Consider the following 57671-nt stretch of genomic DNA (forward strand, 5'->3'; position numbering starts at 1 on the left):
ATTTGGCTTTACTTGATGGTGAAATTAGAAAATCTTTAACTTATAAGAACTTTTTGTATCGTGATAAAATTGTAAAGAAGACTTTTGTTATGAATAATTTAAATAATAATATAAATAAATTTAATGCTATAACTGTTGTTAAGCCACTTTTGGTGTCTAAGTTTGCAACACTTGCTGAAGTGTCAATTAAAACAGGATTTACGCATCAAATAAGAGCACAGTGTGCTTTTAATAATCATGCTTTAATTGATGATAAGAAATATAATCCTAAATTTAAAAAAAATAATTACTTTTTACATTCTTTTTTGATAAACTTTAACCATTCTTTCTTTTTAAGAAATGAATTTTTTGTTGAACCTAGTTCAGATTTTGTGAAACGGATAAATAGTATTTTTGGTGTTTATGACTTTAAAGAATTTATTTAAGAAGATCACATTTAAAAATGCTTTAGGTGCAATTAAAGACATTTCAATTGTTATTAAACATAAATTTGTAAAGATTAAGGTTTATTCTTTAGTAGGTGTTGCTGGTACTGGAAAAAGTTTTAGGTCACATTTAATTGCAGATAAATATTCTATTCCTTTAATTATTGATGATGGTGTTTTAATTAAGAACATGAAGATTATTGCTGGGACTTCTGCTAAGTTTGAAAATAATGTGTTTGATGCAATAAGGCGTTCTATTTTTGAAGATGATGTTCATAGGAATGAAATTGTTGAAGCTCTTCGTAAAGAAAATTTTAATAAAATATTAATATTGGGAACAAGTGTTCGGATGATAGATAAAATAACATCTAGGCTTTTTTTACCAACTTCTTCTAAGATTATTTATATAACAGATATTTCTACTAAAAAAGAAATAGAAAAGGCAAGAATTTCAAGACAGATGGGTGAACATGTTGTTCCAGCAGCTGCTTTTGAGATAACATCTATTAAGCCAAATTTATTGTTGGATTCAATTCGAGTTTTTTTTAAACGTAAAGGATTTTTGTCAAAGAAAAGAAATTATGTTCGTTCTATTGTAAAACCTAATTTTCATGATGAGGGAGGTATTTTATCTGTTTCTAAAAATGCGGTAAGACAAGTGATTGAACATTGTGTTTCTGAATATAATAAAGATTATATTGTTTATAATTTAAAAATAAAAAAAAGCCATGGAAGTTATTATTTTAAGCTCTTTTTAGATATTCCACTTGGAAGTAATTTACTTGATGATGCGGAAATGCTTAGAGAGTATATTATTAATAATGTACTTAAGTATACAATAATTAATATATCTGGTATTGATGTTATTATACATAGATTTTATGAGCAAAAAGGTAATTTAGACAAATAAGATGAAAATTGGTTTGGATAATTTGAAAAATATATTTTTAGTAGGAATTAAAGGTTCTGGACTTTGTTCACTTGCTTGTTTTTTAAGTGATAAGGGATATTTTATAGAAGGAGTTGACGTTCCTTTAAAGTTCCATACCGAAGATATATTAAAGAGCAAGAATATAACATATTATGAAAATATTTATGAATTTTCACTAAAAATATATAATAGATCTTGTGATGCTTTAATATATTCATCGGCTTATGATAAGGATAATTTGCCTATTTTATTAGAAGCCTATGAACTTGGTATTCCGGTTCTTTCTTATCCTGAAGTTATTGGCGAAATTTCTAAAAAATATTATAGTATTGGAGTTGCAGGTTCTCATGGTAAGACCACTACAGCGGCATTTTTAGGTATCTTATTTCATAATTTAGGATTGCAGCCTAATTTGATATTGGGTTCTAGTGTTAAAAATTTAGAAGATAAGTCTAGTCTTGTTGGGGAAAGTAATGTATTTATTGCAGAGACTTGTGAGTATAAGGGACATTTTTTGTCTTTTTCGCCAGATATGATTGTTTTAACCAATATTGATTATGAACATGTTGATTTTTTTAAAAATTATGAAGAGGTTGAAAATGTTTTTTTGCAATATATCAATAACTTAAAGAGAAATGGGATATTGATAATAAATGCTGATGAGTTTAATTTGTTTAATATTAAAAATAAGATTATAAGAGAAGATATTAGGGTGTTTAGTGTTGGATTTAATTCTCTGTCTGATTTTAAAATTGAACATTTTGAGATTAGAGATAAATTTTTAAAATTTGATTTTTTGGGAAGTATTGATATTAAACTTAAAACTCCTTTAATTCATAATGTTTTAAATTTTTCAGTAGCACTTTTGGCTTTGAAGTTGTTTTTAGAAGAGCATAAAAAATTAGTTTGGAATTTTGATGAGAGAATAAAAATGGTAGCTAAAGAGTATATGGGCATTAAAAGAAGAATGGAATTTATTATGGAAAAAGATGGTGTTATATATCTTGATGATTATGCTCATCATCCAAAGGAAATTGAGAGTACTATTTTAGGACTTAAAAAATTTTATAATGGTAGACGTATTGTTTTAGATTTTATGCCACATACATTTACAAGAACAAAGGTTCTCTTTGATGAATTTGTGAGGGTTTTAAGTAATGTTGATGTGTTAATTTTGCATAATATATATCTTTCAGTTAGAGAAGATTTTGATCCTAATAAACTTTCTAGAGATTTGTTTTTGTCCTTAAGAGAGCTAAATGAGAATGTTTATTTTTTTGCAGAGGTGGGTGATTCTGTTGATTTTATAAAAGGCCTGTTAAAGAGAAATGATTTATTTGTTACAATGGGAGCTGGTGATAATTTTATATTGCATGATTTTTTATGAAGGTGTTTTAAATGAAAAGTATGACAGGATTTTTTCACTTAGAAAAAGCTATTTCAAATTATATGTTTAGTGTTAATTTGAAATCTTATAATGGTAAATTTTTAGAATTTAAATTTAAATTGCCCGAAGTTTTATATGCTTATGAACTTGATATAAGAAATTTTATTGCAACTTATGTAAAGAGAGGTAATGTTTTCTTATATGTAGGATATAAGGAGATAATGCCAAATGTTAATTTCAATTTAAACCCTCATTATGTTGAGGCTATTACTCGACTTAGGGATAATTTATTGCAAAATAGTAATTTAAATATTAAGGATGAGTTGAGCCTTGGTGATTTTTTGTCTTTACGAGGGGCTTTAGTTGTTGATGATGTAGGTGTTGATCAGTCATTAATTTATGATGTTTTTAAAGAAGTCTTGAGAGAGACGTTATTGAATTATGATAAGAGTAGAATTTTTGAAGGTGAAAATATTAAACAAGATGTAATTTCAATGCTTGTATTAATAGAGAAAGATTTAGAGTTATTAAAAAAATCTCATGATAGTATAAATAATAAACTTTTTTCAAGTATTAAGGAGAATCTATTAAAATTGATGGATGATTTTAGTGATGTCAATGTTGCAGAAGAGGCTGCTAAAATGGCAATTCGATTAGATATTAATGAAGAAATAGTAAGATTATATTCACATATAAATAATTTTTATAGAAATCTTGAACATGAGGTATGTGGGAAGGTTTTAGAATTTATTGCTCAGGAGATGCATAGAGAAGTTACAACTATGAGTAATAAAGCAATTGATCTTGATATTAGAAATTTAGTTTTAAAGATGAAATTAAATTTAGAAAAAATAAAGGAACATTTGAGGAATATTGAATGAGAATAGCCATTTCTAGCAAAAGTGGTTGTGGAAATACAACTGTTAGTAGTATGCTTGCAAAATATTATGGTTTAAAGCTCATTAATTATACCTTTCATGATATTGCTAGGGAAAAAAATATACCCTTTGATACATTTTATGAGAAAGAAATCATGGGCAGAAATGATTATTATTGGGATGAATATCTTGACAATAAATTATTAAAACTATCAAAAAAAGATAATACAATTCTTGCGTCTCGTCTTGCTATTTGGCTTTCAAAAGATGCCGATTTAAAAATATATCTTTATGCTAAGATAGAAATTAGGGCAGAAAGAATCATAAATAGAGAAGGTGGTATGTATTCTGATATTTTGGTTAGTACTTTTAATAGAGATTTTAATGATTCTAAGAGATATTTATCTGTGTATAATATAAATATTGATAATTATTTAGATGTAGCTGATTTTATAGTTGATACTACAGATCAATCTGCAAATAAAGTTTTTGAGTTGATAAAAAATGAAATAGAGAAAAGAAATTTATATGTTAAATAAATTAAGGAGGTTTTTTAAGGTAATGAAAATTCCGTTAAAAAAAATACAAGATTTTGATGGGAATTATTATGAGCTTGTGATGGCTGTAATAGTGCGTACAGATCAGATTATTGAACAGATTTCTTTAGCAGAACATAGTATTGCTGATGAAAGGGTTGTCAGTCAAGCTTTTAATGATATTTTTGCTAAGCGATTTTTATATTCAATTGAAGACAAATAAAATAGTTTTTATATTTGGTCCTACAGCTGTAGGTAAAAGTGATATTCTCTTTCACTTTCCAAAAGGTGTGGCAGAAGTAATTAGCGTTGATTCTATTCAAGTTTATAAAGAATTTGATATTGCCTCTTGTAAGCCGAGCATAGAATTGAGGTCTCATATAAGACATCATTTAGTTGATTTTTTAGAACCTATTTATGAGTATAATCTTGGAATCTTTTATAAGGAAGCATGCAAAATAATAGAAACTTTAAGAGAGCAAAAAAAAATACCTATATTTGTAGGGGGATCGGCTTTTTATTTTAAACATTTGAAATATGGATTACCCAGTACACCACCTGTTTCTGAAAAAGTGAGACTTTATGTTAATAACCTTTTTATTACAATGGGTAAAGATTGTCTTTTGGAGGAACTTAAGAGAGTTGATTTTAAACGGTATGAATCAGTTAATCACAATGATATTTATAGAATGAAGAGATCCCTTGAAGTTTATTATCAAACAGGTATTCCAATTAGTCAATTTTTACAAAGAGAGGATATGTTTGAAAATATTCTAGCTATTGGGTTGAAAAGACCTATGGACGAGATGAAATCTAGAATAATCTCTAGAGTGAACAATATGATTGATTGTGGATTGCTTGATGAGATTAAAAGCTTATTGGGAAAAGGATATGATGAGAAAACACCAGCTTTTAAAGGAATAGGATATCGTGAATTTTTATTGTGGAAGAGTAGACCTTGTTATGTATTAAATGATATAATCAACCTGATAGTTAAGAATTCATTTTTGTATGTAAAAAGGCAAATGACTTTTTTTAATAAACTTCCTAATGTTTTATGGTTTCATCCAGATGATGATTTACAGGACATTTTGGATTTAATTTTTGTTGAATAAGGAGATATGAGACGTGCCTTGTGGAAGAAAAAGAAAATTAAAAAAAATATCTACTCATAAGCGAAAGAAAAAAAGAAGAAAGAATAGACATAAAAAGAAAAATAAATAATAAAGATGTTAGTTAAAAAACTAACATCTTTATGTGATTAGTTTATTCAATAATTATATTATCTATTATGTTGATATCTTTGCTAAAGATGTATCCCTTGTTTCCTTTATAGGTCGCTAATACCCATTTTCCTTTAATGCCATGCTGTTCTGTATCTTGCATGATTTTTTCAATTCTAACTATTTCATCTTTTCTAATTATTGTTAGATAATCATAATTGGTGTTTTGTGTTTGAATTGTATTATTTAAAATGGTATAATTTCTTGTTATGATTCCTACTTTTTGGGGAAAGCCTAGGATGCTGCTTTTTGGCAATTTAAATTCTTTTGTTAAATAAACTTCTGGTTTTGTTTTACATGTTAAAAAAAATATAATTAAGGGCAATAATTTTATTTTCATAATATTATTATAGATATTCTTGATATACAACTATATATAATAATATAATGTTTTTTTAGAAAGTTTAAGGATTATCAATGAAAAAATATGTTTTTTTGTTATTTTTATTTTTTCCTTTGGGTGATTTAATATTTGCATATCCATTGTCTTTTGGAGGGGGTTTTTCTTATCAATTTACTAATTATACTAGCAAAAGTAATAAGGATATGTTGTTAGAAAATGATAGTAGAATAGATAATGGGATAAATTTCAATTTATACTTTGATGCTAATTATGTTATTTTTGATATCTCTTATAAAGATGCTTTTTTGGTTAGTCATCATAGTAGATATTTTTCTTTTGGATTTTATGGAATTTATCCTATTGTATTTAAAGAATATGTTAGAACATTATTTCCTCTTATTGGAATTAAATATACGATTGATTTAAGTTCTATAAGACAAAATTTGGTATTTGTATCTTTGGGATTTGCTACAGATCTCTTTATTCCTGAAGTTAAAGGTTTGTATATTAGACCTTTATTTATACTTTCAATTTCACCTACTTCTTTTTCTTCGGGAAGTGTTTCTTGCTTGACTACCGAAATTACTTTTGGAGTTAATGTTGGTTGGAAGTTTTTAAATTAGGTAGTTTTATTCCTAAGTGACAAGGTACTATTCTTTCTTGTCCAAAAAGATTGGATGTGGTATTTAGTTTATGAGGAAGGTTATCAACTTTTGTTACAAGTGTACTTGAGCCACCACCATCTAGATTAATAGAATTGGTAACGCCATAACTTAATGATAAATCTATTGCTTCATTTAATGAAATTCCTTTGCTATTATTAGTGCCTCTTCCTTCTACTGTGATTAGATATAAGTGCTTATTTTCGTTGTCAGTACCTATTATTGTTCTTGGATGTTTATTTTCTTTGAAATTTTTAGTATATTTTCCATTTTTGATTAATGAAAAAAAGCCACCAAAACCGTAATCAGAATTTTTAATTTCATTGTGTTTGGGGTTTAATATGATTTGATTGTTTTTTATTATAATGATACCCTGATCTTTTTTTGCTGGAGAGATTAGTTTTTTATTATATATATATATACCATTGGGATAAAACATAGTTCCTTTAATTGTATATGGACTAGTATTGATGGCAATATCTACTTTATTAGAAATTAAGAATTGACTTGTTGTTTCTCCTTTAAAATAATAATTATTCATTTTTTTATCATAAATAGGTTTTGATATTATAAACTTTAAATCTTTGTTTTTAATCTTAACAATAACATAGTTACTTTCTTGAAATGATCCTTTAATTATTTCATATTTTGGTTGTAAGTTATTTGGATAAGGTAATTTTTGTGATAATAGTGTATTGAATGGTAAAATTAATGTTATTATAAATGGTATTATTTTATTCATTTCTCTTTATTTTATAAGAATAAATACTTTTAGGATAGTTTCTTAATATTATATTTTTTAATTTTAAAGATATTTTGTCATTTTTTATTTTTGTTATTTTATATAACAAGTAAATAATTTTTATATCTATTTCTTTATTTTTTTGTAAAAGATCATTAATGTCTTCTTCACTTATGTTTTCTTCATTAAGTTTTAGTTTTAATATCAGAATTGCATTTTTTGTATTTTGGTCTTTAGGTGTTTGCAATTTTTTTAAAAAATTATTTGCTTCTTCATATTTTTTGATTTTAAGTAGATATTTGGCCATAAGTAAATAATAATATTCTAAGTTTAAACTTTTGATTGCATTTATGGTCTCAAGTTCTTTTGGTAGATTATTATTTAAGTCATATAACATGTATAGTTTATATAATTTTTCAAAATTATTTTTGTCTGTGTTATTTGTTTGAGCAAGAGGGTTAGTTAGTAATAAAGTTAATAATATTTTAGATAATGTTAAAGACATTTGATTTTATCCTAAGCATCATATACTTTTTAGTAGGAATACAAAGAAAAAAATAAAATTTATATTTCTTTCTTTGTATTTTTTATTTTTTAAATTTTAGATTTTATGTAATTTGCAATTTGTTCAGATTTTGCACCAAATATTATTTGAGCCTGATTTCCTGATGTGATAATTGTTCCAGTGGCTCCAAGATTATGCATTAAATCTTGATTTACTAATTCGGGAGATTTTACGTCTACTCTGAGTCGTGTGAAACATGAATCTATATTTATTATATTGTTAGTGCCTCCAAGAGCTTGAATTATTGCCTCAAAAGTATCATTTTGAGATAGATTGTGAATATGTTTAAAAGTTTGTTGATTAATATCATCTTCACGGCCAGGGGTTTTTATTTGAAATGCTTTAATTAGTGTGAAAAATATGGTGAAGTAAATGATACCAATTGTCAGTCCTATTGGAAGTATTAATAGTGCATTCGTTGATTTTGGGAACATTAAAAAATAATCGATGATTCCTGCTGAGAGTGCAAATGCTATGCGTATTCCAAATATATTAGTAATGATTAATGATATTCCAGTTAAAATAGCATGTATTAGGTAAAGCAGTGGTGCTATTAACATGAATGTATATTCTATTGGTTCTGTAATGCCTGTTAAAAATGAGGTTAGTGATGCTGAGAGCAGGATACCTCCTATTTCTTGTCTGCGTTCTTTTTTAGCTGTTAAGTACATTGCAAGAGCTGCACCTGGTAGTCCAAATAACATTATTGGATACATTCCTGATGTGAATCCTCCAGCTGTTGGATCTCCATTTAAATATCTTGTAATTTCTCCTTGTACTATATTTCCCTCACTTGTGGTATATTCTCCAAATACAAAATATACCAATGTATTTAAGAGTTGATGTAATCCTGTTATTATGAGCAATCTATTTAAGAATCCAAATACAAATAATCCCAAATTTCCAGCTTCTATCATCCATATTCCAATTTGATTAATGGTTATTTGTATTGGTGCCCATAAAAAGCCAAATACTATAGCAAATATTACAGCAAAGATCCCATTTGCTATTGGTACTAGTCTTTGTCCTGAAAAAAATCCTAAAAATTGTGGTATTTTATAATCTACTACTTTGTCGCTAAGCATAGCTGAACTTATTCCTGTAATGATACCTCCTAATACAGACATGTTAACAGGCTCGGTTTTTTCATTGATAATTATTGTAAATGTAGATAATCCTGCGTTTAAAATTAGATATCCTACGGCTCCTCCTAGTGCTGCAGCTGCTTTGTTATTTTTAGATAACCCCATTCCAGTTCCAATTGCAAATAATATTGGTAAGTTGCCAAGAATAGCGCTACCTGATTGTTCCATTAATTTGCCAATTTTTCCGAGTATTTCAAAAGGTTGTGTAAGAGATATTATAAGATATCCAAATCCGAGTAAAAGACCAGCAATTGGTAAAACAGCAGCAGGAGTTTGTAGTGCTTTTCCAAGATTTTGCATATTTTTCATTAAATTATGCATATTACCCCCCATGAATATGTTATTTGTTAGTTATAGTGTAGATCAACTTTCAATATGATTCTAGCTTAAATAATATTTATTTACTTTTTTTTTAAAAAAAGAAATTTAATTTTTTATAAACTTTATTTATTGTTTTTTTGATAGAAACTAGTTTTGTAATACTGTCTTGGTTGTCAATTAAGCTTTTAATACTATCCATTGATTCTTCAATTGCTACTATAAAGCTTTTTTGAGGTTTTAACCAAAAGTTATCAGAATAATCGCTTCTTAGTGATAAAAAAAGAACAGATTTTTTATTGGGATGTTGAATGAAGTTCATAGTACATTCTAAGATGTTTTTTATTTTGTCAATTTCGTTTATATTAACATTTGTGTTTTCGTATGTTTTAAGCAGTGTCCAGCTCGTTTCCATACCATTCACTATACGCATTATTTCTATTAATTTTTTATTTTTGAATATTATTAAATTTTCATATGTTAATTTTGCAAGGACATTTTTTATTGCTTTTTCTTCTTCATTTTTTAAACCTTTTGAAATTAATTGTTTAATTTCTTTTAAGCTAAATGTTAATTGATTTTTGTATTCATTTTGAAAATAAAATTTTTTTCCTCCAATTGTTATTTCTTTTTTTAGTGAATCCTTCTTTTCCTTGTGTACTATATTATTTTTGTGAGAATGATGTGATTGCTTGGTTTCTTTTTGAGGAGTGTTTTTATTTTCTTCGAATTGGATATTATTAAGCCATTCTTTTTTAAGTACTCCAATTGCCCTAGCATATCTTTTACTAGTTTCTATAATTTCTCCTGCTACGAAGTATTTTACTGAATCTGTGTTAATAAGTGAACCAGGATGAATTACTACGTTTTGAGCTTTTATTGTTTTGTATTTGTTTTTTGAAGTTTTAAAACAAATATAATCTTTCATTCCTCTCATTATTGATTTTAAGTATCCTTCGTGATCAATTTCGTTTTTATGTACAATTGGTATATCAAAACTGCTTACAATATTTTCAAGTTGCCTTTGTACATTATTAATTTCTTCAAGTCCTTGTAAATCTAAATAATTTTCTTTTGCAAAGTCTTCTTTGTTAATGGCTTTTCTATAATCTTCAAATATATTAATAAATCCTATTAAATCTCCTAGGGGATTTTTGTATTTAAGATGAGCTTGTCTGGCTTCGATTTCTTCATTTTGAGGTAGTAAAAATACTCCACTTGTTGATAGAAATGATAAACCAATTGTTGTTGGATATATTGCTTGTTGGTAGTGCATCATTGCTTCAACTAAAGCCCTTGAGTGTATTGGTATTAAGGGAAAGATTATCATGTATTTACCAATTTCTGTAAGTTCATTTTTTTCATTTATTGCATCTAGAGATTTTAGTATATCACTTGCTGTTTGGATAGATTTGATTGAGGGTTTAGAAATAAAGTCAAATTTCGTAAAATTTTTAATACCAATATCTGCTATTCTCAATATTACTTCGGAGAGATCAGTTCTGTATATTTCTTCTTTTTGATATTCATCTCTTAATTGATAATCATCTCGTTTGTATAATCTGTAACATGTACCTTTTGAAAGCCTTCCTGCTCTTCCTGCTCTTTGTGTTGCAGATGATTTTGAAATAGGGACTTCTTGTAATGAGTAGGTATGAGTTTTCATCTGGAATCTATTTGTTTTAACTTTACCGCTATCAATTACTATTTTAATATTTTCAATTGTAATTGATGTTTCTGCTATGTTTGTTGATACTATAATTTTTCTTTTATTTTTTGGTGTAGGCATAAATATTTGTTCTTGTGCTTCTTTTGCCATACGACCATATAATGGTAATATTATTAAATCTTTTTTGAGGTTTAATGCATGAATCTCTTTTATTGTTTCTTTTATTTCTTTCTCTCCAGATAGAAATATAAGAATGTCTCCTTCTTTTTTTTCTTTGATTATTCCAGCAATGATTTCTTTTATTTTGAGTATCATTGATTTTGATGTATTGAGTAGTGGTGGATTATAAATTATTTGTACAGGATAAGTAATCGTTTCTATGCTAAGTATTGGAGCATTGTTAAAGTATTTTGAAAATATTTTTGTATTTATTGTCGCTGATGAAATTATGACTTTAAAATCATTTCTTTTATTTAATATATCTTTAAGAAGCCCTAATATAAAATCTATATTTAGGCTTCTCTCATGAGCCTCGTCTATTATTATGACGTCATATTCATAAAGTAATGTGTCTTTTTTGAGTTCTTGTAATAAGACCCCGTCAGTCATTAATTTAATCTTTGTTTTAGGGCTTATGACTTCTTGGAACCTTATTTTATAACCTACTTCTTCTCCAAGGTTTACGCCAATATGTTTTGCAATGTATTCTGCTATTGATATTGTGGCTATCCTTCTTGGTTGTGTGACACCGATTTTGCCAAGTTTTGCAAGCCCTGCTTCATATATTATTCTTGGTATTTGTGTAGTTTTTCCACTTCCTGTTGGACTTTCTACTATCAAGACACTATTCGTGCTTAATTTTTTAATTAAGTCATCTTTATATTTGTAAATGGGAAGCCCAAAATCATTCATATCCTACATTAGTCCAAAAACATAAGTTGCATCTATTTGATTAAGGTCAATATTAGTAGGCAAATCAACCTTTTTCCTTTTAATTTTAGCATAAAATTTATCATTTTGTTTGTAAATATAGATTTTATTTCCAATTTTGTTTTTCGATAGAGATATTATTTTTACAATAATTCCGTTTTTTTCTAGTTTTGTGTTTAGTAATTTAATTGATTCTTCTAGTGTTATTTTATATGCTTTCATGTCTTTTTTTAGTGGACATATTATGCTATCGTTTTCAGTTTTAATATAGTCTCCAAAGATTCCTGTAGTAGCAATTATTTTTTCATTGGTTTTTGGATATTTGCCTATTATTTTTGGAAGAGAGAGTAATTGTAGAGCAAGTTCTAGCGTGATATTTTCATATTCGATGTTTTTTGTTGAAACTTTTTTAGCTTTAATGATTTTAGGTTTTTTTGGTTTGCCTGTTTTTGTAAATCCTTGTGGTTCATAAGTGTCTTCGCCGAGTTGGATAATTCCTCCATATTTTGAATTTTTATATATTACATTAAGTCCTGTTGCAGGATCAACTCCTAATATATTAGGTTGTATTTCTTTTTCTGTTATTATTTTTTGTATTTCATCTTTTTTATACAAATTTTCTAGGGGTGTTGTTAAATTAATTGCGTAATTATTGCCATTAAAAATTAAGTATGGCCCGAATTTTCCAATATTGATTTTATAATTAAATTGTTTGTCATTATTATATTCATATACCATTCTAAATTCTTCAGGGCTAATAATAGGTTCTATTTTACTTACTGTGTTTTTGAGACCTTCTTTTCCATTATAAAATGCATTTAGATATTGTATTTTATCTAATTTGCCTATTGCAATTTTGTCTAGATTTTCTTCCATATTAGATGTAAATTGCAATTCAATTAGTACTGGAAAATATTTTTTTAAAAGATTTATGACGGCAGCTCCTTTTATTGTTGGTATTAATGTGTTATTTTGTTTAAATACATATTCTCTCTCAAATAGTGTTGATATTATTGTTGCATAAGTTGAAGGACGACCTATTCCTTCTTTTTCAAGTTTTTGTACAAGTGATGCTTCTGTGTATCTTAATGGGGGTTTTGTTTCATGTTGTTCTGGTTTTATATTCAGTATAATGAATTTATCTCCTTCTTTTATAAGTGAAAAATCTATGGTGTTATCTTCATTAAATTCTTTATTATTCTTCAAGAAGCCATCAAAAATAAGTTTTGTAAAATTTGCTTTGAAAGTTAAATTTTTATATTTAAATTTTATTTTTCCTATTTTTTTTATTGCATCTTTCATACAAGATTCAATGGTTCTATCCCATATTATTTTATACATCTCTTTAGCTGTTTCGCTTTCAATTTGTATTTGTTCAGGAGGAGTGAACATTTCAGAAGGCCTGATTGCTTCATGTGCATCTTGAGCCATTTTAGCCTTGGTATACATTCTATCATTTTTTTCTATATATTCTTCTCCATATTTTTGTCTTATAATGTTTTTTATTTTTTCTTTTGCAGTTTTTGCAATCTCATAAGAATCTGTTCTCATATAGGTTATGTACCCGCTTTCATATAGTTTTTGTGCATAACTCATAATTTGTTTTGTTCCTATTTTTAATCGTCTGTTTATTTCTTGTTGTAGTGATGATGTTATGAATGGCTTTGGAGGAGTAAGTTTTATTTCTTTTGTTTCAATTGAAATTACTTCTATATTGTTTATTTGTTTGAGCTCATTTGTGATTGAATTCATTAATATTTTGTCTATAAGTATTATTTTATTAGGATCATGTAAATTTCCTGTATCATTTTCAAAGTCTTTACTTTCGGCTACATTTTTATTGTCAATTTTTTCTAATGTTGGTTTAAGTTGCATATTATTTTTGTTATGTTTACATTCAAGTGTAATTGAGTAATAGTTGGCTTTTTTAAAATTTATTCTTGACTTTTCTTTTTCTATAATTAATTGAAGTCCTACAGATTGTACTCTGCCAGCAGAAAGACCATAGGCAATCTTTTTCCAAAGTAAAGGGGAGATAGTATATCCATAAAGTCTATCGAGTATTCTTCTTGTTTCACCAGCATTAACTAAATTCATATTAATTTCTCTTGTATTATTTAGTGAGTCAATTATTGCACTTTTTGTAATTTCGTGAAATACCATTCTTTTGTAATTTTTGATTTGTAATACTTCTTTTAAGTGAAATGCTATTGTTTCGCCTTCTCTGTCTTGGTCGGTTGCAAGATATATTTCATCTTGTTCTTTTATGAGTTTTTTAAGTTTTTCAATAATCATTTTTTTATTACTTGGAATAATATAGAGTGGCTTAAAATCATTTTGGTAATCTATCGATAGATTTGCCCATTCAAATTTTTTATATTCTTCTGGTATTTCTTTGGCGCTGTTTGGTAAGTCTCTTATATGACCTATACAAGCCTCTACTGAAAATGAGCTGTCCAGATATTTTTTTATTGTTGTTGCTTTTGTTGGTGATTCTACTATTATTAATCTTTTTTGTTGCATAAAACCCTTATATTTATATAATATAACATAATGTATAAATTGTTATAATTTTTCAACAAAAATAGCACGGTATTTTATGAGTACTTATAAAATTTTACATACATCTGATTGGCATATTGGTAAAAAAATTGGGCATTTTTCTAGAATTGGTGAACAACAGCAATTCTTAAATTTTTTATTGAAATTCATTGTGAATGAAAAAATTGATCTTTTGCTTATTGCTGGTGATATTTATGATTCAAAGAGGCCTGGCATTGAAGAGCAGAAATTAATAAATGATTTTTTTTATGAATTGTCTTTTACATCTTGTAAATGGTGTGTGGTTATTGCTGGAAATCATGATAAGAAAGATTATTTTAATATTCATAAGAAGATACTTTCAAAATTTAATTTTTTTTTGGTTACAGGAGATGACATTAATAATCATTTAATTCTTTTAAAAGATGGTAATGACGTTAAATTTGTTATTGTATGTATGCCTTATGTTAATGAAAGATTGCTTGTAGATTCAAATTATCAAAATATAGATTTGAACAATAATGTATTTCTTGATAATTTTGAAAAAGCTTATCAAATGCGGATAATGGATATTCTTAAATTGCTCTCTAGAGATTATTTTAACGTTCCTAAGATATTAATGGCACATTATTTTTTTTCTAGCGGTGATATAGCAGATATTATTGTTGACACTCCTATTTTGTCCGTTAATGTTTTTGGTAATGATTTTTCTTATGTTGCACTTGGACATATTCATAATTTTAAAAAATTAAAAGATAATATAGTGTATTCGGGTTCTCCAATTCAGTATTCGTTTGATGAGGATGTTAAAAAATATGTAAACGTTTTGTTTTTTTGTGATAACAAATTGGTTGATCAAAATAGGGTTTTACTTCCTATATTTGGTAAATTGTATTTTTTTAAAGGTTCTTTTCAAGAGGTGATTGATAATTTAAATAGGATTAAGAATGAAATTTCTTATCTTTGTTATTTAAAAATTGAAATTAATGATAGGGTGAATGCAAAATTTGAGGAGCAAATTTATAATTTAACAAAATCAAGTTTCATTAATATATTTGATGTTTATTATCATTTAGAAGATTCAAGCGAAGAGTCTTTTAAAAATGATCGTAAATTGCTTGGTAGAGATGAAGTGTTAAGTAGAGATGAGAAATATTTTTTTCAAGAAAAATTGAGAAGGGATATTGTGGGTGGTTTTAAGAGAAGAAATAAATTTAAGGAAGAAGAACTTATTGCTCTTTTTGAAGAGGTGCTACTGAAGGGAAGAGCAGGGGAATATGAGGATAAATAAATTAGTATTTAAAAATATTGCGTCTTATAAAGGTGAGTATGAAATTAATTTTGATGTATCTGTTTTAAGAAGGTCTGGAATTTTTTTAATTTCCGGGAATACAGGAGCTGGGAAGAGTACAATTTTAGATTGTATTACGCTTGCTCTTTATGCACGTGTTTATAGACTTGATAAAAATATTTCGGATTCTATTTCAAAAGGTTTTGATAGTGCTTATGTGAGACTTACTTTTACTGTTTCTGAGAAGAGATATGAATCGTTTATTGAACTTAATATAAGACAAAAAGAAACACCAAAGAGTATGGTGTTAAATTGTCTTAGTGATGGAAGCTTTATTGAAAACAGAGATGATGTTTTAGTTTACATTAAGAGTCTTTGTAGATTGGATTTTGAGCAGTTTTGCCAAACTGTTATTTTGCCTCAAGGAAATTTTCAGGAATTTTTAACTTCAAATCCAAAGAGCAAAACAGCTATAATTGATAGTATTTTTAATCTCAAAAAATATGATGATATAGAGATTTTTTTAAAGAAAGAATTAGATCTTACAAAATTTAATCGAGAAAAATTAATATTTTTAGACACTGAGGGAAAAAATAAAGTTAGTATTAATAAAAAGAAAATCAATGAATTAAAAGAGATTTTGAGTTTAATTGATATAGAATCTTTGAAAAAAAATCTTGATAATGTTTATAAATTAATAGTTATCTGTGAAAAGATAATAAAATTTAATAGAAATTATTTAAATATTCAGTGTAGGATTGATAATTTAAAATTAGACTTGTCTTTTAAAATTGAGAGTAGAAAAAAGTTAAAGCATGAATATTATTTGCAGTCAAAGATCAAATTTCAGTTGGATCAAAGACTTGCATTTTATCATTCTAATGATTTTTTGGATTTGCAAAATTTTGTTAGAAGGCATAGTGAATTATTAAATGATAAGAATCAGTTTTTTTATGAATTTTTAAGAGTTCAGAAAGATTTAGAAGAATTAAAATATTTAGATTTAGATAATTTTAATTTTGATTATGTAAAAGAATTATATTATGAAAATGTTATTTTTTGTGAAATAGGCTTTGATGAGAAAGCGTATAATGTATTACTTGTAAAAGAGAGACAATTGGAAATTCAAAGAAAGAAATTGTTAGAAAAACAAAGGAAAAAGAATGTTGAAATCAAAAGTATTGCTTTAAAAGAGGTAACATTTGATTTTGATAAATATGTTTATTATGAGGCATTAAAGTTATTAAAAGGATTTTATGAGGAACTAATATTGAAATATAAAAATGGATTATCGTTATTGTTGAACTCGAATAATGGAAATAATGATTTTTCTCAGGTTGTTAATATAGATATTAAGATTGATTTTTATGAAAAATTTTTGGAACATCTTAGTAAAAATAAAGAATTGGTTGAGAGAGATATAGAAAATCTTAAGTTTCTTGAAGATGCATATAGAGCATATCAAGGAAAAGAAAAGTTAAAAATTAGTAATTTAAATGATCTTTTAGAATTAAATTCAAAGCTTCAAGTTTTACAATCTGAATTGGATGTCTTGAGATTGGATATCTTGCGTAATAAAGAAAATAAGATTAAATGGGAAGGTTGTATTTCAAAGTTTAAGAAAAATGATTCAGAAATTTTAAAAAGAGTTGGCCAAAATTTATTTCATAAGTATATAGATTATTCTGATAAAAATAAGATGTTGATTTTTGAAAGTAAATTTAAAAAAGTTTCAGAATTAAAATCAATTCTGAATGATTTAAATTCTAAAATTTCCTTAAACGACGTAAAAATTAAAGACAATTTGGATAAGATAAAAAATTTACTGTCTAATTTTAATTTAAACATTAATTTTAATGATCCTGCTTTATTAGAGGAAGAATTTGAAAAATTTTTAATTTCTCAAAGAAATATAGAAAATGATCGTGTGAAATTTGATATGTGTCTTGATAATATAAACAATGAAAAATTGAAACTTGAGAGTCAAATTGAATTTATAAAACAAACTATATTAAATTTTAAAATAGAGCTTAAAGATGAGTTAGATAATTTTACTTCTAATTTTTTGAATTTCAAATTGGCAATGCAAGGTAATACTTGTTATACAGATCCCATTGTTTTTCTTGATTCTTTAAGTCCTAGCAAGAATAGTTTGGAACATTTTTTAAAATTAAAGTCTAATTTTATGTCTCAAATTGAAGTTTTATCTAGAGAGATTAGTAAATATGATGCAGCTTTTGCAAGTGTACAAAATTTTGAATCAGAACTCAATGAACAGGAAATTAATTTAAAAAATATTAATAGTAAATTAATCAATATCAATGAACGTAATGATAAACTTGAAATTTTAAAAAAAATTATTACTGTATCTCCTAGTTTAAAATATTATGTTCAAAGTTTTTTGATCGATGAAATTCTTAGTATAGCGAATAAGAAATATTTAAGCATTATTCTTCCTGATTTTGAGCTTGAAATTAATACAGGTAGTAGAGATTTTAATTTTTTAGTTAGGAGTAAAAGGGATGGAAATATGACTCGTAATGTTAAAACTTTATCTGGTGGTGAGAGATTTCTTGTATCTTTATCTCTCTCTTTAGCCTTTTCAGATATGATAAGGGATAGTGATCTTAAAATAGAGGCGTTTTTTCTTGATGAGGGTTTTGGAAGTCTTGATGAAGATACTTTAAAAGTAGTGATACCAAAAATTTCTGATTTGCAGCGTATAGATGGGCGTCAAATAGGTATAATATCTCATGTTTCTTATTTAAAGGAAGAAATTAAGACGCAAATAGTTGTAGAGAAAGTTTCTACAGTTTCTAAAATTACTATAGAGAGTTTTTAATTTTTTATTGTATAATTATTTGAATATTTTAGGATATGGAGAATTGTATGAAACATTATATTGCGATTGATGTTGGAGGCACTAATACTAAATATTCTCTTGCAGATGGTGGTGGTAATTTTTTTGATAAATGCGAAGTTAAATCGGGTGCTACTGCTGATGAGCAAGTTGATATTTTAGTTGATATAATTAATTATTATAAGAGAGAGGATAATGTTGAAGGTGTTGCAATTTGTATTCCTGGATTTGTTGATCCTAGGGGGCTTGTTATTAGAGTGAATGCCATTAAAGGTTTTACTAATTATCCTTTAAAAGAGAGGCTTGAAAATTTAACAGGAGTAAATGTTGAAATTGAAAATGATGCTAATTGTGTGGCTTTAGCAGAAAAATTTAAAGGTAATGCTATTCATTCTAATGATTTTATTGCTTTAACGCTTGGAACAGGCATTGGTGCTGGAATATTTCTTAATGGGAAACTTGTAAGAGGATATTCTTTTATGTCTGGTGAAATTGGATTTATGATTACCAGAGGTCTTGATAATAATATTCCTTTTAATTGTAGATGGGAATCTTTAGCTTCTGTTGCAGCTTTAAGACGAAGAGTTGCTAGTCGTTTAGAAATGGAGTTAGATAATGTTTCTGGCGAATATGTTTTTGAACTTGCTGATAATGGTAATATTCATGTTAGGAATGAAATAGATTATTTTTTTGAAACTTTATCATTTGGTATTTTTAATTTAATTTTTGTCTTAAATCCTGAAAAGATATTAATTGGAGGTGGAATAAGTTCAAGATCGGATTTAATAAGCAGAATATATGATAAGCTAGAAAATTTATGGTCTTTAGAATTGGCACGTATTTATGATAATGATATTAGAAAACTTGTAAAACTTGAAATAACTAAGTTTAATAATGATTCTGGAAAAATTGGAGCGTTATATCATTATTTTGGTATAAATAGATTGTTGTGTAATTTGGATGTCTAATGATAAAAGAGGCATGTGTTTTTAATGTATTAGAGGCTTTACGTGCTGTTGAGCTTGGTGCAAGTAGAATTGAACTTTGTGAAAATATGTTTTGTGGAGGAACTACACCTTCTTATGGTACCATAAAAATTTTGAAACAAATTTTGGTGGATATTCCTATTGTTGTGATGATTAGACCACGGTGTGGTAATTTTGTGTATTCTACTTTAGAGTTTCAGGTTATGCAAGAAGATATTGAGCTTTGCAAAAGTCTTGGGGTTGAAGGGGTGGTTTTTGGTATTTTAAGAGATAATGATGAAATTGATATAGAGAGAACTAAATATTTGTTGAACTTTTCTTATCCTTTAAAGGTTACTTTTCATAAAGCGATTGATGAAACTCATAATATTAGAGATTCTGTGGTTAATCTTTTAGATATTGGTGTTCATAGAATCTTGACTTCAGGAGGGGGTCTTAAAGCAGAAGATTCGCTTATGATACTTAAAGATTTAATATTGATGAGTCAAAATAAAGCAGAAATTGTTGTTGCTGGAAAAGTTAATAAATCTAATATTGATAGTATTGATGCTATTTTAGGTGCAAAAGCTTATCATGGTAGGCTTATTGTTGGTGATTTAAGTTTATTTTAATTTATTATCACTTTTTTAATTTAGAACTTGTATTAGAAGTATTAGAAATAGGTTTGTTAATTTATGTATAAATAGTTAATGTTTATTATTTTTAGTATGTATTAAATTTGTTATAAATTCTTTAATACTCATTTTATTAACATTAAATTGAAGTTCTATGGTATTTTTATCTTGTATTTTAGATGTTATAGGCCCTGAAATTATTATTTTTGTTATATGTTTCAGGATACTTGGTATTAATTTTTTTGATGCAATAGAGAGTATTTTGGGGTTATTAGTATTTAGATAAGCTTTAAAATTATATTCGTTATCGTTTGCACTGTTTGCAATGAAAAATCCTTTATTAAAGGGAATTAAATTTGTTTTATTTATGTTGTTTGGAATTAATTTAGTGATATCATTAATCAAAATGAATATTTCATTTTGATTAATGATATCAATGTATTTTGTTATGAGTATGTTTGTATTTTGATGCGTTATTTCTTTTTGATTGATTAAGATACCTTTTTTGTCTTTAGTTGGAGTTATATATATGTTTGAATTTTTTATTTTCCATTTTGGATTCATAAATATATTTCCACATGATTGAAAATTCGGATGATTGTTTATTTTCCAAAATGCGCTTTTGGGAAAATTGCCTGTTATTATTGATGAAAAAGTTTCTGGATTTTTTGTGTAGCTTAAATATAAATTACCAACAGTATGAAGACCTATTTTGTATTTCATTTCGAGTTCACTATAGATGAATCTGTTTTTAGATAAATTTATATAAGCATATATATCTGATGAAGGGTCTAATAACATTATTGAAGATATATTTTTTTTAGGTGGATGGTAAGTTAGAGTTATACATCCTATTAAAAGCATAGCAATACAAATATTAATAATTAATTTAAGCATTTTTCTATACCTATATTTACTGATATTTCCTCATCTAATTCTAAAGTTGTTAAGGCTTTTTTATTATTAATTTCTATTGTTATTGCTAAAGTTTCAGTTTTAATATAACTTTCAAAGTTATTAATTATTTTTGTAAGTATTTCATCATTATTTGTGTATAGTATTATTCTGTCGGTAACATTGAAATTATTTTCTTTTCTTAAATTTTGTACTTTCCTTATAAGTTCTCGTGATAGTCCTTCTAGATATAATTCTTCTGTTATTAAAGTATCTAGTCCTATTGTTATAGAATCTTCATTAATTACTTTTAAATTTTTTCTTTCATGTCTTTCTAGTATTATATCTTTTAGTGTGATATCATATGTATTATTGTTGATTGTCATTATATGTGTATTGCCATTTATTATTTCTAATATGTTTTCATTGCTTAGTTTTGTTATTGCTAATGCTACTGCTTTCATATTTGTGCCGAGTTTGCTTCCAAGTTCTTTGAAGTTTGCTTTTGCTTTATAAGTTACAAGTTCTTCTTCATTGGATTTTATTTTTATTTCTTTTGCATTAATCTCTTCAAGTATTATTCCTGTCATTTCTTTTAGAGTATTTTGTTCTTTATGATTTTTAGTGATAATGTATATTGCTTTAATAGGTTTTCGTATTTTTATATTGTGCGATGCTCTTAGTGCTCTTGCAATTGCTATTACTTTTCTTATGAAATTCATTTTTTCTTCAAGTTCTATATTAACAAGTTCCTTGATTGATTGAGGATAATCATTTAAATGAATAGATTCTTTTTCATTTTTGGTCTTTAAATTTTGATATATTTCTTCTGTTAAAAATGGAATAAATGGTGCAAGCATTAGCATTAAGTTTTTTAAAGTATAATATAATGTTTCATAAGCATCTATTTTATCATTGTCATTTTCAGATTTCCAAAACCTTCTTCTTGATCGTCTGATATACCAGTTATTTAACTTGTCGATGAATGTAAGAAGTACTTCTATTGATTTTGTTAAGTTATATTTATCTATTTCTTCGTTTAATATTTGCTTTAAGCTTTCAATTTCGCTAATTATCCATTTATCAAGTATATTGGTTTTATATAGATTTATATGATTATTAGGTTTAAACTTGTCAATGATTGCGTAGGTTATAAAAAATGAGTAAGCATTCCAAATAGGGATTATAATATTTTTTAAGACATCTTTAACCCCATCATCGCTGTATTTTAGATCATCAGCTTTTATTACTGGACTCATTATCAAATAAAGTCTTAAAGCATCTGCTCCAAATGTGTTTATTATTTGTATTGGATCTGTATAATTTTTGAGTGATTTTGACATTTTTTTTCCGTCACTAGATAATACTAGTCCATTAACTATTACATTTTTGAATGCTGTCTTTTCAAAAAGAGCAGTCCCTAAAATTGTTAATGTATAAAACCATCCTCTTGTTTGATCTAATCCTTCTGCAATAAAATCAGCAGGGAAGATATTGTGGAATTTATCTTTGTCTTTAAATGGGTAATGTTTGCTTGCGTAAGGCATTGAACCAGATTCAAACCAGCAATCTAAAACCTCACTTGTTCTAACATATGTGCCACCATATTCGCTAGGCCAGGTGATCTTATCAATTTTATCTTTATGTAAATCGATAATCTTTTGTCCTGATAATTTTTCCAATTCTTCCCTAGATCCTATACATATTTTATTTCCTGTTTTTGAGCATTTCCAAATCGGTATTGGATTTCCCCAAAATCTATTTCTACTTATTGCCCAATCTCTTGCATTTTCTAGCCATTTGCCAAATCTTCCCTTTTTAAGATGTTCAGGCATCCAATTTATTTGTTCATTTGATCTTATAAGTTTTTCTTTGATTTTTTCAATATTGACAAACCATGAGCTTATAGGTCTATAAATTAGAGGTGAATTTGTTCTGTAGCAGAATGGATATCTGTGTAAATAGTTTTCTCTTTTGAATAAAAGATTCATTGATTTTAATTTTTCTATTATTTTATTGTCTGCATCTTTAACAAATAATCCTTCAAAATCTTTAATTTCGATTGTGAATTTGCATTCGGCATCTATAGGAGTTATCATGTCAGTTTGAGTATTTTTTTTAAGTATTTGATAGTCTTCTTCTCCAAATGGTGCAATGTGTACTATTCCTGTTCCGTCATCGGTTGTAACGTATTCTGCTGTATGAATTTTAAAAGCCCCTTTGTTTCGTTGGTTTATAAAGTAGTCAAATAGGGGTTCATATTCTATTCCCTTGATATGTTCACCTTTAAATTGTTCTATTATTACGTATGTGTTTTCATCTTGATAATAGTGATTTAATCTTTTTGTTCCTATTATGTATATTTCATTTTTTTCTTGATCAAGTATTTTAGAGTAATCTATGTCTTTCCCAACAGCAATTCCAAGATTTGTGGGTAATGTCCAAGGAGTTGTGGTCCATGCAAGTAGATATTCATTTTTATCTTTGATCTTAAATTTGATAGTTAATGATGGATCATGAATTTCTTTGTATTCACCAAGATTGACTTCAAAATTTGATAAAGGGGTTGCAAGTTTTGGAGAATATGGCAATACATAGTAGCTTTCATAAATTAAACCTTTATTGTAAAGTGTTTTAAATACCCACCATACGGATTCCATGAATGTTAAATCCATTGTTTTGTAATTATTCTCAAAGTCAACCCATCTTCCCAGCCTTGTTATTATTTTTTCCCATTCTTTTGTATACCTTAAAACTATATTTCTACATTCTTCATTAAATTTATCGATACCATATTGTTCTATCTCATATCTTCCAGATAATTTTAAAGATTTTTCTACTTCATATTCTACTGGTAATCCATGAGTATCCCATCCAAAATATCTCTTGACATGTTTTCCTTTCATTGTTTGATATCTTGGAATTATGTCTTTAATTGTATTTGGAACAAAATGTCCAAAATGGGGAAGCCCTGTTGCAAATGGTGGACCATCATAGAATGTAAATTCTTCACATCCTTCTCGTTGTTTCATCGATTTTTCGAAAATTTTATTATAATTCCAAAATTGTAATATTTTTTCTTCTAATTGGGGAAAATGTACTTTACTTTCTACTTTTTTGAACATAAAATTTCCTTTTGTTTGATTTTTATATTGTTTTGTTCTAAATATATTTTTATTAGATTTATATTAGGATTATGAAATATTTGATTAATAATTTTTTCTTCTATGTTTTCTTTTACTGCATTTAAGATACTTCTTGCCCCAGAATTTTTATCATAATATTTTTTGATTATATGATTTTTAAGAGAGTCATCAATTTCTATTTGGATGTTTTTTAGGCTAAATTTTTTAGTAAGTTCTTTGCAGTAATTATCGTAAATTATGCTGAGATCTTTTTCTGTTAAGACATTAAAAATTATTTTTTTTTGTATTTTATCTATTAATGATGACTTAAGTTTTGTTTTAAGTTCATTATTGATTGTGCTTTTAATATCTGTATTATTGTCTGTTTTATTAAATCCAAGGATGCCTTTTCCAAGTAATATTTTACTACCAATAGATGTACTTAAAATAATGATGCTATTCTTAAAAGATATTTTATCTTCTTTATTGTCAATTAGTTCTCCATTTTCAAGTATTTGTTCTATTATGCTCAGTACGGAATTATGAGCATATTCAATATTTTCAAATATGATGAATGCTCTAGGATTATATTTTAATCTGTTTATTAAAATACCACCGTCAGTATAACCTGTATATCCCGGATTTGTTCCTATTAATTTTGATATAGAAGTTTCTTCTCTGTAGTCTGACATATCTAACTGCAATATTGAATTTTGATCTTTAATCATGATTTTTGATATTGTTTTTGATAGTATTGTTTTTCCACTTCCACTGGAACCTATGAGTAGTATTGATGTTAATGGTTGTGTATTATTGTTGATGCCTAATTTTGTTTTTACCATTTCTATAATGATTTCATATATGGCAGATTCTTGTCCAATTATTTTTTCTTTGATGTTTGTTGTTTCTTCTTTAAGATATGCAATTTCTTCTGTGAGATTGAGTTTTATCTTAATGCCAAAAAATTCATCTGTTGTATTTTTAATATCCTCAACATTTACTATTTTTGTGTTTATTTCTTGTTGTTTTTTCTGAGCTCCAGCAATGTCAATTAGATCAATTGCTTTATCGGGAAATTTTCTATTAGTTAAATACTGTGATGATAAGCTAATAACATTTTCTATGGCTTCTTTTTCATAAGTGACACCGTGATAGTTTTCAAAGTTTTTTATTATGCTGTTGATTATGTTGAGAGTTTCTTTTTCATCAGGTTCTTTGATTGATATTGTTTGAAATCTTCTAGTGAATGCCTTGTCTTTAGAGATGTGTTTTCTATATTCATCATAAGTCGTTGCACCTATTATTTGTATTGCAGAACGAGAGAGAATAGGTTTTAAGATATTTGCTGCATCAATAGAACCTTCAGAATTTCCCGCTCCTATTAAAGTGTGTATTTCATCAATAAATATTATTATGTTTTTATTGTTTTTTATAGACTTAATTATATTATTTAATCTTTCTTCAAATTCACCTCTGTATTTAGTTCCAGAAACTAAGTCATAAGTTTCAATTTGTAGTATTATTTTATTTTGTAATTGACTTTTTATTTCTTTGTTTGCAATTTTAATGGCAAGTCCTTCAACAATTGCTGTTTTTCCAATTCCAGGTTCTCCTATTAAAATTGTGCTATTTTTGTTTCTTCGTTCAAGTATGCTTATTAATGATTGAATTTCTTTTTCACGTCCTATTAGAGGATCGAGTTTTTTTTCTTTTGCAAGTATTGTGAGATTTTTAACATATTTGTTAATTTCAAAGTAGTCATTTTGTCTTGTTTCATCGTCAAATTCTTTATATGTTTCAATTAATCTTATTTTATCTCTGCTTGTTATTATATTATCTTCATCGAAGTTAAAACTTAGTTTATTAAGTTTATATTTTTTGAGAAGCTTTTTTGTTTTTAAGATCTGATAAAAAATTTCTTTTATGCCTATTAAAGTTTTGGACTTAAATTCTTTTTTTGTTTGTTCAATAAGAGTAAAAATTTCTCTGCTTATTTTTGGGATGACAATTTCATTGGTGCCAATTAAGACTTTTTCGAGCTTTTCTATCTCGTATAATGTATCTTGTTTAATATTTTTTAAAGTTTTGGTTTCTATATTTTTTATTTCAGATTTTTTAGGATGAATTAATATAGACATTAATAAATGCCAACTTGAGACTTCTCTATTTTTATTTTTTCTAGCTACTTCTCTTGACGATATTTCAACTAGGTTTGTTAATTTGTCTGTTATATTAATATTTTTCTATCTCCATCTTTATTTTGTTCATTATATCAAAAATATTATTTTTTTGTTCGTATCTTGAATGTATGGATATATAAAATTTAATTTTTGCTTCTGTGCCAGATGGTCTAATTGTTATTTCTATTTTATTTTCTAATAAAAATTTTATTGCATTTGTGGTGTGTGTATAGTCTTTTATTGGATGTATATTTCCATTCATATCGGTTTCTTTGAGTGTTGTGTAATCTAATTTCTTAATTATAATAAGACCTGCAAATTCTTTTGTAATATCGTTTCTAAATTGTAACATTAGTTTTTCTCTTAAAAAATCACCATTAGTTTCTTTAAAGATTTTATTAATTGTGAAATCTTCGTAATATCCAAATTCTTTGTACATTGTTTGGAGATATTGATTTATTGTGATTTGGTTTTTTTTTAGTGTAAACATTAAATCACAAAATCCTTTTATGGCTGAAAATGCATCTTTATCTCTAGTTCCAGTGCCAATTAGGTATCCATAACTTTCTTCACATCCAAAAATAAATTTTTTGTTTGGTTCTTTTTTTTGTATCTTATCTATTAAGTTTCCTATCCATTTAAATCCTGTATATGTTCTATATAATGTTGTGTTGTATTTTTGAGCTATTTTGTCTAACATTGGGGTTGTGACAAAAGATGCTATTATAAAGGTGTTTTTGGGATTATTTTCTCTAGATAGTAAATAGTGCATTAAGATGCATGCAATTTGATTTCCATTTAAAATTTTCCATTTTCTGTTTTCTTTGAAAGCAATACCCAATCGATCAGCATCTGGATCTGTTGCAAATGCAATGTCACAGTTTGTTTTCTTTGCAAGTTCTATTACTCTAGACATGGTTATGTGTTCTTCAGGATTGGGATATTTTACTGTAGGAAATTCTGGGTCAGGATTTATTTGTGTTTGTTCTGTTAAAAGTTCTACATTGCTACCTTTAAATAATTTCTTTATTATTGTTCCCCCTGTTCCATGCAGAGGAGTATATGCGATTCGTAAATTTGTGGTTTTACTTTTTTGATTGAAATTAGGAAATTCTTCATTTATTTTTTGTACGTATTTAATATCAATTTCATTTTTAAGTTCAATTATTATTCTTTTATTTATTCCTTCTTTTTTTGTGAATGTATGTTTGATATTAGATACTTTTTGTATTTCCGATATTATTTTTGCATCATGTGGAGCTATTATTTGAGCACCTCCTTTCCAGTATACTTTATATCCGTTGTATTCTTTTGTATTATGACTTGCTGTTATCATTATTCCAAGATCGCAGTCTAATTTTCTAACTGTGTAGGATAATTGTGGAGTTGCTCTTAAATTTTTATATATGTAAACTTGAAGGTCATTTGAGGCAAAAATTTCAGCAGCTTCATATGCAAATTCTTTTGAAAAGTGTCTTGAGTCGTAACTTATTGCGATTTTAGGATTTTGTGTTATTGTAAGGATATAGTTAGCAATTCCTTGACTTGCTTTGGCGATATTGTATGTATTAATATAGCATGATCCAGCTCCAATTATACCTCTCATTCCAGCAGTACCAAATTCTAGTTCTTTGTGAAATCTATTGTATAGTTCTGTTTCATTGTTTTCTTTAAGCAATTTGATGGCTTCATCTTTAAAAAAGTTGTTTTTTTCAAATTGAATATATTGTTTTAATTTTTTTTGAAGTTTATTATTTTTCATATTATTTTCCTTTATTTTGTTATTTGAGAATTTATAATTAAATTATAAAATAATAAAATATAACTATAGAGTTGATTATTATATTTGATTTATAATCTTTTTATTTGAGGTTTTTATGCAATTTTGTTTAAAGTCTGATTATTTTCCTGCTGGTGATCAACCAAAAGCAATAAGAGAGATTGAGGAATCTATTTTGCTTAATAATAAGTATCAGACTTTAAAGGGTGTGACAGGTAGTGGTAAAACTTTTACAATAGCTAATATTATTAGGGATTTAGAGCGTCCTTCTTTGATAATTAGTCATAATAAAACTTTATCAGCACAGCTTTATAGGGAATTTAAAGATTTTTTTCCAGATAATGCAGTTGAGTATTTTGTTTCTTACTATGATTATTATCAGCCTGAATCTTATGTTCCATCAAAGGATTTATATATAGAAAAGGAAGCTACTATTAATGAAGATATTGAAATAAAGAGAATAAGGACAGTGACATCTCTTTCTAGAAGACGAGATGTTATTGTTGTTGCCACGGTTTCTTCAATTTATGCATTAGGTTCACCAATATTTTTTAAAAGTGCTGCTAATGTTTTTTTTGTAGGACAAAAAATTTCCATTAAGGAGATAGCAGACGTTTTTGTTAAACTGCAATATGAAAGGACATTTGCAAATCTTGAACATGATAAATTTTCTATTAAGGGTGATGTTGTTGAAATATGGCCTAGTAATGAACATGGTGATTTTGCATATAGGATTTATTTGGATTTTGATAAAATTATGCAAATAAACAGAATTAGTCCACTTACAAAGAAAAATTTAGGTTTTGCTGATGAATTTACGCTTTTTGCTAAATCTTATTTTGTTATTCCTTATGAAAAAATATTAAATGCTCTGCCTGAAATACAGGTTGATTTAGAAATGCAATGTCGTTATTTTCAAGAAAATAATAAGCTTGTTGAAGCTGAAAGACTTAGACAAAGAGTGAAATATGATATTGAAATGTTAAGGGAAACAGGATTTTGTCAAGGTATAGAAAATTATTCTGCATATTTTGGCGGGGATGAAATAGATAGACCTTATTGTCTTTTCGACTTTTTTCCTGAAGATTATTTGCTATTTATTGATGAATCTCATGTTACTTTGCCTCAGTTTAGAGGAATGTATAATGGGGATTATTCAAGAAAGTTAAATCTTGTGAATTTTGGTTTTAGATTGCCATCAGCGTTGAAGAATAGGCCACTTAAGTATTATGAGTTTGAGTCTTTGATTAATCAGGCTGTTTTTGTGTCAGCAACGCCTGGCCTTGAGGAATGTGAAAAGAGTAGTGTTATTGTTGAACAAATAATACGCCCAACAGGTCTTGTTGATCCAGAGATTATTCTTAGACCTTCAGATGGACAAATAGAAGATATTTATAGTGAAATTCAAAGAAGGGTAGTTTTAAATGAGAAGATTTTAATTACGACTTTGACTAAAAAAATGTCTGAAGATTTAACAGATTATTTATTGACTCTTGGTATAAAGGCCAGGTATTTGCATGCAGAATTTAATGCTATTGAAAGGGTAAATATTATTACATCTCTTAGGAAATCAGAGATTGATGTTATTGTGGGGATTAATTTGTTAAGGGAAGGTTTAGATATTCCCGAGGTTTCTCTTGTTATTATACTAGATGCTGATAAGGTAGGATTTTTAAGGTCGGCTTCTTCTTTAATTCAGATTATTGGTAGAGCTGCTAGAAACTCACATGGTTGTGTTATAATGTACTATGATCAAATAAGTTATGCAATGCAAGAGGCCATTGAAGAAACAAGTAGAAGGCGGAATATTCAAATTGAATATAATAGAGCGAATAATATTGTTCCAAAAACTATTGTCAAAAAAGTGCAAAGTATTTTAGAAAAAGAATTTAAAAATGAAACTCTTGATTATAATGTTGAAAAAATTATTTCCGATGATAAGTTGTCTAGAGAAGATCTTATCATTAAGCTTAAGTTTGAGCTTAATGAAGCGGTTGAGGATGAGCGGTTTGAAGATGCTATCTTTTTGAGAGATAGGCTCAAAGAGCTTATTAATATATGATGTTTTAATAACGAGGAGTTTATATTTTTGAAAGAAAACATTACTGTTAGAGGTGCAAGGGAACATAATTTAAAAAATGTTGATGTTGATATTCCAAGAAATAGTTTGGTGGTAATATCTGGAAAGAGTGGTTCTGGGAAGTCATCCTTAGCTTTTGATACAATTTTTGCAGAAGGACAGAGGAGATATATGGAGTCTGTATCTTCTTATGCAAGGCAGTTTTTGGGCGTAATGAAAAAGCCAAATGTTGAATATATAGGCGGACTTTCTCCTGCTATTTCAATTGAACAGAAAACTATCAGCAATAATCCAAGATCAACGGTTGGGACTATTACTGAAATTTATGATTATTATAGATTGTTGTTTGCAAAAGTTGGCAAGCCATATTGTCCCAATGATGGAAATTTAATCGAAGAGCAATCTTTAGATAATATAATTAATGTTATTTTAAGTTATTCTGAGGGTTCCAAAGTTATATTATTTGCTCCTATTGTTATGGGTGCAAAGGGTACTCATAACAAAGAACTTGAGAAAATATTAAATCAAGGGTTTGCTAGAGTTAGGATAGATTTTCAAGATTATTTAATAGAGGATGCCGTTAACTTAAAATTAGATAAAAATAAAAAGCATAATATTGAAATTATAATAGACAAAATAAAATTGAGTAATGATATAAGAGTGAGACTTTCAGAATCTATTGAAACTGCTTTATTGGTGTCTAATGGATATTTGCGTGTAGAAATTGAAGATGATTTTAAAAAAATAGATAGAATTTTTACAGAGCATAATAGTTGTCCCTTATGTGGGTTTTCTCTTCCTGCAATAGAACCAAGGCTTTTTTCATTTAATAGTCCGTTTGGAGCTTGTAGTGAATGTTCTGGGCTTGGTATTATACTTGATTTTGATTTTGAAAAAATTTGTCCTAATATGAAACTTTCTTTTAATGAGGATGCATTTATTACGTTTAAATCAAGTTCGCCTTGGGCTTTGGCAATTTTTAAGGGCTTATCTAAACATTATGGATTTAAGTTAAATACTCCTATAAGTGATATTCCTAAGGATGTTCTTCAAAAGATTTTGTATGGAGATAATGTAAAGATAGATTTTGTTTATAAGTCTAGAGAAATGGAAGCTAAAGAAATTAGTGGAGGTTTTCATTATTCTAAGGAATTTGAAGGTCTTATTCCTCTTTTAAAGAGACGTTATCTTGCAACTGAATCTGATAGTGCTAGATCATTTTATGAAAGTTTGATGTCTCGTAGAATTTGCAATTTTTGTAAGGGAAAGAGATTGAGTTGCGAGGCTTTGTCTGTTAAATTGGGTGGGAAAGATATTCAGGAGCTTAATAGTTTATCTGTTATGGATTCTTATTTATTTTTTGAAAATATTGAGTTTGATGAGTTTGATACAAAAATTGCTAAAGAGATTTTAAAAGAAATTAGGAGTAGGCTCAAATTTTTAATTGATGTTGGACTGTCTTATTTATGTTTGGACAGAATATCTGGCACTCTTTCAGGGGGTGAAGCTCAAAGAATTAGACTTGCTACACAAATAGGTTCAGCTCTTGCTGGAGTTCTTTATGTACTTGATGAACCTAGCATTGGGTTGCATCAAAGAGATAATGAAAAATTAGTAAAGACCCTTGTTAATCTTAAAGAACTTGGCAATACAGTAATTGTTGTAGAACATGATGAACAGACTTTACGTACTGCTGATTATATTATTGATGTTGGGCCTGGAGCTGGGATTTATGGTGGGGAGATAGTTGCTAAGGGAATATTATCTGATATTTTAAATAATGAAAATAGTTTAACCGGCAAATATTTAAGTGGACAACTTAAAATAGAAGTTCCAGAAGTAAGACGTAAAATAGGGAAATCCAAAATTGTACTTTTCAATGCAAATAAAAATAATTTAAAAAATATTAACGTTCACATTCCTTTGGGAGTTTTTACTGTAATAACTGGGGTTTCTGGTAGTGGAAAGAGTACTCTTCTTAATGAGGTATTATATCCTGCTTTGGATAGTAGGTTAAAAGCGAATGAAATCTATTCTGATGGTTTTGAGAATATTATTGGCTATGAACAAATTGATAAGGTTATTCAAATAAATCAAAAACCAATAGGACGAACTCCAAGATCAAATCCGGCAACTTATGTTGGATTTTTTACAGAGATTAGGGAAATTTTTGCAAAGCTTCCAGAGTCTAAGACAAGGGGATTTAAAGCTGGTAGATTTTCTTTTAATGTTAAGGGCGGACGTTGTGAAAAATGTCAGGGTGATGGATATTTAAACATTCAGATGCATTTTTTACCTGATGTTTTTGTTCCTTGTGGTCTATGTAAAGGTAAAAAATTTAATGAAGAAACTTTGGAAATTAGGTATAAGGGGAAAAATATTTATGATGTTTTAGAAATGAGTGTTCTTGAAGCTAAAGATTTCTTTGAAAATGTTCCAAAGATTAGTCATTATTTAAACCTTTTAAAACAAGTTGGACTTGAATATATTAAATTGGGACAGTCATCAACAACCCTTTCAGGAGGAGAGGCTCAACGAATTAAATTGGCATTTGAGCTTGGTAAGAAAAGTAGTGGAAAAACTTTTTATATTATTGATGAACCAACTACGGGTTTACATTTTGATGATATAAGGAAATTATTAGAAGTATTGCAATTACTTGTTAAAAATGGAAATACTGTGGTTCTCATAGAACATAATTTAGATGTTATTAAGCAAGCGGATTATATAATAGACTTAGGTCCTGAGGGTGGAGTATCTGGAGGAAATATTGTTGTATCTGGAACTCCTGAAGAGGTTGCAAAATGCAAGAGTTCCTATACAGGAATGTTTTTGAAAAATCTTTTATAATATTAGTTTTATTAAATATTTTTAGTTGTTTTATTCTGTTTTCTCAGGATGATAGTGATAAGGATAAAAGCAAAAATAAACTGACTTTAATGCAGAAAGCTAATTTAAGGGAACTTGAGCTTTCTAGTGATGAGGATTTAAAAAAATGGGCATTAAAAGAAGGGATCAAAGAGAGAGACATTTCTAAGATAAAGTCATTGCTTTTGGAAAAATTTGGTATATCTCCTGATCTTTTTTCAAAAGATGGCAAGGATGCAGGAAGATATAAAGTAGTTATTGAGAGTACAGATAATCTTGAAAATTTTACCTATGAGCTTACGGGAGATGAAAATATTGTATTTAAAGGTAGAGTGAAACTTATTATTGAAGATGTTAAAGAGAATAAAAAACATAACATCCAAGGTGATAAGATTGTTTTTAATAAAAAAACCAAGAAGCTTTTTTCTAGTGGAAATGTTGATTATAAACTTGATTTAAGTTCTGATGAAAAATTATATTTTTATGGTAATGAATTATTTGTTGATTTTGATTCTAAAAATTTGCTTCTTAAAGATGGAATTATTCAAAAAAAAATACAGAGGAATTTAGTTGATCATATTGTTTCATTTGGGGGTAAATCTTTAAAAAGGTTGGATAATGATGCTAGCATATTAGAACAGGCTTTTGTTACAACCAGTAAAATCCCAGAACCTTATTATTCTATTAAAGCTTCTAAGATATGGATTTTACCATCTGGAGATTTTGGTATTCTTAATGCTGTGTTTTATATAGGAAGAGTACCAATGTTTTATATTCCGTTCTTTTTTAAACCAGGTGATAGTTTATTTTTTAATCCATCTTTAGGATATTTTCCCAAGAGAGGTCTTACTCTTTTTAATACTGTATATTTATTTGGGAAGAAGTCTGTTGATAGTGACAAGTTTTCTTTTTTGGATTTTGATTTTCATTCAATGTATGATTCGTCTAAAGAGCCTTATATTAGGAATGGTTATTTAACTTATTTTTTTGCAGAGGATGTTGTCTCTAAATTGAATAAAGATTATGTTAAGTTGATTTTTGATATTTATTCTAATTTGGGATTTTATACAGGTATTGATCTTAATTTAAGCAATACTTTAGATCTTTTTAAGACCTTTGAAGTTAGTTTTGGAATAGGTTTTACAAGAACTGTGCATAGACATATTCTGTCTGGAGTTTATCGTCCTTTTGATAGTAATAGTATTAATTATTCTCTTTTTAGTTTTGATAATATAAATAAGGGTAATATATTTGGGTTTGAAGTTCCTTTTAGATATTTACTTAAATCTAAGTCTGAATTTTTAATCAGTGATGCACTTTTTTCAGTAATCTTTGAACATTATTCAGATCCTTATGTGATGATTGACTTTAAAGATAGATTAGAGAGTGGAACATTTTTATCTCTTTTAAGTTCTCCAAAATCTTCATCAGAAATAGAAAAAATGATAAGCACATTTGATTGGAATTTGTCTTCTTTTTATAATCGTACTTTTGGTGATAATTCTCTTATCGATTATAGGTTAAATAATTTGGGATTTACTTTTAAATTAGCAAGTTATGATAATATATTTAATGCCAAGTCTAAGAAAAATATTAAGGATCCTACTAGAAAATGGTTTTATTTAGAGAGGATTCATTTGCCTTATATTGATTTAAATTTTCAAAAGGATCTTTATAATAATAATTGGACTGTTTCTTCTGATTCTAAAACTAAAGAAATAATTATGGGACCTAAAGTTAAAAATATTGGGGATAGTGTTGAAGATGATAAAGATAAAAGTGATTCAGAAAAACTTAAGGAAAAAAAAGATTTAATTAAAGATTTTCATTTAGTTCCTAATCCAATTGTTTCTAATGATTTTAATAAACAAGATTCTTTTTATATAAGATTTGGTATTAATCCTTATTTAAAAAATAATATATTTTTTGATGATTCTAAATTTAAATCTCCTCAGGAATTTAAATATGATGTAAAGACTTATTTGTTTGATATTAAAAATAAAATAGATTTAAAATTTTATGCTGACTTTAATAATCGACAAATTACTTTTGAAGATATTTTGTATCTTAATACTGTTGAATATAATCCCTTAGATAAAAATTATAATTTAATAGAGAAAGATAAAAAAGGTGAGCATTCAATTATTCATAAGACCACTTTAAATCTGTTACCTTTCATGATGTATCCTAATTTTTCTCGTAGTAGTATTAAATTTGAAAATAAAATTACTCTTTATTCATTTGATAAAAAGTATGATGTAGATTCTAAAATTTTAACCGGCAAGAGTAATACTGTTTTTTTAAAAAGTCCTGAAACATTTTATCAAGATTTTAATTTTGATTTGATTTATGATTATAAATTCTTTACTACTAGTTTTTCAAGTGTACTGAAAAATACTTTTGAAAGCATATATGCTTCTTCTGAATTTAAATTTTCTCTAGAATTTCCTTATTTGTTACAAGAAGTGGGTATTGGTGTTAAATATGATAAAAAATTTAAAGAAGACACTAAAAAAACTTTATTTTCAAAAAAGACATTTATTAATTCAATACCCTTAAAACCTATATATCCATATAAGCATTTAAAGATGAATCCTGCTTTATATTATAAGTTGGAACCAAGATATTTAGATTATTTAAAATTTTCTTTTTTAATTGCTTATGATCCTTTAATTAATGGATTATCTGAACTTTCGTTAAAGGTGGATGCTTATGATTTTAAATTTGCATTTGAAATGAAAAATGATTTTGAGTATAAATATGATAAATCACTTGGTGATTTTGCAAAAGTGGATTCTATGGCTAAGCTTGTTCCGTATTCTTTAAGTGCTCAGTATAAAAAAGATTTATATGAATTTAAATTTTTTGATGAAAAATTTTCAATTGGCTTTGGAACAGATGTTGGATGGAAAATGAATTTGCAAAAATTTGTTGATAATGAATTTTGGGCTGAGTTTACTTTAAAGTTTAAGTATACTAAATTTTTTGAATTGGATATTGCAACTCGTTCTATTAATACAAAAACTTTTAGATATTTTGGGGGATATATGAATCAAATTGATCTTGCAACAGTCAATTTTTTAGAAGATGTTTTTAAGTCATTTAATTTTTTTAATATTCAGGATAGAAAAGATTCATTATTTAAGATTAAAAAAATTAGTACAAGTTTTAAATTTAATTTTTATGATTGGAAATTTGTTGGTGAATATAGTTTAAGTCCAGATATTTTAAAGCATGATAATAATCGGTATTCTTCAATTTGGAGAAATACTTTTTCAATTTATATTTCTTGGAATTTCTTTGAGCCTGTTAAGTCATCGTTTGAGAGTAATTCAAGTACTAACTATGAACTTTTAATTAATAGAAAGTCTAATAAACAAGATAGAATTTTTTAGATCTAATGTTATATCTATTGTGATTTGTTGAAAGTAGTCATTTGTAAGTCTATTTTTATTTTGATTTTATATAAAAAATATAATCAGTATTGTTATTTGAGTTGAATTATTCAATATCAATATATATATATATATATATATATTGATATTGTTTTTTAAGTTAAGTATTACTTTATCTTTTATGAAAGCCAAGATCTGCAATATTATTGTTACCTGATATCAATACTATTTGTCCTCCGCTGTTTTCAAATATATTTCTTAATTTGATAACATTTTGAATTAATTTGATAGTGTTTTTATTTAAGTTTTTATTGTAAAAACCTTTAGACCAATAATCGATGACAAGCTTACTATCTCCAAATATGTTTTTTGTATTTTCTTGTAATGCTATTTTAAGGGCAATGTATAGTCCTAAAAGTTCACCATAATTATTACTAATTCCGTTAAAATTTTTGACATAGTGATTATTGTAATCGTTAATAAAGTCTTGTTTTACTACTTTGTCTATTATTGATATTCCTTTTTCATTTACGACTCTAACTTCTACTCCTTGTCCTCTGCCTGTGCCGGAGTCGAAATATATGCCTTTTGGATGACAAGTATTAATTTCCCCATTTTTTAAGAGCCATTTATTTGCTTCTTCTTTTGTTTTAAAACTTTTTATTTTATTTTTTTGTCCTATAATTTTTTTTTTGCATTCTTCCCAAGATGTAAATATGAATTTTTCGTTTTTGTCGTTTAATATGCATGCATAGTATTTTTTCATGTTAATTTAACTCCCTAAGCACCAGATGTTAGTTATATTACAAGACTTACCAAATTTTTTTTCATTTGCATTTTGTGTTTCTATGGATTCTTTTATTTCTTTGCTATATCCAATAAATTTTTCTCTAAGAGTTGGCTTGATGATTCTATTTGGTAAGGTGCTGGGAAATATGCCTGCTATTGTATATGACATATAAAAATCATAGGCAGCTGCATTTATGTCTCCAGGGGTTATTATTCCAGATATTTCATAATTTCGTGAAATATTAAGACCTGCTATTCTGTATATTCTATCAACTACTAAGGAACAGTAAGTTTTATGGTGGATATCCTCAAGATTAATTGAATCAGTCCACATATTAGAAGACAAAAGGGGAACCATATATCCAAAATTATTGTCAATATATCTATTTCTAGCAAAATTCATTGCTTTTTGAATAATTCTTTTATTTGTTATGGGTGAAAATATTTTTAGTATTCTTGACTGTATATAGGTTGAGAGTTTTTCATATCCCGATCCTTGGACAGAAGCTGTATCAAATTTAATTTGATTACTTGTAATTACTGATTTTATATCAAAGCTATCTTTTCCTTCAAATGCAATTTTTTTTGTATTATCATATTTTTCAGCATCAAATACTCCTGTGTGTTGCCAAAAGTAAAAGAAGTCAGTCCAGTCTATTTTTGGTTTTATTAATAATATGTCTCCATGTGATAAAATAGATCTTAATTTTTGAGGTGTAATTTCCATACCTGTTTCTGGATCTATAATATTTTTCATAGAGTCTAGTTTTTGTTGTGATTTTATTGAATCATATAGGTTATTGTGTTCATCAACAATTGTTTGTTTTAGTAGCATTTTTTTTATTGTATTATTGTTGATTTGCAGATGAATCATGAAGTTTTTAAAATATTTTTTGTCTTTGATTTTTAATAGTTGATTTGCTATTATGTGTGGGGATATGTATTCAGTTCCATTTATTATGTCTTTGTTTATGGTATAGTTTCTTGCGTTTTCCTGAGGAAAAAATGAATCAATATTATTGATAGGTATATATCCCATGTTGTTTTCATAAAATATTTGTTCTAATTCTGTTAAAATTTCTTTTTCTAAATACATTTGTGTTTCTGTTAATTCTGCAAAATTTTTGTTTATTAAACTTATTTGTTCTATATCAGATTTTTTCTTGAAGCTTGTGTTAATTTTGATGGTTAGGTATCCATTGATATTGCTTTGTTGGAGAAATTTATTCCATTCTTGTGAATTATTTAGATGTTTTTGATAAGCTAGTAAATAATTTTGTATTTCTTTGATTTTTTGTGGACTTATTTTTAAATCGATTGCTAATATTTTTAATAAATTGGGATCATTTGCATATTGTAATAATTTATCTATTAGATGTGATGGTATGTGATATGTGGTATGTGTATTATTTGTTATGAGAGTATGAGTGGGTGGAGCATTATGGGTTAAATAAATGGTATTTGAGCCATTGTTTATTTGGTTATCTGTAGTAAATAAGGCACAGGAGTATATGAGATAAAGACTTATTAGTTGAAATGTGCATATAAGATTTTTCATGTCAATATATTATCGTATTTATTTTATTATATTTCAATTTTGAATATTATGTTTATTGTTTTTTATAAGTTTTAATTATATTGATTTTTTGTTGCTTAAGTTTTATTATGTTAAGTATATATATATTAGAAATATGCTATATTTAAAATTTTTTTAAACTTTTTATAAAAACAGGGGTTTTTATTATGCAGTATTTAAAACCAATAAATGTATTTTCAGAAATAGGTCGTTTAAAAAAGGTGTTGCTACATAGACCGGGTCAAGAATTGGAAAATTTGACTCCTTCAATAATGAAGAGATTGTTGTTTGATGACATTCCTTATCTCAATGTGGCTATACAAGAACATGATGCTTTTGCGGATACTTTAAGAGGTCATGGAGTTGAGGTTGTTTATATTGAAGATTTGATTAGGGAGACTCTTTCTTATGATGATAGTATAAAAGAACAATTCATATCTCAGTTTATTTTGGAGGCAGGGATTAGGACTGAAAATAAAACTAGAGCTTTGAAAGACTATTTTTGTAATATGTCTGTTAATGATATGATTTCAAATATGATAGCTGGTGTGACGAGAGATGATCTGAAAAATTATAAATCTGATTCTCTAAATTATTTAGTAAATAGTGAATATCCTTTGATTATTGATCCCATGCCCAATATACTTTTTACAAGGGATCCTTTTGCAAGTATTGGACATGGTGTGACAATAAATAGGATGTCTACTAAGACTAGACATAGAGAAACAATATTTGCAGAATATATTTTTAAGTACCATCCTATTTATAAAGACAATGTTCCTATATGGTATAATAGGGATGAGGATACTACTTTAGAAGGTGGAGATGAATTAGTTTTAAGTCGAGATGTTTTAGCTATTGGTGTTTCTGAGAGGACCGAGTCTGAGTCTGTTGAAAAAGTGGCACGAAAACTTTTTGAGCAAAAAACATCATTTAATACAATTTTGGCTTTTCAAATTCCACAGAGTAGAGCCTATATGCATTTGGATACTGTTTTTACTCAAATTGATCATACTACTTTTACAAGTTTTATTAGTGATGATATGAAATTTACAATTTACGCTTTAACTTATGATGTGAGTTCTGGCAGTATTAAAGTTAAGAGCGAAAAGGCAAAATTGGAAGATATTTTAGGTTTTTATCTTGGATGTAAGGTTAATATAATAAAGTGTGCTGGGGGAGATTTAATTCATGGAGCACGAGAACAATGGAATGATGGTGCTAATACTTTAGCAATAGCACCTGGAGAAGTAATAGTTTATTCTAGAAATCATATGACTAATAAATTACTTGAAGAATTTGGAATTAAGGTTTATCAAATTCCTTCTAGTGAACTTTCACGAGGAAGGGGTGGACCAAGATGTATGTCCATGCCTTTGATAAGAGAAGATATTTAGTTAAGGGAGAAAATGTTTATGTATAATTTACAAGATAGTTTGCGCAATAGAAGTTTTTTAAGGCTTTTAGATTTTACTCAAGATGATATTAAATATTTGCTTGATTTGTCTCATAAATTGAAAAAAGTTAAACAATCAGGAGTTGAAGAACAAAAACTTAAGGGTAAAAATATAGTTATAATTTTTGAAAAGGATTCAACAAGAACAAGATGTGCTTTTGAAGTTGCTGCCTATGATCAAGGAGCTCATGTGACTTATTTGGGGCCAACAGGAAGTCAGATAGGAAAAAAAGAATCTATAGCTGATACTGCAAGGGTATTGGGAAGAATGTATGATGCTATTGAATTTAGAGGATTTTCGCAAGAAGCGGTTGAGGATTTAGCTAGATATTCTAATGTGCCAGTTTATAATGGATTAACAGATATTGCTCATCCAACGCAAATACTTGCTGATTTTATGACTATTGAAGAACATAAAGGATGTTTGAAAGGTTTAAAGATGGTATTTTGTGGTGATGGTAGAAATAACATGGCTAATTCTTTAATGGAAGGATGTTCTATTATGGGAATGGACTTTAGGATCTTTGCACCAACAGAACTCTTCCCAGATCCAGAGTTGGTAGCCAAAACAAAATTGATTGCTGATAAGAGTGGGGGTAGTATTATTATTTCTAGTTCTATTGAAGAGACAGTTAGAGATGTTGATGTTGTTTATACTGATGTATGGGTATCTATGGGTGAGACTAATTGGGATGAGCGAATTAAATTATTAAGACCATATCAAGTCAATAGTGAACTTATGCAGTTGGCAAAGAAGGATGCAATCTTTATGCATTGTTTACCAGCTTTTCATGATTTAAATACGGTAGTTGGTAGAGAAGTTTTTGAAAAATATGGACTTAAAGGTATTGAGGTTACTCATGATGTTTTTGAGAGTGATCGATCTGTTGTTTTTGATGAGGCTGAAAATAGGTTGCATACTATTAAAGCCGTCATGGTTGGTACTTTGGGATAAATTGGTTATAAATTTTATTATCAAAATGTAAATATGTATTAGGAGAGATAAAATGGTTCAAAAAAATAAAATGCCAAGTAGTTTTACGATAGTATTTGCTTTAATAGTGTTTATGACAATATTAACTTATATAGTTCCTGCAGGTGAATTTCATAAAGAAAATAGAGAAGTGAATGGTAATTTGCAAGAAGTTGTTGTGGCTGGGACTTATCATGCAGTAGACAGAGCATCTAGGGGATTTTGGGATGGCATTTTTATTATTTTAACAGCAATGGCTAAAGGAATGGAACATGCTGTTGAAGTTATTGTATTTGTTTTAATTGTTGGTGGAGCTTATGGAATTATTTTAGGGACGGGAGCGGTTGATGCAGGAATAGCCGCAGCAATTAAGAAAATGGGAAATAAGGATAGACTTTTGATACCCTTGATGATGTTTATTTTTTCCATAGGCGGAACTACAACGGGGATGTATGAAGAAACACTACCATTTTATCTAATTATGATCCCACTGGTAATAGCTTTAGGTTATGATAGTGTTGTAGCTGTTGCAATTATTGGACTAGGGGCTGGTGTTGGAACTATGGCATCTACTATTAATCCATTTGCTACGGGGATAGCATCAGCGATAGCTGGTATTGAAATAAAGGACGGTTTTTATTTTCGTATTGTTTTATACATAGTTTCTGTTTTTGTAGCTATAGCATATGTATTGATATATGCAATTAGAGTTAAGAATGATCCTAAAAGATCTATAGTATATTCTCAAAGGGAAGAGAATTATAATCTATTTGTTAAAGGTAGGAGTGATGATAAGAGTGATAGTATGCCAGAATTTACAAATAGACGGAAAATGGTATTAGTATTGTATGGAATAATGGTTGTATTTTTAATATATAGTATTTTAGAGCTTGGTTGGTGGATGCAAGAGATGACAATGTTATATCTTGGTACAGCGATTCTATCTGCGTTTATATGTAAAATGAATGAATCTAAAATGTGGGATACCTTTGTAGAGGGAGCTAAAGATATGATAACAGCAGCACTTATTATAGGTATGGCTCGGGGAGTAATGATTGTAGCTGATGAAGGCATGATTACAGGAACAATTTTACATGCTGCATCAGAATTTTTGTATGGGGTACCTAAAGGTATGTTTATTATTTTAAATGAACTTGTACAGATATTTATAGGTTTTATTGTGCCCTCTTCATCAGGACATGCAAGTTTAACAATGTCAATGATGGCTCCATTGGCTGATTTTTTAGATATGCCAAGATCGTCAGTTGTATTGGCTATGCAGACAGCATCAGGTTTGGTAAATTTGTTAACGCCAACAAGTGGGGTTATCATGGCTGTATTGGGAATGGCAAGACTTAGTTATGGTAGTTGGTTTAAGTTTGTGATGCCAATTTTTGTGATTGAATTTGTAATATGTATTTTAGTAATAATGGCAAATGTATATTTATAGTATGTACTATTTAAGGAGTTATGTATGAATAAAAGAATTGTAGTAAGCCTTGGAGGAAATGCTTTAGAATGTGGAGATGGAACATTTTGTGAGCAATTGTCAAGGATAGAAAGTAGTGTATGTGGTATAGTGGATTTAATAGAATATGGTTATGAGATAGTGATTAGTCATGGTAATGGTCCTCAAGTGGGAAGAATTTTGCTAGAAAATGAAATGTGCAAGGAGACGCCATTGGCACCACTTGATGTGTGTGTTGGTATGAGTCAAGGGATGATAGGATATTATATTGAGCAGGCATTAAGGAATGAGATCTGTAGGCGGGGAATTAAACGAAAAGTAATAGTAGTGTTGACTCAAGTTTTGGTAGATAAGGAAGATGAGTGTTTTAATAATCCTAGCAAACCTATTGGTCCATTTTATGATAAGATACGAGCAAAAGAGCTTGAGAGTGAGGGATATACTTTAAAAGAAGATAGTGGAAGAGGGTATAGGAGAGTGGTGGCATCACCTAAGCCTATTGAGATTATAGAAATTGAAGAGATAATTGAATTAATTAACAAAGGATGTATAGTTATTGCTTGTGGAGGAGGTGGTATACCTGTTATAAAAGATGAAAGAGGAGTTATTAAGGGAATAAGTGGAGTAATTGATAAGGATTTTGCATCGTCTAAATTAGGACAAGATATAGGAGCAGATCAGTTATTAATCATTACTGCTGTTGAGCAGGTAGCGTTAAATTTTGGCAAAAGCAATGAAAGTTTACTGAGCAAAGTAAGTATTGGTGATTTAGAGAAATATATCAAAGAGAGTCACTTTGCAGCAGGTTCTATGTTGCCTAAAATAGAGGCAAGTATTAACTTTGTAAAGTCTAGAGAGAATAGAGAGGCAATTATTACGTCACTTGATAAAATTATTGAAGGGATAAAGGGAATTAGAGGGACAATTATAACCATGTAGATTGGTTACTAAATATTGACATAGGAAGTTGTATAAGTAAGCATCTATTTTAAAAAGAGTAAAGTTTCAAAATCGATGATCAAGATGAATGGCGGGGATCTTCAAATCAACCCATTCATTTGTATTTGTAATTTCTATTATTAAATTTTGTATTTCATGTATGATATTTGTAGTTTTGTTCAATAATTTTTATCATATTAGTTTTTTAATCATGATACAATAAATTCTTTATAAGAAAATGTTGTAAAATTTGTATCTTTAAATATTTTGAACTAAATGTGTATGTATATTTTGTAAAGGAGCGTTAAAATAGTATGAAAAAGGACAAAATTGATTACAAAAGAGAAATAATTGCTGGAATTACAACATTTTTAAGTATGGGATATATAATAATAGTAAATCCTTTAATATTATCTAATGCGGGAATGCCTATGGGAGCATTGATAACAGCTACATGTATAACAGCTGGGCTTGCTACAATTATGATGGGTGTAGTAACAAATACTCCTTTAGCTTTAGCGTCTGGGATGGGGACCAATGCATTTTTTGCTTTTTCTATTGTAAAAGGAATGAATATACCTTGGGAAGTGGCTTTGGCCGCAGTGTTTGTTGAAGGAATTCTGTTTATTATTTTATCTTTGTCAAAGATTAGAGAAAATATCATAAATGCTATACCAATGAATTTAAAATATTCTATTTCTGTTGGTATTGGATTTTTTATTGCTTTTATTGGTTTAGTTAATAGTAATATTATAGTTAAGAATGAAGCCACATTAATTGGTATCGGTAATTTTATAGATTTACAAGTTTTGATGACATTGTTAGGTTTTCTCTTAATATATATTTTTGAGATGAAGGGTATTAGAGGAAGTATATTATTGTCAATTTGTATTATTACTTTAATATCTTGGGGTTATTGTTTGTTTGATAGAGAATCTGCTATGAGTATTGGATTTAAATTGCCAGATGGATTTTTAAGATACGAATCGTTTTTCCCTATATTTAATAAATTAAATTTTTCTTATATTGTAAATGGAAATTTATGGAATTTTATTTTTATAGTATTTATTTTATTATTTAATGATATTTTTGATACGCTTGGAACTTTAGTGGGAGTTGCTACTAAGGGAAATATGGTTGATAGTGATGGTAATGTACGTAGTGCCGGTAAGATATTATTAGTCGATGCTATTGCTACAACTTTTGGTGCGATTATGGGAGTATCTACTGTTACAACTTATATTGAAAGTTCTACGGGAGTGGCAGCAGGAGGACGTACTGGGGTTACATCAATTATGACAGGAATTTTATTTATATTATCAATATTTTTTGCACCTTTATTTATTGCTGTTCCAACTAGTGCGATATCAGCTACTTTAATATATGTTGGGTTTTTAATGTGTAAGGAGATCAAAAATATTGATTTTACGAATATGAAAGAAGCTATTCCAAGTTTTTTGATATTATTGTTAATTCCGTTAACTTATAATATAGCTTCAGGAATCGGTATTGGAATAACTTTTTATGTAATTATGAGTTTATTATATAATTTTTTAAGGAAAGAGTATGTCAATGTGTCTCCTATCATAATTGTATTGTCTTGTGTTTTTGTCTTGAAATTATTGCTTTCTAGTTAAGGTTTTATAAATAAAATATAATTATGAATAGAGATATTTATTACTAAAAAAATCGTGTGTAATGACTGAATTGTGAATACAAAGTAGGAGTTTGAAATTTTTAGTACTTAATTTGTTTGATGTGTAATAATGGATTAGTAAAAGAGCAAAGTAAAGCAACAAAGGCATATGGAATATTGATTGATTTTAAGGTGGTAAGTAAAAAGATAAAATATGTGGTTGAGTTTGTTGGGAAAGTGGAGGGAGTTCATGCTTACTGTAAAGGTGGATTGGCAGAGTAAAGTTAGAGACGTATTCAAGTGGTATCACTGAAAAGATTAAGACTAAAATTGTTGCTGCTAAAATTAAAAGTGTAAATTTCTTAAAAAATTGCAATAAAAGAAAGGTGATCTTGGCAAAGAAGGTATTGGCGATGATGCTTCAGAGGAGGCTATAGCTTATGTAAAAAAGGATGGAGATAAAGGAATAAAAGAATTATGCGCACTCAACAAAACAGTTTATGAATTGTTGACGGCTTCTAATAGAATGGTATCGGATGCAATAGCAGAACTTGTAGTTTAACTCTACTACTTAGAGAAGTTAAAATATATAAATACAAGATATTAAAGCAAGAAATAGCTTTAATAATATAAATAAAGTTATAAGAGAAATATACTGAGAGTTAATCTCTTAGTATATTTTGTTTTATGATGTCAAAAAAAATATATCTTTTTTGACATCATTTGTTAGTTATTATCTATTTATTCATCGTTGTCTTTCCTTTTCTCTTACCTATTTCTTTTCCTTTCATTCTTTTCTTTGCCTCCTTGTTTTTATGATTTATTTTTTAGCTTATCTCTTAAAATCATAAACAAAAAATAAAATGGGGACAAGAGAGATAAATATGAGAGGATAGTTGATGAGAGAGAAAAGAGTGAAAAGAAGAGTAAAGGGAATAATGGTGGTGGTGGTGATTATGGTGGTGGTGGGGATGTAATAGTGGAGGGGGAGTAAGTGAGGGAAGTCAAGCAAAAGCGACTAAGGCAGATGGGAGTGTAATTGATTTAAAGGTAGTAGGGGAGAAGATAAAAAGTGCGGTGGAGTTTGCAGGGAAAGTAAAGGAAGTGCATACTTTAGTTAAGTCGGTTGATGAGCTGGCTAAAGCTATAGGGAAGAAAATTAAAAGTGATAATAATAATTTTGAGGCTGAAGCTAATAAGACTGGTTCTTTAGTTGCGGGGGCATTGCAGATAGTATTAACTGTAAAAGAGAAATTGGGTAAGTTAGATGCAGAAGCTACTAAATTTGAAGAAGTTAATTCAAAATTTACTGAAGCTAAGGGTAAAATTGATGAGTTTGTAAAGAAATTAAAAGAAGGTCATGCTGCTCTTGGTGAACATGATGCTCAGGATGATGATGTGAAGAAAGCTATAGATAGAATTGGTCAACCTAATGGAGATAAAGGAGCAAAAGAATTAGGAGGACTCAACAAAGCAATTGATGAATTGTTAAGGGCTTCTAATAAAATAGTATCGGATGCAATGGCAGAGCTTGTAGTTAAACCTACTATTTAAGAAGTTAAATTATATAGATACCAAGATATTCAATTGGGATAATAACTTTAAGAAAATAGATAAAGTTATAAAGGGAAGATATTGAGAGTTAAGCTCTTGGCATCTTTTATTTTATTGTTTTCATTAAATTGTTCTAATTGAAAATATTCAGTTTTTAGTTTTTATATAGATTTTATGAATTTTCGTTTAGTCATTTATTCATAGATGTATCCATTTTGTTTTTGTGTCTTACTAGGTTTTAAAGATAAGCTAGAAAAAAATAAAACAAATAAGGAGGCGAAGAAAATGAAGAGAGAAGGAATAGTAGGGGAAATAAAAGGGAAGAGAGAAATAGAGAGAGGAAGAGAGAGAGGGAAGAGAGGGAGAAGAATGAAAGGGATAGTGATGATGATAGTGATGGGATGTAATAGTGGAGGAGTAAAAGGTGGAGAAGGGACAGGAGGAGAAGAGGGGAGAGGAGGAAGTTTGAGTGAGGTATTGCTGGAAGTAGGAAGAAGTGCAGAGAATGTCTTTTACTCGTTTGTAGCACTAATCTCAGATACTTTGGGCTTTAATGCAACTAAAGATACAAAGAAGCAAGATGTAGGAGAATATTTTGACAATTTAAGTGTTAAGATTGGATCGGCATCAAAAGAGTTAGAAGATGTAGTAAAAAAGGCGGAAGGAGAAGGATCTAAAGATGGTTCAATAGCCGTAGCGATTAGAGAAGCAGTTAATGTTGCCAAGACTACTTTGAACACATTAAAAGAGCATTTAGAGTCTTTAAAAGATATCGGTGATGGAGCTGTGGTAGGTGATGCAGCAAGTAATAAAGAAGGAGTAGCGGCAGATGGTGATGCATTAAATAAAGTCCTTAAAGCATTTCAAGGCATAATCATCTGGTAAAGAAGGTGTTGTTAAGCCAGAAGTAGGAAATACAACAGTAAAAATAGATAATGCAAATAATAAAGATGGAGCTAAGATATTATCTACAAATAGTAATGTTAAACCAGCAGCAGCAGATGCAGGAAAGGCAGCAGCTATACTAACAACAGTAAGTGGTAAAGAAATATTAGCATCAATAGTTGACTCAAAAGATAGTGATCCTGTACTAGGAGGATCGGCTCCAAATGGAAATACAACTGCAATGAGTTTTGCTAAAGGAGGAAATACTGCAGATAATTTAGCACAAGATGCAGTTAAAGCAGCAGCAGTAGCAGGAGGAATAGCCCTACGTTCATTGATTAAGACAGGAAAATTAGCATCAGGAGCAGTAGATAAATCACAGGGAGGAAAAGAAGAAGTACAAAAGGTAGGAGTAGCCGCAGTAAATAAGCTATTAGTAGCAGTAGAAGATATAATGAAAAAAACAGTAAAAGAAATACTTAAAAAAGTAAAAGAAAACATAGATAAATCAAGATCTCCAAAGGCAGCAGTTCAACAATAATAGAGATAGTTAGATTAAATTATTTAGAAATTAGGATATAAGGCAAGTTTAGATATGAGTCTAGTTTGCCTTTTTTTTTAAATAAATTTTATTTTTTATGTTTCTTTTTTGCAATATATATAAGTAAATCCATTATTATCGTTGCAAGTATTGCGGCTGCTAAGAAGGAAGATGATAAGAAAGAAATTAAGGAAGGGGCAAAGAAAAATTTGGTAATAGCAGCGGGGATAGTATTGAGAGGAATGGCAAAAAATGGAGCAGTAGCAAGTGTAGTAAATAAGGTATTGAGTACATTGATAGGTGGCAATCAGAAATAGAGTGGATGAAGGATTAAAAGAGATAAATAAGGTATTAGGAGAGATTAAGCAAGGAGCAGGTTCTGAGGCTAAGACTAATTAATAGGTGAATTAGTATATATTGAATATAGTTCAAATTCTTAGATAAGAATGTTAATGGAGGGAGCAATAAAGCTCTCTTTTTTTATTTGCAGTGTTGTGTATGTTATATAAGTAATATTTATATAGATCGTCATTTGTTGATTTTTTTGCTTCCGTTATTCCAAGAAAAGCTATAAAAAAGCAATAAAGAAAAAAACAAGGAGGCGAAAAGAATGAAGAAAAGAGGAGTAAAGGGAATAAGAATAAGAGAAGTAATGATGATGCTGGTGATGGTGGTGATGATGGGATGTAATAGTGGGGGAGTTGCGGGAGGAGAGGGGAAGGTAAACTTGGAAGCTAAGAATAGTTTTTTAGAGTCATTAGTAAAGATAGGAGAGGGGTTTCAGGAGATTTTTGCTGGTTTTGGGAGTGCAATAGGGGATGCATTTGGATTTACTGTTGTTAAATCGGGGGATAAGAAAAGTAAGGTGGGAGAACACTTTAAGGAAATAGGTGATGGACTTACAACAACTAAGAATAAGTTAAAAGAGCTAGAAGGTAAGATATCAGAGGCTAAGAATGCTGATGGAGTTACAGTTGAAGCTGTTAAAGGTGCAATCAAAGGAGCAAATGATGTTTTTACACAGCTAATTGCTTCACTAACTAAACTTTCTGATGTAACTAACGATGGTTCTGAAATTGCTGCTACTGCTATTGCTGCTGCTTCAGCACCAGCTAATAAAGATAATGTTGAAACCATTATTGCAGGAGTGAAAGAAATTATTAAAGTAGCGGAGACATCTGGAGTAAAGATTGAGAAAGGAATTCCTGGTGGTTCGGTTGCCAATGGTGCGGGTAGTTCTACTGCTACCATTAATGCTAATGCTGCTGCAGGTGCTGGAGCTGGTCCTAAATTGGCTGAAGAAGTGGCTAAAGCAGACCCATGGGCAATGATTGATAAAATAAAAGATTCTAAGACCAATACTGCTCAACTTACTGTTGATAATAATAATGATGCTGGAACATTGGCTACTGGTGCTAATGCTAATGATGTTAATGGAGCTAAGGCGGCTACTAACGCAGATTTAGCAGCAGCTGTAGCTCTTAAGGCTATGACTAAAGGAGGCAAACTTAGTGCTCATAATGCTAATAATGAAGTTGATGCGGTTAAAGCAGCAGCAACAACCGCAGTAAATAAGGTATTAGGAATACTTGATTTTATAATTAAGAGAACAGTAGGAAGTAATTTAGAAAAGGTAAAAGAAGCAATTAAGGGAATAAAATACTCTGAGACTAGTGGAGTTGACTCTACTAAATCTGATACTACTCAAGCTACAACCACTAAATAAATTAGTAATTTTAGTAATAAAAAATCAAATCATTAAGGACAACACTTCTCTTTATTTAGGGAAGTTGTTTTCTTTTTATAAGATATATTCCATCTTATATTCTTTATATTCTAATGAAAAATATTAAGTTTATTGTATGGTTATTGTTTAGGAAAGATTATACATCATAGCCTGAATATTAAAAATAATACATTAAAATCAAAAAGACTATATTTTACATAGTTTATGTATTATGTATGTAGAAAATTTGATATTAAAGATTTTATGTTTTTAAATTGATAACAAACGAAGTAAAATTTTCATTTATTCATTCAATTTATCCATTCATTTATTTTTTATTTTTGATTTTTTTATGTCTTACTAAGTTTTAAAGAAAAGCTATAAAGTAAAAAAAAACAAGGAGGTGAGGAAAATGAGAATAGGAAAAATAAAAGGGAGAAGAGAATTAGAGAGAGAAAAGAGAGGAGAGGAGAAGATGGGGAAGAGAATGAGAATGAATGGATTAATATTGGTGATGATGATAGTGATGGGCTGTAATAGTGGGGGAGTTGCGGGAGGAGAAGGGAGAGGATCTAAAAGTTTAAGTAAGGTATTGCTGGAAGTAGGGAGAAGTGCGGAGAATGTATTTTACTCATTTTTGGAATTAGTTTCATGTTCTTTGGGATTTGTTGTTAAATCAACTACTAAGAAGAATGAAGTGGGAAATTATTTTGATGGGCTGAGTAAGAGACTTGAGATTGCATCAGGAGAATTAGAGAAAGTAGCAGAAAAAGCATCGTCAGATTTTGATAAAGAAGGTATATTAAATAAGGGAATAAGAGCGGCAGTTGATACGGCTAAAACTACTTTAAGTACATTAAAAGGGCATTTAGCATCATTAAGAAGAATAGGTGATGACAATGTTGTAGGTGAGGCGGCATTTAATGCCCAAGGAGTAGCGGGCAGATACAGAGGAATTACAGAGAGTTTTTAAGGCATTGCAAGAAATAGTGAAAACAGCAATAGTTGTAGGTGTGTCAGAGCCAAAAGTGGGGACTGCTGTATTAAATGTAACTGGAACAGATAATAAGGAGGGCGCTAATATATTATCTACAGATAGTAATCACAAACCAGGAGCGACAGATGCAGGTAAAGCAGCGGCAATATTGTCAACAGTAAGTGGGGAGGAAATGCTAAGATCAATAATTCACCCAAAGGAAGTGAAGGAATTAAAAGCTCAGGCAACTGCAGATACAACTCCATTGGAGTTTGCGAAAGGCGGTGCTGGAGATTATTTAGGAAAAGATGCCACACCAAAAGCAACAGCATTAGCAGGAGGAATTGCTTTACGTTCATTAGTCAAGACAGGTAAGTTAGCGTCAGGAGCAGCAGATAATATTGCTGGAGGAAAGTCCGATGTGCAAACAGTGGGTATAGATGCAGCAAATAAGTTATTGGGAGCAGTGGAAAAAATAGTGAAAAAGACAGTAAAGAATATTCTTGAGAAAGCAAAAGAAAAAATAGATGAAGCAAGAAACCTAAAAACAGCAAAGTAATAAATAAGATAGCTATTTAGAATTAGATTATTTAGGAATAAGATTAGAAGGTAAGTCTAGAGATTTATCTAGGTTTGCTTCTTCCTTGTTGTAAGGAAAAGAAGGAGACACGTGTAATAAGAAAAAAATAAAAGCGATAATAGTAATTTTATTTTTAATAATAGGATTTAATAGTGGAGGAGTGAAAGATCCAGAGAAAGTGTTTTTGAGTGAGATGGTAAATTTAGGGAAAGGATTTTTGGAAGTATTTGTGAGTTTTGGCTATATGATTACAGGGACATTGGGGATAAAAGCGAAAACAAAGAAAAGTGAGATTGGTGGATATTTTACTAAGATTGGGAATACTATGAAAACAGTAAAAGTGAAATTAGGGGAGAGTTTGGAAGAGAATGGGAATTATCCGAAAGTGAAAGGTAAGGTAGAGGAATTTATTGGGGAAGATAGGTAAGATCGAAGAAGGAGCAAAGGAAGCAGCTAAAGGGGCTACGGGTGATATTGCTATAGGTGGTGCTCCTAAAGAAGGACAAGATGCATTTCCTGCTAATAAAGATGCAGTAAATTTGCTTGTTAAAGGGATTAAGGCTATTGTTGCTGTTGTTTTAAAAGAAAATGAAGGTAATGCTGAGGCTAACAAGACTAGGGAAGATGAAAATAAGACAATTGGTAAGTTACTTGGTGGTAAAGATAATAGTACTGATTCCATAGCAGCAGCATCAAGTGCGTCGATATGAGCAGTAAGTGGTGTTGATATATTGCAAGCGATTGTTAAATCTTCTGATGTTTCTGGTGAGATTGAAATTGAGAATGCAAAAAATGTAGCAGAAATTGCAGCTGCAAAGAAAGAAGATAATAAAGATATTAAAGATGGGATAAGGAAAGATGCAGTAATAGTAGGAGGTATAGCATTGAGAGGGATGGCAAAGGATGGTAAATTTGCTGCTAAGGCTGAAGAGAAAGCAGCGAATGCAGTAAATGGAACAGTAGCAAGTGCAGTGAATAAGGTGTTAAGTACGTTGGTAATAGCAATCAGGAATACAGTTGATGAAGGATTAAAAGGGATTAATGAGGTATTAGGAGAGATTAAGCAAGGAGAAGGTTCTGAAGTTAAGGCTAATTAATAGGTTAATTAGTATATATTTAATATAGTTGAAAATGATTAGGTAGAAATATTAATGAAGAGAGCAATAAAGCTCTCTTTTTTTATTTGCGGTATTGTGTATGTTGTATAAAGCCTTATTTATTTGTTTTCTGCTTTTAAAGAAAAGCTATAAAAAAGCTAAAAATAATAATAAAAAACAAGGAGGCGAAGGAAAGGAATGAAAGAGAAGAAAGGAATAGGAAATATAGAAGAGTGTATAAGCGAGTATAGAGAGAAGGGAAGAGAGAAGGGAAGAGAGAAGGGAAGTAAAAGAGGATTAAAGGGGATAAGAATAAGAGAAGTAATGATGGTGATGGTGATGGTAGTGATGATGGGATGTAATAGTGGGGGAGTTGCGGGAGGAGAGGGGAAGGTAAACTTGGAAGCTAAGAATAGTTTTTTAGAGTCATTGGTAAAGATAGGAGAAGGATTTCAGGAGATTTTTGTTGGGTTTGGGAGTGCAATAGGGGATGTATTAGGGTTTAATGCTGTTAAATCTGACGATAATAGAAGCAAAGTGGGAGAACATTTTAAGACTATTGGAGATGGATTGAAGAATACTAAGGATAAATTAGCTGAGTTAGGGAAAGAAATAGTTGCTGTTCCTAATGCTGATACTAAAGGAGTTGAAGCTGTTATTCAAAGTTCTAGCGCAGTGATTTCAAAGTTAATTGATTCTGTAACTAAGCTTGTTGGGGTAACTAAAGAAGGTAATACTGATATTGGTGATAATGCTGCTGGTGCTGCAGTACCTGCTGGAGAGGCTAACATTAAAGTTGTTATTGCGGAAGTTAGAGATATGATTGATATTGCTGAAAAGTCTGGTGTAAAAATTGATGCTGGAACTGCTGGTGGTGAAGTGGCTGCTGGTGCTAATACTGCGCCTGCTGTACTTAGTGGAGACGCTGCTGCTGCTGCTGGTGATGCTGCTAAACTAGCTGCTGAAGTGTCTAAAGCAGATCCATGGGCAATGATAGATAAGATTAAAAATGCTAAGACTAAAACTGGTGCTCTTACTGCTGGTGCCAATAATAATGCTGGAGAATTAGCTACTGGTGGTAATGTAGCTAATGGTGCTAAGGCAGCTACCAATGCGGATTTGGCAGCGGCTGTTGCACTAAGGGCTATGACTAAGTCTGGGAAGTTTAGTGCCAATAATGCTGATACTGATGTTGTTAAGGCAGCAGCCGCAAGTGCTGTAAATAAGGTATTGGGAGTATTGGATATAATAATTAGGAAAATAGTAAATCTTGAACTTGGTAAGATTAAAGATGCTGTTAAGGGAATTCAATATTCAGAGACTACTGGAATTAATGTTCCAGAGGCTGGTACTACTCAAATTCCTGCTACTAAATAAATCGTAAAATTGAATTATAGAGTTATTTAAGGAAAACACTTTTTTCTGTAAGAAGGATAGTTGTTTTCCTTATTTTCATTTTAGTATGTCTTATTAAACATTTATCATTTGTTCATTTAACAAGAGAATTTCAATTTATATATCATTTATGAATTTTTATTTCGTTTTTGCTTTTGCTTTAAGCTTGTGAAGAGAAATAAGGAGGCGAAGAAAGAAATGAAAAAAAATAAAGGAGATAGAGCAAAGAGGAAAGGGAAGGGAAAAGGGAGAAGGAAGAAGGATAATAGGGTTTATTAAGGGAAGTATTGTGTTAATGATGATGATGGGAATTATGGGATGTAATAGTGGGTTATTGGCAGCAGAGAAGGCAAGAAATGAGTTTTTGAGTTCTATGGTGAATTTAAGGAAAGGATTTATAGAAGTATTTGTGATATTTGGAGGATATGGTGAGTGGGACATTGGGGATTAGAGTGGATACGAAGAAGAGTGAAATAGGAAAGTATTTTAGTGGTATTGCTGAGACTATGAAATTAGTAAAAGGTAAGTTAAACGATGTTGTGAAAAAGAATGGGAATTATGGAGAAGTGAAAATGGTTGTTGAGCAATTTATTAGTGGAACATTAGATAAGATAGCAGAAGGAGCAAAAGAAGCAGGAAAAGGAGCTATAGGAGATGTTATAGGAAATGCTACTGCAACTGGACATAGAAGCTACTCCTGCTAGTAAAGATGCAGTTATTTCTCTTGTTAAGGGGATAAAGACAGTTGTTTAAGTTGTGTTAGGGAAAGGAGGTGTTAGTTCAGATGCTGATAAAACAGGTAATGATAAGAAGGATATTGGTAATCTATTTGCTGATGATGTTGGTAAGAGTGATGCGAAAGAAGAAAATATTGCAAAGGCATTAGCAAGTATCAGTGAGTGGAGCAGATATATTGCAAGCAATAGCTAAATCTAAAGAGAATCCTGTTGTTTGTTAATGATACTGAGGGAATTGAGAAAGCGGGGAGATGCGGGAGAAATTGCTGTAGCTCCAGCTAAGGGTGGTAATAAAGAAATTAAAGGAAGGGGCACAAAGAAAGATGCAGTAATATCAGCAGGGATAGCATTGAGAGGTATGGTGAAAGATGGTAGATTTGCGGCTAAGAACTGAAGATAAATCAGAAAATGCAGTAAATGGAACAATAGCAAGTGCAGTAAATAAGGTGTTAAGTACGTTGGTAATAGCGATAAGGAATAGAGTAGATTTGGGATTAAAAGGGATAAATAAGGTATTGGGAGAGATTAAGGAAGGAGAAGGTTCTGAGGTTAAGTCTAATTAGTAGGTGAATTAGTATATATTGAGTATAGATAAAATTCTTAGATAAGAACGTTGGCAAAGGGAGCAATAAAGCTCTCTTTTTTTGTTTACAGTATTGTATATGTCATATAAATCATCATTTTTATATAGATATTTTTATGAATTGTTATTTACCCATTCATTTTTTGTGTCTTACTATCTTTTAAAGGAAAGCTAATTAAGAGCTAGAAAAGAAATAAAAAAACAAGGAGGCGAAAAGAATGAAGAGAGAGAAAAAAGCAGAGGGGAAAATAAGAGTAATATTAGTGATGATGATGATGATGATAGTGATGGGATGTAATAGTGGGGGAGTAGGAGAGAGTAAGGAGAGTGTTGAGAATAGATTTTTGAAGTCTTTAGTGGGATTGAGTAATGAATTTTTGAATGTTTTCACTTCTTTTGGGGAAATGGTGGGGAGTGTATTGGGATTGAATGTTGATTCAAAGAAATCAGATGTAGGCAATTATTTTAAGACAGTACAGGGTACAGTAGAGGGAGTTAAAACAGGACTTAATAAAATTGTTGCTGATATGAAAAAAGAGAGTAATCCTAATGCTGCAGCTACTGAGACTGCAGTGAAAACATTGGTTGAGAGTAAGCTTAGTAAGATAATAGAAGGAGCAAAGACAGCAAGTGAGGCAATTGGATTAGAAGGTAGTGAATTAATTGGTAATGTTGCTGCTCAGAATGCTGGTGCTGTTGGTGTTGAAGTTGATAATCTAATAAATGGGATTAAAAATATAGTAGAAGTGATACTTAAAGAAGGAAATGCTGAGGCGGGAGATGTTAACGGTCCTGTTAAAGATGCTGATGGCGGTGCAGGTGCTGCAAGAGCTGCTGCTGGTGGTGTTGATGGTGATGCAGGTAAATTATTTGCTAATGATAATGCAGGTGATGCTGCTGCTGCAGCTAAAGCAGCGAAAGATGCAGCAAAGGCTGTTGGGGCAGTAACTGGTGCTGATATATTAAAAGCTATTTCTATAGGTGTTGGGGGCAATGCTGCTAAGTTAGCTCAAAATACCGCTGCTGTTGCTAATATTGCTGCTGCAGCTAATGCTAAAGATGCAACTATAGCAGGTGCTATTGCGTTGCGAGCAATGGCTAAGAATGGTAAATTTTCTGGTCCTAGTGGTGCCGCTAAAGTTGATGTTGCCACTGCAGTTAAAGGAATCAGCAGTAAGTAAAAGAAGCAATGAAAATGACTACTAATGATATTTCTATAGCATCCGAGAAGAATGATTCTGGTGGTCAAAATAGATAGTTAAAATTATATTATATAAGCAAATAATAAAATAAAGTTATAAAGACAAGATACTTAGAGTTAAGCTCTTGGTATCTTTTGTTTTACATTTTTAAATAGAGATATATTTTTTATATACTTAATATTATTTTTTGCTTCATTAAAATGTTTTAGTGAAAAATGTTCAGTGAAGAATAAAGGGAATAGTATTGGGGATGGTGATGATGGTAGTGATGGGATGTAATAGTGGGGGAGTGAAAGGAGAAGGGACAGGAGGAGGAGAGGGGAGAGGATTAAGTGGAGCAATGATGGAAGTAGGGAGGAGTGCAGAGAATGCATTTTATGCATTTTTGGAGTTAGCATCAGATGCTTTAGGTTTTATTGTAAGATAAAATAAGGAGACGAAGAAAATGAAAGGAGGAAAAATAATAAAGATGGTAAACTAGCATCAGGAGCAGCAGATAATGTTACGGGAGGAGGGAAAGAAGTACAAAAAGTAGGGATAACCGCAGTAAATAAGTTATTGGGAGCAGTAGAGGATGTAATTAAGAAAACAGTAAAGAGTGTTCTTGAAAAATCAAAGGTAGGAATAGATAAAGCAAGAGAAACAACAAAAACGTCATAAATATTAGTGTAATAAATAGAAATAAAGATATTTATAGAATTAGATTATTGGATACTGAGAGTAGCAGGCAAACTTAGATATGAGTTTAGGTTTGCTTTCTTTTTTGTTAAATGATTTTTCATTTTTTATTTTTCTCTTATTATAAGATATCGATAAAAGTAGTTTTATTATTATCTATATTAATTATTTCTTTTCTTTGTTATTATGTTTTATTTTATATAAATGATATAAAAGGCAGAGTATTATAGAAAAGTGTTGATGGTAATGATGGGATGTAATAGTGGAGGAGTAGGAGAGAGTAAGGAGAGTGTTGAAAATAGATTTTTGAAGTCTTTAGTGGGATTGAGTAATGAATTTTTGAATGTTTTCACTTCTTTTGGGGAAATGGTAGGGAGTGTATTGGGATTGAAGGCCGATTCTAAGAAGTCCGATGTTGGGAAATATTTTAAGACAGTTCAGGGTACAGTAGA

General features: G+C 29.1%; 38 protein-coding genes and 8 pseudogenes (2 of these 46 cut by a window edge). 34 read left to right on the plus strand and 12 right to left on the minus strand.

The genetic code is table 11. The features are described from left to right. The 7 genes in view from U880_RS0105160 to miaA are tightly spaced (at most 22 nt apart) and all read left to right on the plus strand, a layout consistent with a single transcriptional unit that may run on beyond the window. On the plus strand, nt 1-425 hold the end of the coding sequence (locus U880_RS0105160) for an RluA family pseudouridine synthase (RefSeq protein WP_024655063.1). It extends 550 nt beyond the left edge of the window; only the last 425 of its 975 coding nucleotides appear in the window; its start codon lies beyond the left edge, outside the window; the stop codon is at nt 423-425. Continuing rightward, nucleotides 403-1335 carry a hypothetical protein gene (locus U880_RS0105165; RefSeq protein WP_038359259.1) on the plus strand — a complete coding sequence of 311 codons (933 nt, stop codon included), beginning with the start codon at nt 403-405 and terminating at the stop codon, nt 1333-1335. Before U880_RS0105160 ends, U880_RS0105165 begins: the two co-directional genes overlap by 23 nt. A gap of 1 nt (nt 1336) precedes the next feature. Further along, nucleotides 1337-2743 (plus strand): UDP-N-acetylmuramate--L-alanine ligase, encoded by a 1407-nt coding sequence (gene murC / locus U880_RS0105170; RefSeq protein WP_024655065.1) that lies wholly within the window; start codon nt 1337-1339, stop codon nt 2741-2743. A gap of 11 nt (nt 2744-2754) precedes the next feature. Then, nucleotides 2755-3624 (plus strand): YicC/YloC family endoribonuclease, encoded by an 870-nt coding sequence (locus U880_RS0105175; RefSeq protein WP_024655066.1) that lies wholly within the window; start codon nt 2755-2757, stop codon nt 3622-3624. Next, nucleotides 3621-4160: a (d)CMP kinase gene (cmk, locus tag U880_RS0105180; protein WP_024655067.1), complete on the plus strand. Its 540-nt coding sequence runs from the start codon at nt 3621-3623 to the stop codon at nt 4158-4160. Before U880_RS0105175 ends, cmk begins: the two co-directional genes overlap by 4 nt. Nucleotides 4161-4182: 22 nt before the next feature. Then, entirely contained in the window at nt 4183-4380 is a 198-nt protein-coding gene (locus tag U880_RS0105185; protein ID WP_014696633.1) for a DNA-directed RNA polymerase subunit omega, read from the plus strand. Further along, on the plus strand, nt 4367-5272 hold the full coding sequence (miaA, locus tag U880_RS0105190; RefSeq protein WP_024655068.1) for a tRNA (adenosine(37)-N6)-dimethylallyltransferase MiaA: 906 nt from the start codon (nt 4367-4369) through the stop codon (nt 5270-5272). The genes U880_RS0105185 and miaA overlap by 14 nt, the downstream gene beginning before the upstream one ends. A 151-nt stretch (nt 5273-5423) precedes the next feature. Here miaA and U880_RS0105200 read toward each other — a convergent pair whose 3' ends face one another. Then, nucleotides 5424-5780 (minus strand): hypothetical protein, encoded by a 357-nt coding sequence (locus tag U880_RS0105200; RefSeq protein WP_024655069.1) that lies wholly within the window; start codon nt 5778-5780, stop codon nt 5424-5426. Between the two features lie 77 nt (nt 5781-5857). On the opposite strand from U880_RS0105200, the gene U880_RS0105205 reads away from it, so the two are divergent. Further along, nucleotides 5858-6406, plus strand: a complete 549-nt coding sequence (locus U880_RS0105205; protein WP_024655070.1) for a TDE1717 family outer membrane beta-barrel protein — start codon at nt 5858-5860, stop codon at nt 6404-6406. Here the strand turns inward: U880_RS0105205 and U880_RS0105210 are convergent. The 5 genes from U880_RS0105210 to topA form a co-directional block, all read right to left on the minus strand. Then, nucleotides 6378-7187 carry a phosphodiester glycosidase family protein gene (locus tag U880_RS0105210; RefSeq protein WP_024655071.1) on the minus strand — a complete coding sequence of 270 codons (810 nt, stop codon included), beginning with the start codon at nt 7185-7187 and terminating at the stop codon, nt 6378-6380. The two genes, U880_RS0105205 and U880_RS0105210, sit on opposite strands and share 29 nt — an antisense overlap. Further along, a complete protein-coding gene (locus U880_RS0105215) occupies nt 7180-7692 on the minus strand; it encodes a hypothetical protein (protein WP_024655072.1) in 513 nt (170 codons plus the stop codon). Before U880_RS0105215 ends, U880_RS0105210 begins: the two co-directional genes overlap by 8 nt. Nucleotides 7693-7781: 89 nt before the next feature. After that, complete coding sequence (locus U880_RS0105220) at nt 7782-9218, minus strand: PTS transporter subunit EIIC (protein WP_024655073.1); 1437 nt, start codon at nt 9216-9218, stop codon at nt 7782-7784. Nucleotides 9219-9309: 91 nt separating this feature from the next. Next, nucleotides 9310-11796, minus strand: a complete 2487-nt coding sequence (locus U880_RS0105225; RefSeq protein ID WP_024655074.1) for a helicase-related protein — start codon at nt 11794-11796, stop codon at nt 9310-9312. A gap of 3 nt (nt 11797-11799) precedes the next feature. Next, nucleotides 11800-14337 carry a type I DNA topoisomerase gene (gene topA / locus U880_RS0105230; protein ID WP_024655075.1) on the minus strand — a complete coding sequence of 846 codons (2538 nt, stop codon included), beginning with the start codon at nt 14335-14337 and terminating at the stop codon, nt 11800-11802. Nucleotides 14338-14413: 76 nt separating this feature from the next. Between topA and sbcD the strand changes: the two genes are divergently transcribed. The 4 genes from sbcD to U880_RS0105250 are packed head-to-tail and all read left to right on the plus strand — an operon-like array spanning nt 14414 to nt 20103. Further along, nucleotides 14414-15646, plus strand: coding sequence for an exonuclease subunit SbcD (gene sbcD / locus U880_RS0105235; protein WP_024655076.1), 1233 nt, complete (start codon nt 14414-14416; stop codon nt 15644-15646). Continuing rightward, the gene (locus U880_RS0105240) at nt 15633-18488 is read left to right on the plus strand and encodes an SbcC/MukB-like Walker B domain-containing protein (RefSeq protein ID WP_024655077.1); all 2856 of its coding nucleotides are present in this window, start codon (nt 15633-15635) and stop codon (nt 18486-18488) included. The genes sbcD and U880_RS0105240 overlap by 14 nt, the downstream gene beginning before the upstream one ends. A 47-nt stretch (nt 18489-18535) precedes the next feature. After that, nucleotides 18536-19474, plus strand: coding sequence for an ROK family protein (locus U880_RS0105245; protein ID WP_024655078.1), 939 nt, complete (start codon nt 18536-18538; stop codon nt 19472-19474). Continuing rightward, nucleotides 19474-20103 carry a copper homeostasis protein CutC gene (locus U880_RS0105250; protein WP_024655079.1) on the plus strand — a complete coding sequence of 210 codons (630 nt, stop codon included), beginning with the start codon at nt 19474-19476 and terminating at the stop codon, nt 20101-20103. The genes U880_RS0105245 and U880_RS0105250 overlap by 1 nt, the downstream gene beginning before the upstream one ends. A 75-nt stretch (nt 20104-20178) precedes the next feature. Here the strand turns inward: U880_RS0105250 and U880_RS0105255 are convergent, their stop codons facing one another. From U880_RS0105255 to U880_RS0105270, 4 genes are all read right to left on the minus strand, one after another. Next, entirely contained in the window at nt 20179-21003 is an 825-nt protein-coding gene (locus tag U880_RS0105255; RefSeq protein WP_024655080.1) for a hypothetical protein, read from the minus strand. After that, nucleotides 20991-24125, minus strand: a complete 3135-nt coding sequence (gene ileS / locus U880_RS0105260; protein ID WP_024655081.1) for an isoleucine--tRNA ligase — start codon at nt 24123-24125, stop codon at nt 20991-20993. Before ileS ends, U880_RS0105255 begins: the two co-directional genes overlap by 13 nt. After that, nucleotides 24110-26263, minus strand: a complete 2154-nt coding sequence (locus U880_RS0105265; RefSeq protein ID WP_024655082.1) for an AAA family ATPase — start codon at nt 26261-26263, stop codon at nt 24110-24112. The genes ileS and U880_RS0105265 overlap by 16 nt, the downstream gene beginning before the upstream one ends. Nucleotides 26264-26357: 94 nt before the next feature. Beyond that, entirely contained in the window at nt 26358-28067 is a 1710-nt protein-coding gene (locus tag U880_RS0105270) for a phospho-sugar mutase (RefSeq protein WP_024655083.1), read from the minus strand. A gap of 115 nt (nt 28068-28182) precedes the next feature. On the opposite strand from U880_RS0105270, the gene uvrB reads away from it, so the two are divergent. From uvrB to U880_RS0105285, 3 genes are read left to right on the plus strand one after another with little or no spacing between them, the layout of a single operon-like run. Continuing rightward, nucleotides 28183-30147: an excinuclease ABC subunit UvrB gene (gene uvrB / locus U880_RS0105275; RefSeq protein ID WP_024655084.1), complete on the plus strand. Its 1965-nt coding sequence runs from the start codon at nt 28183-28185 to the stop codon at nt 30145-30147. Nucleotides 30148-30174: 27 nt separating this feature from the next. Continuing rightward, the gene (gene uvrA / locus U880_RS0105280) at nt 30175-33015 is read left to right on the plus strand and encodes an excinuclease ABC subunit UvrA (RefSeq protein ID WP_024655085.1); all 2841 of its coding nucleotides are present in this window, start codon (nt 30175-30177) and stop codon (nt 33013-33015) included. Next, nucleotides 32970-36428 carry an LPS-assembly protein LptD gene (locus U880_RS0105285; protein ID WP_038359268.1) on the plus strand — a complete coding sequence of 1153 codons (3459 nt, stop codon included), beginning with the start codon at nt 32970-32972 and terminating at the stop codon, nt 36426-36428. The genes uvrA and U880_RS0105285 overlap by 46 nt, the downstream gene beginning before the upstream one ends. Before the next feature lie 172 nt (nt 36429-36600). Here U880_RS0105285 and U880_RS0105290 read toward each other — a convergent pair whose 3' ends face one another. Then, nucleotides 36601-37194, minus strand: coding sequence for a ribonuclease H family protein (locus U880_RS0105290; protein ID WP_024655087.1), 594 nt, complete (start codon nt 37192-37194; stop codon nt 36601-36603). A gap of 6 nt (nt 37195-37200) precedes the next feature. Beyond that, on the minus strand, nt 37201-38775 hold the full coding sequence (locus U880_RS0105295) for a hypothetical protein (RefSeq protein WP_024655088.1): 1575 nt from the start codon (nt 38773-38775) through the stop codon (nt 37201-37203). A gap of 185 nt (nt 38776-38960) precedes the next feature. Here U880_RS0105295 and arcA point away from each other — a divergent pair, with 185 nt between their 5' ends. The 19 genes and pseudogenes from arcA to U880_RS0105420 all read left to right on the plus strand — a co-directional run. Continuing rightward, nucleotides 38961-40190: an arginine deiminase gene (arcA, locus tag U880_RS0105300; RefSeq protein WP_038359270.1), complete on the plus strand. Its 1230-nt coding sequence runs from the start codon at nt 38961-38963 to the stop codon at nt 40188-40190. A gap of 18 nt (nt 40191-40208) precedes the next feature. Continuing rightward, on the plus strand, nt 40209-41204 hold the full coding sequence (gene argF / locus U880_RS0105305) for an ornithine carbamoyltransferase (RefSeq protein ID WP_024655090.1): 996 nt from the start codon (nt 40209-40211) through the stop codon (nt 41202-41204). Between the two features lie 52 nt (nt 41205-41256). Then, nucleotides 41257-42672, plus strand: coding sequence for a YfcC family protein (locus U880_RS0105310; protein WP_024655091.1), 1416 nt, complete (start codon nt 41257-41259; stop codon nt 42670-42672). 24 nt (nt 42673-42696) lie between these two features. Then, the gene (gene arcC / locus U880_RS0105315) at nt 42697-43629 is read left to right on the plus strand and encodes a carbamate kinase (protein WP_024655092.1); all 933 of its coding nucleotides are present in this window, start codon (nt 42697-42699) and stop codon (nt 43627-43629) included. Between the two features lie 314 nt (nt 43630-43943). Continuing rightward, nucleotides 43944-45266: an NCS2 family permease gene (locus U880_RS0105320; RefSeq protein WP_024655093.1), complete on the plus strand. Its 1323-nt coding sequence runs from the start codon at nt 43944-43946 to the stop codon at nt 45264-45266. A 116-nt stretch (nt 45267-45382) separates the two neighbouring features. After that, nucleotides 45383-45547, plus strand: coding sequence for a hypothetical protein (locus tag U880_RS11805; RefSeq protein WP_235048012.1), 165 nt, complete (start codon nt 45383-45385; stop codon nt 45545-45547). A gap of 151 nt (nt 45548-45698) precedes the next feature. Continuing rightward, the gene (locus U880_RS11810) at nt 45699-45827 is read left to right on the plus strand and encodes a Vsp/OspC family lipoprotein (protein WP_235048017.1); all 129 of its coding nucleotides are present in this window, start codon (nt 45699-45701) and stop codon (nt 45825-45827) included. A 515-nt stretch (nt 45828-46342) separates the two neighbouring features. After that, the gene (locus tag U880_RS10095; RefSeq protein WP_326942973.1) at nt 46343-46819 is read left to right on the plus strand and encodes a Vsp/OspC family lipoprotein; all 477 of its coding nucleotides are present in this window, start codon (nt 46343-46345) and stop codon (nt 46817-46819) included. A gap of 369 nt (nt 46820-47188) precedes the next feature. Then, nucleotides 47189-48245: pseudogene (locus U880_RS11525) on the plus strand (variable large family protein). 143 nt (nt 48246-48388) lie between these two features. Then, a pseudogene (locus U880_RS0105340) lies at nt 48389-48644 on the plus strand (variable large family protein); the annotation flags it as partial. Nucleotides 48645-48855: 211 nt separating this feature from the next. Then, on the plus strand, nt 48856-49971 hold the full coding sequence (locus tag U880_RS0105350; protein WP_024655095.1) for a variable large family protein: 1116 nt from the start codon (nt 48856-48858) through the stop codon (nt 49969-49971). Between the two features lie 475 nt (nt 49972-50446). Continuing rightward, a pseudogene (locus U880_RS10105) lies at nt 50447-51506 on the plus strand (variable large family protein). A gap of 127 nt (nt 51507-51633) precedes the next feature. After that, nucleotides 51634-52624, plus strand: a pseudogene (locus U880_RS10110) (variable large family protein). Nucleotides 52625-52948: 324 nt separating this feature from the next. Further along, entirely contained in the window at nt 52949-54001 is a 1053-nt protein-coding gene (locus U880_RS0105370; RefSeq protein ID WP_235048018.1) for a variable large family protein, read from the plus strand. A 313-nt stretch (nt 54002-54314) separates the two neighbouring features. Beyond that, a pseudogene (locus tag U880_RS10115) lies at nt 54315-55319 on the plus strand (variable large family protein). Nucleotides 55320-55557: 238 nt separating this feature from the next. Continuing rightward, nucleotides 55558-56597: pseudogene (locus U880_RS10120) on the plus strand (variable large family protein). Between the two features lie 194 nt (nt 56598-56791). Further along, nucleotides 56792-56962 (plus strand): annotated as a pseudogene (locus U880_RS11815) (variable large family protein); the annotation flags it as partial. 44 nt (nt 56963-57006) lie between these two features. Continuing rightward, nucleotides 57007-57201, plus strand: a pseudogene (locus U880_RS11820) (variable large family protein); the annotation flags it as partial. 258 nt (nt 57202-57459) lie between these two features. Further along, nucleotides 57460-57671, plus strand: partial view of a variable large family protein gene (locus U880_RS0105420; RefSeq protein WP_051373882.1) — the 5' end (the start) only. 793 nt of this gene lie beyond the right edge of the window; only the first 212 of its 1005 coding nucleotides appear in the window; it begins with the start codon at nt 57460-57462; its stop codon lies beyond the right edge, outside the window.

The organism is Borrelia hispanica CRI (assembly GCF_000500065.1).
Taxonomy (GTDB): domain Bacteria; phylum Spirochaetota; class Spirochaetia; order Borreliales; family Borreliaceae; genus Borrelia; species Borrelia hispanica.

What these genes read in the sequence shown, in the direction of transcription:
- U880_RS0105255 (WP_024655080.1), bottom strand. Translation starts at nt 21,003, where the DNA reads ATGCTTAAATTAATTATTAATATTTGTATTGCTATGCTTTTAATAGGA.
- U880_RS0105295 (WP_024655088.1), bottom strand. Translation starts at nt 38,775, where the DNA reads ATGAAAAATCTTATATGCACATTTCAACTAATAAGTCTTTATCTCATA.
- U880_RS0105210 (WP_024655071.1), bottom strand. Translation starts at nt 7,187, where the DNA reads ATGAATAAAATAATACCATTTATAATAACATTAATTTTACCATTCAAT.
- sbcD (WP_024655076.1), top strand. Translation starts at nt 14,414, where the DNA reads ATGAGTACTTATAAAATTTTACATACATCTGATTGGCATATTGGTAAA.
- topA (WP_024655075.1), bottom strand. Translation starts at nt 14,337, where the DNA reads ATGCAACAAAAAAGATTAATAATAGTAGAATCACCAACAAAAGCAACA.
- U880_RS0105245 (WP_024655078.1), top strand. Translation starts at nt 18,536, where the DNA reads ATGAAACATTATATTGCGATTGATGTTGGAGGCACTAATACTAAATAT.
- U880_RS0105205 (WP_024655070.1), top strand. Translation starts at nt 5,858, where the DNA reads ATGAAAAAATATGTTTTTTTGTTATTTTTATTTTTTCCTTTGGGTGAT.
- U880_RS0105265 (WP_024655082.1), bottom strand. Translation starts at nt 26,263, where the DNA reads ATGTCTATATTAATTCATCCTAAAAAATCTGAAATAAAAAATATAGAA.
- ileS (WP_024655081.1), bottom strand. Translation starts at nt 24,125, where the DNA reads ATGTTCAAAAAAGTAGAAAGTAAAGTACATTTTCCCCAATTAGAAGAA.
- U880_RS0105370 (WP_235048018.1), top strand. Translation starts at nt 52,949, where the DNA reads ATGATGGTGATGGTGATGGTAGTGATGATGGGATGTAATAGTGGGGGA.
- U880_RS0105290 (WP_024655087.1), bottom strand. Translation starts at nt 37,194, where the DNA reads ATGAAAAAATACTATGCATGCATATTAAACGACAAAAACGAAAAATTC.
- arcA (WP_038359270.1), top strand. Translation starts at nt 38,961, where the DNA reads ATGCAGTATTTAAAACCAATAAATGTATTTTCAGAAATAGGTCGTTTA.
- U880_RS0105185 (WP_014696633.1), top strand. Translation starts at nt 4,183, where the DNA reads ATGAAAATTCCGTTAAAAAAAATACAAGATTTTGATGGGAATTATTAT.
- U880_RS0105285 (WP_038359268.1), top strand. Translation starts at nt 32,970, where the DNA reads ATGCAAGAGTTCCTATACAGGAATGTTTTTGAAAAATCTTTTATAATA.
- U880_RS0105270 (WP_024655083.1), bottom strand. Translation starts at nt 28,067, where the DNA reads ATGAAAAATAATAAACTTCAAAAAAAATTAAAACAATATATTCAATTT.
- U880_RS0105250 (WP_024655079.1), top strand. Translation starts at nt 19,474, where the DNA reads ATGATAAAAGAGGCATGTGTTTTTAATGTATTAGAGGCTTTACGTGCT.
- cmk (WP_024655067.1), top strand. Translation starts at nt 3,621, where the DNA reads ATGAGAATAGCCATTTCTAGCAAAAGTGGTTGTGGAAATACAACTGTT.
- U880_RS0105200 (WP_024655069.1), bottom strand. Translation starts at nt 5,780, where the DNA reads ATGAAAATAAAATTATTGCCCTTAATTATATTTTTTTTAACATGTAAA.
- U880_RS0105175 (WP_024655066.1), top strand. Translation starts at nt 2,755, where the DNA reads ATGAAAAGTATGACAGGATTTTTTCACTTAGAAAAAGCTATTTCAAAT.
- U880_RS0105165 (WP_038359259.1), top strand. Translation starts at nt 403, where the DNA reads ATGACTTTAAAGAATTTATTTAAGAAGATCACATTTAAAAATGCTTTA.
- U880_RS0105240 (WP_024655077.1), top strand. Translation starts at nt 15,633, where the DNA reads ATGAGGATAAATAAATTAGTATTTAAAAATATTGCGTCTTATAAAGGT.
- argF (WP_024655090.1), top strand. Translation starts at nt 40,209, where the DNA reads ATGTATAATTTACAAGATAGTTTGCGCAATAGAAGTTTTTTAAGGCTT.
- uvrB (WP_024655084.1), top strand. Translation starts at nt 28,183, where the DNA reads ATGCAATTTTGTTTAAAGTCTGATTATTTTCCTGCTGGTGATCAACCA.
- U880_RS0105350 (WP_024655095.1), top strand. Translation starts at nt 48,856, where the DNA reads ATGAAGAAAAGAGGAGTAAAGGGAATAAGAATAAGAGAAGTAATGATG.
- U880_RS0105220 (WP_024655073.1), bottom strand. Translation starts at nt 9,218, where the DNA reads ATGCATAATTTAATGAAAAATATGCAAAATCTTGGAAAAGCACTACAA.
- U880_RS0105320 (WP_024655093.1), top strand. Translation starts at nt 43,944, where the DNA reads ATGAAAAAGGACAAAATTGATTACAAAAGAGAAATAATTGCTGGAATT.
- U880_RS0105225 (WP_024655074.1), bottom strand. Translation starts at nt 11,796, where the DNA reads ATGAATGATTTTGGGCTTCCCATTTACAAATATAAAGATGACTTAATT.
- U880_RS0105310 (WP_024655091.1), top strand. Translation starts at nt 41,257, where the DNA reads ATGGTTCAAAAAAATAAAATGCCAAGTAGTTTTACGATAGTATTTGCT.
- U880_RS0105215 (WP_024655072.1), bottom strand. Translation starts at nt 7,692, where the DNA reads ATGTCTTTAACATTATCTAAAATATTATTAACTTTATTACTAACTAAC.
- murC (WP_024655065.1), top strand. Translation starts at nt 1,337, where the DNA reads ATGAAAATTGGTTTGGATAATTTGAAAAATATATTTTTAGTAGGAATT.
- arcC (WP_024655092.1), top strand. Translation starts at nt 42,697, where the DNA reads ATGAATAAAAGAATTGTAGTAAGCCTTGGAGGAAATGCTTTAGAATGT.